This window comes from Rhodococcus sp. NPDC055112 (assembly GCF_053607505.1).
Genome location: NZ_JBSGTR010000002.1, coordinates 1 through 56,384, shown reverse-complemented (window position 1 = coordinate 56,384; position 56,384 = coordinate 1). Strand labels below are relative to the sequence as shown.

The 56,384-nt window shown below is 68.1% G+C and carries 52 protein-coding genes and 1 tRNA gene (1 of these 53 running past the window's edge); 29 read left to right on the top strand and 24 right to left on the bottom strand.

From position 1 onward, the window contains the following. Both ACWFRB_RS01835 and ACWFRB_RS01830 read left to right on the top strand, forming a co-directional pair. Nucleotides 1-699, top strand: partial view of an acyl-CoA thioesterase gene (locus ACWFRB_RS01835; RefSeq protein ID WP_452638400.1) — the 3' portion only. It extends 204 nt beyond the left edge of the window; 699 of the gene's 903 nt are visible here — the last part of the coding sequence; its start codon lies beyond the left edge, outside the window; it ends in the stop codon at nt 697-699. 167 nt (nt 700-866) lie between these two features. Beyond that, the gene (locus ACWFRB_RS01830; protein ID WP_452638398.1) at nt 867-2,726 is read left to right on the top strand and encodes an ABC transporter ATP-binding protein/permease; all 1,860 of its coding nucleotides are present in this window, start codon (nt 867-869) and stop codon (nt 2,724-2,726) included. On the opposite strand, the gene ACWFRB_RS01825 is transcribed toward ACWFRB_RS01830, so the two are convergent. After that, a complete protein-coding gene (locus tag ACWFRB_RS01825; protein WP_136911650.1) occupies nt 2,727-2,918 on the bottom strand; it encodes a hypothetical protein in 192 nt (63 codons plus the stop codon). 304 nt (nt 2,919-3,222) lie between these two features. Here ACWFRB_RS01825 and ACWFRB_RS01820 point away from each other — a divergent pair, with 304 nt between their 5' ends. Further along, on the top strand, nt 3,223-4,206 hold the full coding sequence (locus ACWFRB_RS01820; protein WP_452638397.1) for an alpha/beta hydrolase: 984 nt from the start codon (nt 3,223-3,225) through the stop codon (nt 4,204-4,206). Between the two features lie 16 nt (nt 4,207-4,222). Here the strand turns inward: ACWFRB_RS01820 and ACWFRB_RS01815 are convergent, their stop codons facing one another. Further along, nucleotides 4,223-4,684, bottom strand: coding sequence for an SRPBCC family protein (locus tag ACWFRB_RS01815; RefSeq protein ID WP_452638395.1), 462 nt, complete (start codon nt 4,682-4,684; stop codon nt 4,223-4,225). 111 nt (nt 4,685-4,795) lie between these two features. Here ACWFRB_RS01815 and ACWFRB_RS01810 point away from each other — a divergent pair, with 111 nt between their 5' ends. The 3 genes from ACWFRB_RS01810 (at nt 4,796) to ACWFRB_RS01800 (ending at nt 10,326) form a co-directional block, all read left to right on the top strand. After that, nucleotides 4,796-5,944 carry a phosphatidylinositol-specific phospholipase C domain-containing protein gene (locus ACWFRB_RS01810; protein WP_452638393.1) on the top strand — a complete coding sequence of 383 codons (1,149 nt, stop codon included), beginning with the start codon at nt 4,796-4,798 and terminating at the stop codon, nt 5,942-5,944. 77 nt (nt 5,945-6,021) lie between these two features. Further along, complete coding sequence (locus tag ACWFRB_RS01805; RefSeq protein ID WP_452638392.1) at nt 6,022-8,865, top strand: ATP-binding protein; 2,844 nt, start codon at nt 6,022-6,024, stop codon at nt 8,863-8,865. Nucleotides 8,866-8,928: 63 nt separating this feature from the next. Next, nucleotides 8,929-10,326 (top strand): FAD-binding oxidoreductase, encoded by a 1,398-nt coding sequence (locus tag ACWFRB_RS01800; protein WP_452638390.1) that lies wholly within the window; start codon nt 8,929-8,931, stop codon nt 10,324-10,326. 67 nt (nt 10,327-10,393) lie between these two features. Here ACWFRB_RS01800 and ACWFRB_RS01795 read toward each other — a convergent pair whose 3' ends face one another. The 3 genes from ACWFRB_RS01795 to ACWFRB_RS01785 form a co-directional block, all read right to left on the bottom strand. Next, on the bottom strand, nt 10,394-10,633 hold the full coding sequence (locus tag ACWFRB_RS01795; RefSeq protein ID WP_452638389.1) for a hypothetical protein: 240 nt from the start codon (nt 10,631-10,633) through the stop codon (nt 10,394-10,396). Between the two features lie 74 nt (nt 10,634-10,707). Next, nucleotides 10,708-10,941, bottom strand: a complete 234-nt coding sequence (locus ACWFRB_RS01790; RefSeq protein ID WP_452638387.1) for a hypothetical protein — start codon at nt 10,939-10,941, stop codon at nt 10,708-10,710. Between the two features lie 202 nt (nt 10,942-11,143). Further along, nucleotides 11,144-11,428, bottom strand: coding sequence for a hypothetical protein (locus ACWFRB_RS01785; RefSeq protein WP_452638385.1), 285 nt, complete (start codon nt 11,426-11,428; stop codon nt 11,144-11,146). Between the two features lie 1,186 nt (nt 11,429-12,614). Here ACWFRB_RS01785 and ACWFRB_RS01780 point away from each other — a divergent pair. The 3 genes from ACWFRB_RS01780 (at nt 12,615) to ACWFRB_RS01770 (ending at nt 16,026) form a co-directional block, all read left to right on the top strand. Further along, nucleotides 12,615-13,895 (top strand): PIN domain-containing protein, encoded by a 1,281-nt coding sequence (locus ACWFRB_RS01780; RefSeq protein ID WP_452638384.1) that lies wholly within the window; start codon nt 12,615-12,617, stop codon nt 13,893-13,895. Next, nucleotides 13,832-14,302 (top strand): hypothetical protein, encoded by a 471-nt coding sequence (locus tag ACWFRB_RS01775; RefSeq protein ID WP_452638382.1) that lies wholly within the window; start codon nt 13,832-13,834, stop codon nt 14,300-14,302. Before ACWFRB_RS01780 ends, ACWFRB_RS01775 begins: the two co-directional genes overlap by 64 nt. A 281-nt stretch (nt 14,303-14,583) precedes the next feature. Continuing rightward, nucleotides 14,584-16,026: a PIN domain-containing protein gene (locus ACWFRB_RS01770; RefSeq protein WP_452638380.1), complete on the top strand. Its 1,443-nt coding sequence runs from the start codon at nt 14,584-14,586 to the stop codon at nt 16,024-16,026. Between the two features lie 169 nt (nt 16,027-16,195). Here ACWFRB_RS01770 and ACWFRB_RS01765 read toward each other — a convergent pair whose 3' ends face one another. From ACWFRB_RS01765 to ACWFRB_RS01740, 6 genes are all read right to left on the bottom strand, one after another. Continuing rightward, a complete protein-coding gene (locus ACWFRB_RS01765; protein ID WP_452638379.1) occupies nt 16,196-16,432 on the bottom strand; it encodes a hypothetical protein in 237 nt (78 codons plus the stop codon). A 264-nt stretch (nt 16,433-16,696) separates the two neighbouring features. Beyond that, the gene (locus ACWFRB_RS01760) at nt 16,697-17,221 is read right to left on the bottom strand and encodes a hypothetical protein (protein WP_452638378.1); all 525 of its coding nucleotides are present in this window, start codon (nt 17,219-17,221) and stop codon (nt 16,697-16,699) included. Nucleotides 17,222-17,341: 120 nt separating this feature from the next. Further along, complete coding sequence (locus ACWFRB_RS01755) at nt 17,342-18,070, bottom strand: hypothetical protein (RefSeq protein WP_452638377.1); 729 nt, start codon at nt 18,068-18,070, stop codon at nt 17,342-17,344. A 366-nt stretch (nt 18,071-18,436) separates the two neighbouring features. Then, nucleotides 18,437-18,670 (bottom strand): hypothetical protein, encoded by a 234-nt coding sequence (locus ACWFRB_RS01750; RefSeq protein ID WP_452638376.1) that lies wholly within the window; start codon nt 18,668-18,670, stop codon nt 18,437-18,439. Between the two features lie 443 nt (nt 18,671-19,113). Beyond that, nucleotides 19,114-19,470, bottom strand: coding sequence for a hypothetical protein (locus ACWFRB_RS01745; protein ID WP_452638375.1), 357 nt, complete (start codon nt 19,468-19,470; stop codon nt 19,114-19,116). Nucleotides 19,471-19,658: 188 nt separating this feature from the next. Then, a tRNA-Leu gene (locus ACWFRB_RS01740) sits at nt 19,659-19,732 on the bottom strand. Nucleotides 19,733-19,838: 106 nt separating this feature from the next. On the opposite strand from ACWFRB_RS01740, the gene ACWFRB_RS01735 reads away from it, so the two are divergent. From ACWFRB_RS01735 to polA, 7 genes are all read left to right on the top strand, one after another. After that, nucleotides 19,839-20,450 (top strand): ANTAR domain-containing response regulator, encoded by a 612-nt coding sequence (locus tag ACWFRB_RS01735; protein WP_452638374.1) that lies wholly within the window; start codon nt 19,839-19,841, stop codon nt 20,448-20,450. 319 nt (nt 20,451-20,769) lie between these two features. Beyond that, nucleotides 20,770-21,969, top strand: coding sequence for a branched-chain amino acid ABC transporter substrate-binding protein (locus tag ACWFRB_RS01730; RefSeq protein WP_452638373.1), 1,200 nt, complete (start codon nt 20,770-20,772; stop codon nt 21,967-21,969). Nucleotides 21,970-22,064: 95 nt separating this feature from the next. After that, nucleotides 22,065-23,102 (top strand): branched-chain amino acid ABC transporter permease, encoded by a 1,038-nt coding sequence (locus ACWFRB_RS01725; RefSeq protein ID WP_452638372.1) that lies wholly within the window; start codon nt 22,065-22,067, stop codon nt 23,100-23,102. Next, complete coding sequence (locus ACWFRB_RS01720) at nt 23,099-24,358, top strand: branched-chain amino acid ABC transporter permease (protein WP_452638371.1); 1,260 nt, start codon at nt 23,099-23,101, stop codon at nt 24,356-24,358. The genes ACWFRB_RS01725 and ACWFRB_RS01720 overlap by 4 nt, the downstream gene beginning before the upstream one ends. Before the next feature lie 26 nt (nt 24,359-24,384). Next, entirely contained in the window at nt 24,385-25,317 is a 933-nt protein-coding gene (locus tag ACWFRB_RS01715; protein WP_452638626.1) for an ABC transporter ATP-binding protein, read from the top strand. Beyond that, nucleotides 25,304-26,083, top strand: coding sequence for an ABC transporter ATP-binding protein (locus tag ACWFRB_RS01710; protein WP_452638370.1), 780 nt, complete (start codon nt 25,304-25,306; stop codon nt 26,081-26,083). Before ACWFRB_RS01715 ends, ACWFRB_RS01710 begins: the two co-directional genes overlap by 14 nt. A 52-nt stretch (nt 26,084-26,135) precedes the next feature. Further along, a complete protein-coding gene (gene polA, locus ACWFRB_RS01705) occupies nt 26,136-28,871 on the top strand; it encodes a DNA polymerase I (protein ID WP_452638369.1) in 2,736 nt (911 codons plus the stop codon). A gap of 27 nt (nt 28,872-28,898) precedes the next feature. Here the strand turns inward: polA and ACWFRB_RS01700 are convergent, their stop codons facing one another. Beyond that, a complete protein-coding gene (locus ACWFRB_RS01700; RefSeq protein ID WP_452638368.1) occupies nt 28,899-29,345 on the bottom strand; it encodes a protein-tyrosine phosphatase family protein in 447 nt (148 codons plus the stop codon). Nucleotides 29,346-29,405: 60 nt separating this feature from the next. On the opposite strand from ACWFRB_RS01700, the gene ACWFRB_RS01695 reads away from it, so the two are divergent. After that, complete coding sequence (locus ACWFRB_RS01695; RefSeq protein ID WP_452638367.1) at nt 29,406-30,179, top strand: PIG-L family deacetylase; 774 nt, start codon at nt 29,406-29,408, stop codon at nt 30,177-30,179. Nucleotides 30,180-30,195: 16 nt separating this feature from the next. Here the strand turns inward: ACWFRB_RS01695 and trxA are convergent, their stop codons facing one another. Together trxA and ACWFRB_RS01685 are read right to left on the bottom strand one after the other, a co-directional pair. Then, complete coding sequence (gene trxA / locus ACWFRB_RS01690) at nt 30,196-30,558, bottom strand: thioredoxin (RefSeq protein ID WP_452638366.1); 363 nt, start codon at nt 30,556-30,558, stop codon at nt 30,196-30,198. Between the two features lie 94 nt (nt 30,559-30,652). Next, entirely contained in the window at nt 30,653-31,165 is a 513-nt protein-coding gene (locus ACWFRB_RS01685; RefSeq protein WP_452638365.1) for a 2'-5' RNA ligase family protein, read from the bottom strand. Nucleotides 31,166-31,184: 19 nt separating this feature from the next. On the opposite strand from ACWFRB_RS01685, the gene ACWFRB_RS01680 reads away from it, so the two are divergent. The 6 genes from ACWFRB_RS01680 to ACWFRB_RS01655 all read left to right on the top strand — a co-directional run bounded on the left by ACWFRB_RS01680 (nt 31,185) and on the right by ACWFRB_RS01655 (nt 36,153). Then, complete coding sequence (locus ACWFRB_RS01680; protein WP_452638363.1) at nt 31,185-32,306, top strand: isocitrate/isopropylmalate dehydrogenase family protein; 1,122 nt, start codon at nt 31,185-31,187, stop codon at nt 32,304-32,306. Between the two features lie 179 nt (nt 32,307-32,485). Next, entirely contained in the window at nt 32,486-33,325 is an 840-nt protein-coding gene (locus ACWFRB_RS01675) for an ABC transporter substrate-binding protein (RefSeq protein ID WP_452638624.1), read from the top strand. A 20-nt stretch (nt 33,326-33,345) separates the two neighbouring features. Beyond that, the gene (locus ACWFRB_RS01670) at nt 33,346-34,335 is read left to right on the top strand and encodes an amino acid ABC transporter permease (protein WP_452638361.1); all 990 of its coding nucleotides are present in this window, start codon (nt 33,346-33,348) and stop codon (nt 34,333-34,335) included. Beyond that, nucleotides 34,332-35,093: an amino acid ABC transporter ATP-binding protein gene (locus tag ACWFRB_RS01665; RefSeq protein ID WP_452638359.1), complete on the top strand. Its 762-nt coding sequence runs from the start codon at nt 34,332-34,334 to the stop codon at nt 35,091-35,093. Before ACWFRB_RS01670 ends, ACWFRB_RS01665 begins: the two co-directional genes overlap by 4 nt. Before the next feature lie 48 nt (nt 35,094-35,141). Further along, a complete protein-coding gene (locus ACWFRB_RS01660; RefSeq protein WP_452638357.1) occupies nt 35,142-35,987 on the top strand; it encodes an SPFH domain-containing protein in 846 nt (281 codons plus the stop codon). A gap of 4 nt (nt 35,988-35,991) precedes the next feature. Next, the gene (locus tag ACWFRB_RS01655) at nt 35,992-36,153 is read left to right on the top strand and encodes a hypothetical protein (RefSeq protein WP_169310583.1); all 162 of its coding nucleotides are present in this window, start codon (nt 35,992-35,994) and stop codon (nt 36,151-36,153) included. An 11-nt stretch (nt 36,154-36,164) separates the two neighbouring features. Here ACWFRB_RS01655 and ACWFRB_RS01650 read toward each other — a convergent pair whose 3' ends face one another. Then, nucleotides 36,165-37,058 (bottom strand): class I SAM-dependent methyltransferase, encoded by an 894-nt coding sequence (locus tag ACWFRB_RS01650; protein WP_452638355.1) that lies wholly within the window; start codon nt 37,056-37,058, stop codon nt 36,165-36,167. Nucleotides 37,059-37,245: 187 nt separating this feature from the next. Here ACWFRB_RS01650 and rpsA point away from each other — a divergent pair, with 187 nt between their 5' ends. Continuing rightward, nucleotides 37,246-38,721, top strand: a complete 1,476-nt coding sequence (gene rpsA, locus ACWFRB_RS01645) for a 30S ribosomal protein S1 (protein WP_452638353.1) — start codon at nt 37,246-37,248, stop codon at nt 38,719-38,721. A gap of 74 nt (nt 38,722-38,795) precedes the next feature. On the opposite strand, the gene ACWFRB_RS01640 is transcribed toward rpsA, so the two are convergent. Both ACWFRB_RS01640 and ACWFRB_RS01635 read right to left on the bottom strand, forming a co-directional pair. Beyond that, on the bottom strand, nt 38,796-39,041 hold the full coding sequence (locus ACWFRB_RS01640) for a hypothetical protein (RefSeq protein WP_452638351.1): 246 nt from the start codon (nt 39,039-39,041) through the stop codon (nt 38,796-38,798). Nucleotides 39,042-39,165: 124 nt separating this feature from the next. After that, nucleotides 39,166-39,378, bottom strand: coding sequence for a hypothetical protein (locus tag ACWFRB_RS01635; RefSeq protein ID WP_027502000.1), 213 nt, complete (start codon nt 39,376-39,378; stop codon nt 39,166-39,168). 124 nt (nt 39,379-39,502) lie between these two features. Here ACWFRB_RS01635 and coaE point away from each other — a divergent pair, with 124 nt between their 5' ends. Next, nucleotides 39,503-40,723, top strand: a complete 1,221-nt coding sequence (coaE, locus tag ACWFRB_RS01630) for a dephospho-CoA kinase (RefSeq protein WP_452638350.1) — start codon at nt 39,503-39,505, stop codon at nt 40,721-40,723. A gap of 9 nt (nt 40,724-40,732) precedes the next feature. On the opposite strand, the gene ACWFRB_RS01625 is transcribed toward coaE, so the two are convergent. Continuing rightward, nucleotides 40,733-41,242, bottom strand: coding sequence for a DUF402 domain-containing protein (locus tag ACWFRB_RS01625; protein ID WP_452638349.1), 510 nt, complete (start codon nt 41,240-41,242; stop codon nt 40,733-40,735). A gap of 79 nt (nt 41,243-41,321) precedes the next feature. On the opposite strand from ACWFRB_RS01625, the gene uvrB reads away from it, so the two are divergent. Then, nucleotides 41,322-43,484 carry an excinuclease ABC subunit UvrB gene (gene uvrB / locus ACWFRB_RS01620; protein ID WP_452638348.1) on the top strand — a complete coding sequence of 721 codons (2,163 nt, stop codon included), beginning with the start codon at nt 41,322-41,324 and terminating at the stop codon, nt 43,482-43,484. Between the two features lie 70 nt (nt 43,485-43,554). Continuing rightward, on the top strand, nt 43,555-44,421 hold the full coding sequence (locus ACWFRB_RS01615) for an SCO6745 family protein (protein ID WP_452638347.1): 867 nt from the start codon (nt 43,555-43,557) through the stop codon (nt 44,419-44,421). A gap of 16 nt (nt 44,422-44,437) precedes the next feature. Here the strand turns inward: ACWFRB_RS01615 and ACWFRB_RS01610 are convergent, their stop codons facing one another. Continuing rightward, on the bottom strand, nt 44,438-45,322 hold the full coding sequence (locus tag ACWFRB_RS01610) for an ABC transporter permease (RefSeq protein WP_452638346.1): 885 nt from the start codon (nt 45,320-45,322) through the stop codon (nt 44,438-44,440). Continuing rightward, nucleotides 45,319-48,126 carry an alpha/beta fold hydrolase gene (locus tag ACWFRB_RS01605; RefSeq protein WP_452638345.1) on the bottom strand — a complete coding sequence of 936 codons (2,808 nt, stop codon included), beginning with the start codon at nt 48,124-48,126 and terminating at the stop codon, nt 45,319-45,321. The genes ACWFRB_RS01610 and ACWFRB_RS01605 overlap by 4 nt, the downstream gene beginning before the upstream one ends. 148 nt (nt 48,127-48,274) lie before the next feature. Between ACWFRB_RS01605 and ACWFRB_RS01600 the strand changes: the two genes are divergently transcribed. Further along, nucleotides 48,275-48,727, top strand: a complete 453-nt coding sequence (locus ACWFRB_RS01600; protein ID WP_392979488.1) for a universal stress protein — start codon at nt 48,275-48,277, stop codon at nt 48,725-48,727. 73 nt (nt 48,728-48,800) lie between these two features. Here ACWFRB_RS01600 and ACWFRB_RS01595 read toward each other — a convergent pair whose 3' ends face one another. From ACWFRB_RS01595 to ACWFRB_RS01580, 4 genes are all read right to left on the bottom strand, one after another. Beyond that, nucleotides 48,801-51,101, bottom strand: a complete 2,301-nt coding sequence (locus ACWFRB_RS01595) for a HelD family protein (RefSeq protein ID WP_452638344.1) — start codon at nt 51,099-51,101, stop codon at nt 48,801-48,803. 117 nt (nt 51,102-51,218) lie between these two features. After that, entirely contained in the window at nt 51,219-51,632 is a 414-nt protein-coding gene (locus tag ACWFRB_RS01590; protein WP_452638342.1) for a hypothetical protein, read from the bottom strand. Further along, complete coding sequence (locus tag ACWFRB_RS01585) at nt 51,629-52,477, bottom strand: DoxX family protein (protein ID WP_452638340.1); 849 nt, start codon at nt 52,475-52,477, stop codon at nt 51,629-51,631. Before ACWFRB_RS01585 ends, ACWFRB_RS01590 begins: the two co-directional genes overlap by 4 nt. Before the next feature lie 52 nt (nt 52,478-52,529). Beyond that, the gene (locus tag ACWFRB_RS01580) at nt 52,530-53,219 is read right to left on the bottom strand and encodes an MBL fold metallo-hydrolase (protein ID WP_452638338.1); all 690 of its coding nucleotides are present in this window, start codon (nt 53,217-53,219) and stop codon (nt 52,530-52,532) included. Between the two features lie 170 nt (nt 53,220-53,389). Between ACWFRB_RS01580 and uvrA the strand changes: the two genes are divergently transcribed. Further along, nucleotides 53,390-56,332, top strand: a complete 2,943-nt coding sequence (gene uvrA / locus ACWFRB_RS01575; RefSeq protein ID WP_452638337.1) for an excinuclease ABC subunit UvrA — start codon at nt 53,390-53,392, stop codon at nt 56,330-56,332. Nucleotides 56,333-56,384 lie beyond the last annotated feature (52 nt).

The window sequence follows — 56,384 nt, the reverse complement described above, 5'->3', positions numbered from 1 at the left end:
CCGGTGCACGCCATCAACGCCCATTTCATCCGGGGCGGCGATGTGAAGCGGCCGATCGAGTACCGGGTGCAGCGTCACCGCGATGGCAGGGCCTTCGCGAACCGCCAGGTCGTCGCCTACCAGGACGACCAGGAGCTGTTCGTGATTCTCGTGGCGTTCCAGGACTGGGGCAAGGGTCTCGAGCACGCGGTCGAGGTCCCCGACGTGCCGTACCCGGACACCCTGCCGCCGCTGGGCGATCACTTCGTCGGGTACGAGGACCGGCTGCAGATGTTCGTCAACGCCCTCAAGCCGATCGACATGCGCTACGCGAACGACCCGAGCTGGATCCTCAAGGGCACCGGGGAGAAGCTCAACCACAACCGGGTCTGGATGAAGGCGGACGGCGAGCTGCCCGACGACCCGCTGCTCCACGTCGCGACGATGGGCTACTCCTCGGACACCACTGTGCTCGACTCGATCATCACCACCCACGGGTTGTCCTGGGGCCTGGATCGGATCGTCGCGGCCACCGTGAACCACTCGATCTGGTTCCACCGGCCGTTCCGGTTCGACGAGTGGGTGCTGTACGCGACCGAGTCGCCGGTGGCGGCCGGCTCCCGCGGGCTGGCGACCGGTCGGTTCTTCTCGCTCGAGGGGCAGTTGCTCGCGACCGTGGTGCAGGAGGGCCTGATCCGGCACTTCCCGAGCCGGAAGTAGCTGGGTAGCCCGTCGTCACTGTGCGCGAAAGTCGTTGACAGCGTGCTGGAACGGCACGGCGGTGCCGTTGGTCGCGCTGTGTGGGTGTCATCGGGGTTAGACTTCGCCATCTCTACGGCGCGGGCGTGCTGGTCGCTCGTGCCGTGACCGCGTGAATGGGGTGGCGTATGTCGGATGACGGCGGGCTCGACTGGGACCACGAGGTCGTCACCAGCCTGATGTGGACATTCCGGGCATTCGCCATCGCGGCGGTGTGTTTCGTCCTGATCGCGTACGTGCTCTTCCGGACCACCCGATGGGGCAGGCAGTTCTGGCGGATCAGCGGCGACTACTTCAAGGGCCGCGAGAGCGCGCCGGTGTACGCACTGCTGGCCGTGGTGCTGTTCATGACGGTCTTCGCGGTCCGCATGACCGTGCTGTTCTCGTACCAGGGCAACGAGATGTACACCGCACTGCAGATGGCCGCGCAGTCATACGCCCAGGGCGACGTCGGGGCGTTGGACGCGGCGAAGGAAGCGTTCTGGCGGAGCCTGTGGATCTTCGGGGTGCTGGCCACGATCCACGTGGTCCGTTCGCTGCTGATCTTCTACATCGGCCAGGCCTTCGACATCCGCTGGCGGGTGTGGTTGACCGAGCACGTCACCACCGACTGGCTGCACGGGCGCGCGTTCTATCGCGACAGGTTCGTCGACGAGACCATCGACAACCCCGATCAGCGGATCCAGGCCGACATCACCGATTTCGTCACCGTCTCGCGCTCGCTGTCCATGGGCGCCGTCGGCGCGGTCGTCTCCCTGGTGTCGTTCACGACCATCCTCTGGGACCTGTCCGGGCCGCTGACGGTGTTCGGCACCGAGATTCCCCGCGCCATGGTCTTTCTCGCGTTCGGGTACGTGCTGATCTCGACCATCGTGGCGTTCTGGATCGGCAGGCCGCTGATCCAGCTGAACTTCTGGAACGAGCGGCTCACCGCGAACTTCCGCTACGCGCTGGTCCGCGTCCGCGACAGCGCCGAGAATGTCGCCTTCTACCGGGGCGAGGGCGTCGAGCGCCGCGGGCTGCTCTTCCGCTTCGCCGCCGTCATCCGCAACTACTGGCGAATCGTCTTCCGTACCTTGAAGTTCAATGGCTGGAACCTGGTGGTCAACCAGATCGCCGAGGTGTTCGCGTTACTCATCCAGGCGCCGCGGTTCTTCAACGGGACGATCACCCTCGGCGACATGACGCAGTCCGCGACCGCCTTCGGGCAGGTGCACGACTCTCTCTCGTTCTTCCGCGAGTCCTATGACGTCTTCGCCGGGTACCGGGCCAGCCTGATCCGTCTCAACGGGCTGATGGACGCCAACTCGGATTCGCGCGAGCTGCCCGCGATCGCGGTCTCGGAGCTCGAGGGCGCGCTGCGGGTCGAGGGCGTGCAGGTGCGCAGGCCGGACGGGTTCTCACTGATCGCGGACCTGGACCTGTCGATGGCGCCGGGCGACACCCTCGTCGTCAAGGGGCGGTCGGGCAGTGGCAAGACCACCCTGCTGCGCAGCCTCGCCGAGATGTGGCCCTTCACCGAGGGGCAGGTCAGCCGGCCCGCCGGGAACAGGACGCTGTTCCTGTCCCAGATGCCGTACCTGCCGCTCGGGGACCTGCGGACCGCCGCCGCCTATCCGGGCACGCCGGACGAACTCGACGACGAGTCGATCCGGGAGGCCCTGCGGAAGGTGCAGCTCGCGAACCTGGTCGATCGACTCGACGAGGAGGCCGACTGGGCGAAGATCCTCTCGCCGGGAGAGCAGCAGCGGATCGCGTTCGCCCGCATCCTGCTGATCCGGCCGGAGCTGGTGTTCCTGGACGAGGCCACCTCCGCGGTCGACGAGGGGCTCGAGTACTCGCTGTACAGCCTGATCCGGACAGAGGCGCCGGACTGCATGCTCGTGAGCGTCAGCCACCGAAGCACGGTCGACCAGCACCACGCGCAGCAGCTGCAGCTCGCGGGCGACGGGCCGTGGGACCTGTCACCGGTGCCGGTGCCGGTGTAGTCAGACGGGTCGCCATCCGTTCGGCATGTGTTCGTCGGCGAACGCCAGCTTGATCCGGATCAGTTCCGATCGGTTGGGCTTGCCGGACTTCATCAGCAGGCCCTCCTGCTGGGCCTGCGCGTCGTACTCTTCGATCCGCACGGCGTCCATCTTCACCCCGACGAGGGGTCGGACCGGGCCCGGCCTAGGCATGACCGACCGCCCTCAGGACTTCCCGACTCGACCACGTTCCCCGCATGATGCCGCCCCTCCCCAAGGATCTTCGTGGCCGTGCCACATTCGCCGGTCAATGTATCCAAATCGGACATACCTATCGGTTGGTTTGATGGTAATTCTTGTGTCGGGCTCCGCCTGACACCGGGGCATTCGTGGTAGCGGAGCGGTGTCGGTCCGGGCCACATGCAGGTAACGATTGCGCGGAGCAGCCGACTCGAGGGTGGGCGGGGGGAATAGCGTGGTGCCAATGTGACTCATGTCACGACGGAGGTCGATGGCGATGCGCGGATCTACGAGGGGTGTCCGGGACGGAGCGCGGTCCGCGGTGCTGCTGCTGATCGCGGCACTGGTGCTACCGCTCGGACTGGCGCTCGGCGCCGCCGCGCCCGCCTCGGCCAATCCGTATGACCGGTTCCACGAGGACTGGGTGCCTGCGCCAGGCGGCGTCGGGCACATCAAGGTCCGGATGTGGCTTGCGAACAACGGCAGCAACAAGGCCGTCTACCTGCTCGACGGGATCCGGGCGACCAACGACGTGAGCGGCTGGGAGCACGAGACCAACGCGGCCTGGCTCTCGGATCACGGCGTCAACGTGATCGAACCGGTCGGTGGCGAATCCAGCTTCTACGCGGACTGGTATGCGCCGAACAACTTCACCAACCAGCCGTACAAGTACATGTGGGAGTCGTTTCTCACCCAGAACCTGCCCGATCACCTGGCCGCCAGGTACGGCATCAGCCGCACCAGCAACGCCGTCGTCGGGCTGTCGATGGGCGGCAACGCGGCCCTGATCCTCGCGGCCCATCACCGCAACCAGTTCACCTTCGCAGGCGCGATGTCCGGCTACCTCAACCTGTCGGCGCCCGGGATGCGGGAGGCCATCCGGATCGCGATGCTCGACGCCGGCCTGTACAACTCGGACTGCATGTGGGGTCCGCCCTGGGACCCGGCCTGGTTGCGGCACGACCCGTTCGTGCAGGCCGAGGGGCTGCGTGGGCTGCCGATGTGGATCTCGGCCGCCAGCGGACTGCCCGGCGAGCACAACCGTCCGGTGTACCCGATCGACTACGTCAACACCGCGACGGGGATGGGTCTCGAGGCGCTCTCGCTGGCCCAGACCAGGGCATTCCAGGTGCGGCTGTTGACGATGGGCATCGATTCCGCCCACTTCGACTTCCCCGCGACGGGAACCCACGCGTGGCCGTACTGGCAGGACCAGCTGTGGGCGATGCTGCCGATGCTCAAGGCCTCGATCGGCGCCTGACCCCGCCGGGCCGGCGTCAGGCCGCCTCGGCGGCGGCCGCGATGTCCCGCAGATCCTGCGTCATCATCTTCGCGGTGGCCTTCGCGGCGAGCCCGCCAAAAACCTTCATCAGCAGCTTCGCCAGGAAGGTGGATTTGCCGGGGTCCGCGGTGAAGGTCATCGAGAGGTCGGTGCCGTCGCCGCTCGGGGCGAGCGTGAAGGACGTCGTGTAGTCGGCGCCACGGGAGTTCGCCTTCACCACGGTCCGGCGCTCCGGCTCCACCTCGGCGACCCACATCTCCTCGGTGGCTTCCTTGCCCAGCATCTTGCGGGTCTCACGCCAGCGGGTGCCTACGGCGTAGCCCTCGCCGGCGATCCGCTCCGTGCTGATCACTCCGGTGAGCGTCGTCGCGGCCGCGTCGAGGTCGGTGAGCACCGCCCAGACCTTCGCAGGCGCCGCCGCCACGTGCTGGGTGAGCTGAATCTCGGTGTTCGACAAGGTCGGTGCCCTTCGTTCGGGAGTATCCAGCTCGGATCGAACGGAACAGTTCGGCACTCGGTGCCCGTACGCTGCACGTGTTCACCGTCCGTTCATCGTAAAGGCAGTCAAGTGAATTCTTCTCGACCGGCAGGCATCGCCGCACTGGCCGCCGCCGCGGTCCTGCTCGTGGGTGCCGCGCCTGCCAACGCGGGCGCGGTGACGGCATCCGGATCCCCGTACTCGGCGACCACCGCGGTCGGCGTGCACAACGCCTACGAGCAGCACACGTACGAGTACCTCGCGGACGCGTTGGACTCGGGAGCGGGTCTGCTCGAGCTCGACGTCTGGACCAACAGCTTCGACGTGGTGCCCAAGGCCGCCGCCGTGATGACGGCAGGCGCCGATCCGTCGAACGGCGGCAGTGCCGACGCGCTGCTCGAGAGCCTGGACGAGAGCGCCGTCAGCGATTGGCGGGTCTCGCACGAGAACCCGCTGGGGAACGCGAACAACTGCGCGGGCGCGACCGCGCCGGAGCAGCTGCGGGGCCTGCCCCGGGATCGGGATCTCGCCGGCTGCCTCGCCGATCTGCGGGTCTGGCACGACGCGAACCCCGGTCATCGGCCGGTGATGATCAAGATCGAGATGAAGGACGGCTTCAACGCCCCGGCCGGGCTGGGCCCGCGCGAGTTCGACGCCCTCCTCGACGAGCGGCTCGGCTCCGCGCTGTTCCGCCCGTCCGACCTGACCGGCGGGGCGCCCGTCACCCTCGACGACGCAGTGCGGACCGACGGCTGGCCAGGGCGGGGCGAGCTCGCGGGCAAGTTCATCATCGAGCTGATCCCCGGGACGGTGGAGCAGATGAACCCGGCCGACCCGCTTTGGACGGACGTCGAATACGCCACCCATCTCCGGGATCTCGCCGCGGCGGGCTCGCTGGACCAGGCCGTCGCCTTCCCCGCCGTGCTTCGCGCGGAGGCGGGCGACCCCCGACAGACCCGGTATCCGGACGCCACCATCCGGCCGTGGTTCGTGATCTTCGACGGGGACGCGTCGGCGTTCGTGAGCGGCGGCATCGACACCGCCTGGTATCGCGATCGCGGCTACCTGCTGGTGATGACCGATGCGCACAAGGTCGCCCCCGCGATCGACGGCACCAGCCCACCGGAGGCGGCGGCGCGCGCCCGCGTCGACGAACTCGCGGCTGGCAACGCGAGCGTCGTGACCGCGGACTGGCATCCGCTCCCCGGGGTGCTCTCGCGGGTCCTGCCGAGGGGCTGAGACGGCCCGGGCGGCCGGGCGAGTCCGGTAGCCTATGGCGCTCAAGGGGATCGGCGGCGCTGAGGAGGGGGCGGGCCATGCCGGACGGCCTGGAACTGCGGGTGCTCGGGCCCGTCGCCGCGGTCCGTGACGGCCGGCCGATCGACCTCGGCGGCGCCCGCCAACGCGCGCTGCTCGCGGCGCTCGTCCTCGCCTACCCGCACTCCGTGTCCGCCGACCGTCTCCTGGCCCAGGTGTGGCACGACCGGGATCAGCCCAAGCTCAGTTCGTTGCACGTCGCGATCTCCAAGTTGCGCGATCTGCTCAGTCCTGACAGGGCCCGCCGCGAGGACGGGGTGCTGGTGCGCGACGGCGGACGGTACCTGCTGTCCGCCGAGCGCGGAAGTGTCGACGTCGCGCGGTTCGAGGAGCTGGTCCGGCTCGGCGCCGAGCTCTCGGACACCTCGGCGGACGGGGCGGCCGCCGCCTACCTGGAGGCCCTGTCGCTGTGGCGGGGCTCGCCGTACACCGACATCGCCGGTTCCGAGTTCGCGATGCCGGAGATCGCCCGGCTGAGCGCGATGCACCTGGAGGCCCGCAGATCGTTGCTCGAGGTGGGCCTGCGCCGGGAGAGATTCGCCGAGGTGGCCGCGGAGGCGGAGGCCCTGACCGCCGAGCATCCGCTGGACGAGCGGGTATGGGAGATCCTGGTCCTCGCGCTCTATCGCGGCGGTCGACAGTCCGACGCGCTGGTCGCGCTGCGCCGGATCAGAGCGATCCTGGACGACGAGCTCGGCATCGACCCAGGAGTGGGCCTGCGACAGCTCGAAGCGGCCGTGCTGGCACAGGACGCCGCGTTGCACGGTCGGCAGGCGACGCCGCCCGCTGCCGAACCCGATCCGGCCCGGGCGTCGAATCTGCCGTCCCCGCGGAGCCTGCTGGTGGGCCGCGCGGCCGACATCGAGTCGGTGGCCGCGGCGCTGCGCGAGCACCCCGTGGTCACCCTCGTCGGACCGGGTGGGGTCGGCAAGACCAGACTCGCGATCGAGGTCGCGCGCCGTAGACGTGACGCGGACGGCCCGTGGATCGTGGATCTCGGCGCCCTCACCGACGGCGCGCTGATCGTGCCCGCGGTGGCGTCGGCGCTCGGGCTGCCCGGGATCGGCAGCGCGGAACATCTCGCGGGTGTGCTGGCCGGCCGAACGATGCTGATGATCCTCGACAACTGCGAGCACGTCGTCGCGGATGCCGCGGCGCTCGCAAGCGCGCTCGTAGACCGGTCCCCGCGGGTACAGCTGCTCGCCACCAGCCGCGAACCTCTCGAGGTGGACGGCGAAGCGCTGCACGACGTCTCGCCGCTCACACCGGACGAGGCACGGGATCTGTTCGCTGCGCGCGCCGGGGGTGTGGTGCCCGGGTGGGCTCTCGACGAGTCGAACGCCGCGCCGGTGCGCACGATCTGCGCCGAACTCGACGGCATCCCGCTCGGCATCGAACTCGCCACCGCGCAACTGCGGGTGCTCTCCGAGCAGCAGATAGCCGACGGGTTGGAGGATCGTTTCACCCTCCTACGCGGTGGGTCCCGCAGCGCCCCGCCCCGACAGCGCAGGCTCGCGGACACCATCGACTGGAGTTACCGGCTGCTCGACGACGAGCAGGCGGGACTGCTGCGACAGGTCGCGGTATTCGCGGACAGCTTCGACATCGGCGGGGCCGCGGCCGCCACGGGGGCTTCGTCCGCGGTGGCCTCGGTGCAGCCGCTGACCGCTCTTGTGCGCCGATCGCTGCTCACCGTCCTCCCCGGCACCTCGCCCAGGCGCTACCGGATGCTGCAGACCATCAAGCATTTCGCGTGGCGGCAGTCCGATCAGGCCGAGCGCGGGCGGACCGAGGCGAGGCACCGGACGCACGTGTTGGCCCGGGTCAACGCCCGCCAGTCCGCCCTGTACGGGCCGAACTCGGCGGAGGTGATGGGGGAACTCTCCGCCGACCAGGCCGAGCACCGCGCGGCGCTGGTGTCCGCGCTCGCCGCGGGTGAGGGGCACTACGCACTCGAGCTGTCCGGGGGCCTGTACTGGTTCTGGTATCGGATGGGCCGCATCGGGGAGGGGCTCGGCTTTCTGCACGCGGCCCTTGGCGCGGCTGCGGCGGACCCCCGCGCCCCCGAACCCAGACAGTTCGCGCGCGCGATGGCGGGCGTCGCGTCGTTGACCTACCTCACAGGGGACCGGGCCGCCGCGTCCGACGCCGCGCGGGAGTCCGCCGCCGCGTGGCAGGCCGCGGGCGACCTCGCCGAGGCGGCCCGTCTGCGCGCGTGGTGCGGCTACTTCCTGTCGATGGACGGCGACCACGGCGTTGGTCTCGACCTCGTCCGCGAGGGCGCCGCGACCGCGCACGCGCTGGGGTCGGCCTTCGCGGAGGCGGACGCCCGGATGGTGCTGGGGATGTTGTTGCGCAACCACGGTCGGCCGCTCGAGGCGCGCGCGGAGTTGGAGACCGCGATCGCCGTCGCCGAGCGCATCGGCAACCGGTGGTCGGTCGGGTCATCGACCTGGGCGCTGATGAAGTCGGCGATGGACGCGGGCGATGTGGAGTCCGCGATGTCCGCGGCACGCCACATGCAGTCGGTGCTCGAGGCGGACGGCGACGTGACGTCCTGGCTGGTGCTGATGCACACCTCCGCCGCGGTCCTGGCCGGTGCCGGTTTTCCGGTGGAGGCCGCGGTGCTCGCGGGTGCGGTGCAGTCGCTCGGCGGCCGGATCGGGTTCCTGCCGGAGGGGATGGACCCGATCGACGGTCCGCGGGAGGCCGCCGCGGTACGCGATGCGCTCAGCGCGCAGGACTACGCCCGACACACCGCGCGGGGAGCGGACCTGGGCCGGGCCCAGATCAACGCACTGCTGTCCGGCCTGGTCGGGGAGGGCGCGGCAAGGCGGCCTTAAGAGCGCGGTAAGTGCGGTCGGCTGTCCTGTGGTGGACAGTTCCGAACGAGCGAAGGGATCGCCGTGTCCACCAGTATCGAAGAATCCTCACCCGTCCTGCCCCCGCTGGTCGAGCGCCTGAGCGCCGTGACGGCCGGACCGGTGCACTCGCCGGGCGACGGCGGCTTCGACCTTTCCGTCGCGTCGTTCAACACCGCCACCGTGCACCGGCCCGCAGCGGTGCTGGTCGCCTCCAGCGCCGCTGACGTCGCGGCGGCCGTCGGGATCGCGGCCGCCGCCGGGTTGTCGGTCGCGGTCCAGGCCACCGGGCACGGCGCCGCGACCACCGGACCCGGGTCGATCCTGATCAATACCCGGCTGCTCGACTCGATCGTCATCGATCCACACGCCAGGACGGCGACCGTCGGCGCGGGTGTGCGGTGGCAGCAGGTGCTCGACGCCGCGTCGCCGCACGGGCTCGCCGGACTGTGCGGGTCCGCGACGGAGGTCGGGGTCGTCGGCTACACCCTCGGCGGCGGGATCGGCCCGGTGGCCCGGACCTACGGCTTCGCAGCCGACCATGTCGTCGAGATCGAGGTTGTGACCGCCGACGGCCAGGTGCGCCGGGTCAGCGAGACGAGCGAACCGGACCTGTTCTGGGCGTTGCGCGGCGGCGGGGCGGCGTTCGGGATCGTCACGCAGATCACGTTCCGGCTCTTCCCGATTCAGACCGTGTACGCCGGCGGCATGTTCTTCGATTTCCTCGACGCGCCGCGGGTCCTGCACGGTTGGCGGGACTGGGTGCACCGGATTCCCGAGTCGGTGAGCTCCTCGGTCGCGGTGGTGAACTTCCCACCGCTGCCCGTCCTACCGGAGGCCCTGCGCGGCCGCACCGTGCTGCACCTGCGCTACACGCACGTCAGCGAGACGGAGGACGGGGAGGAGTTGCTGGCGCCGCTGCGCGCCCTGGCCGAGCCGATCATCGACACGGTCACCGAGATCATGTACGCGGATGTGGGGTCGATCCACGCCGATCCCACCGACCCGATGCCGGGCGCCGAGCGGTCCATGCTGTTGCGCAGGCTGCCCGCCGAGGCGATCGACGAGTTCCTCGCCACGGTCGGGCCCACTGGGGGCCTGCCGTTGGTGCTGGCGGAGATCCGCGCGATGGGCGGGGCGCTGGCCCGCGGCGCCGAGGTCCCGAACGCGGTGGGGGGCAGGGACGCGGCCTTCAGCCTGTTCGCGGTCGGCGTGCTCGCGCCCCCCATCGCCGGCGTCGTCCCTGGCGCGCTGGACTCGGTGCTGGCCGCGATGGAGCCGTGGGGGACCGGTGGGGCGCTGATGAACTTCGCGGGCGGAGCCGAGGGCGCCCCCGCCGACCGGGTGCGGGAGGCCTGGGGTCCGCAGGAGCGTCGCCGGTTGTCCGAGATCCGCGACCGGTTCGACCCGAATCGGGTGTTCGCCGCCGCCGCGCGCTGGTGACGGCCCGTGGGGATGGTTCGGTGCGCACGAGGGGTTCGCGCCGCACCATCCCCGCGTGCGGGCGGCGTCACTGCGGAAGTCGGGCCTCGAGGGTGCGGGTCAGGATCTCGAGGGCCAGATTCCAGCCCCGTGCCATGTCCTGGGTGAGCGCGACTCCGTGCGCCGCCAGCGCGGGCCCGGCGAGGTCGTTGACCTCGTCGGGTCCGACGCGGGTCTGTGCCAGCTCGACGATGTCGAGCAACAGGCGGACGCGGTCGCCGTCGCCCATCGGGAGGCAGGCACGGTCGGCAAGGCCGGCGTTCGTCATGGTGCAACCGTATCGGCGTGGTGGCGCCGCAACCGAATTGGGATCGAGCCGTCCTCGGCGGCGGGCGTCGCGGATCAGGCCAGGCAGATCGGGAAGATGACGTTCGGCCCGATGAGCGGAATGAACCCGGTCAGCGCGCACTCGAGGAAAGCGGCGACGGGGTCGGTCTGGCCGAGGCGGACGACGGGCTGGATCAGCTCCGTGGTGGGTCCCGTGGTCGGGGCCGCGGCCGCGATTCCCGACCCGAGGATGAGCATGAATGCGGCGGCCGATGCTGCCAGCGCCGAGCGACGTGCGGTCCTGTTCATGGCGGTCTCTCAACTACGTGTTCGTGCGTGATCATGTAGCCCACCCCGACCTGGGCAGATGTTGACGCCAGCGAAGGGACGCCGGGTCGGCGTGCACTGCGCTGACATGCGCCGCTCGCGTGCAGTTGCGCTGTGATCAACAGTGCGCCCTCTCGATGCCGATGGCAACCCGCCCGCGGCGGAGGGCGCGCGTCGTGGTGTCTCAGGCGAGGCAGATTGGGAACGCGACGTTCGGTCCGATGAGCGGGATGAGTCCCCAGGGTGCACAGGCGAGGACGGTGCCGAGTGCGCCTTGCCAGGTCGTCTGCCCCTGCAGCATGACGACCGGGGTGATCGCATCGGGGGACACGGGTGTCGTGTCGGCGACGGCCGGGGGAGTGGCGGGGAGCTCTGACGCCGTTGCGGCGGCCGTTGCTCCTGCTCCGAGCGCGAGTACCGGCGCGATCAGGGCCGCAGCGGTCGCCGTGCGCAGTGTGATGGTGTTCATGACGTCCTCCTAGAGCAGCAGGCTCGGGCCTCGCGCGGGGAGCACGGTTGCGGTCACGGTCCGCTGTCGACGGTCCGAGTCCTGCATTTATCGTGCGCCTGATGCGGGCCTATTGCGAGGGGCAGTCGATGCATACGTGGGTGTGTCGCGGATACGCCCACGGATCGTTCGATTCACGCACGTGATCACGTCGGCGACCGGTGTCGCGGATCCGGGTGGATTGGGCGAAAGAAGTTGATGCAAAGTCGTTTTCGACTCCGGCTGCGGTCGGTGCGACCGTCGATATGCCGCATGGGGTCCGTTCGAGCACGGGTTCGACCCGGATCTTCGTGGTGCCCTCGGTGAGACTCGAACTTCCTTTTGGGTGCTGACAGGAGGGTGCAGATCGGATCCCGAAAGGGCGCTCCACCTGCTCGAAACTAGTGCGGACAGTGTCGCCGGGTGCATCTGGGAGCATTGGCATCCTCGGGCGGCGGGACCACGTTTGGGACCGCGACGCTGTTGCATTACGTCCAGTAATCGCGAGTCGGGAGTGAGCCGCGCGCTGCGGCATCGTCGACAAGATCCGCTTCTGAGCACGCATCTGCGCTAGGGGAGTCAGTGACTGGTTCTAAGAGGCGCCGATGACTGTAATACAGGCATTGGGGGTTCTGGTTGGAGTGCTGACTGGACTGCTTGGAGTGCCGGTTGCGTGGCAGCACTGGTCAAGCGAGCGGCGATTGGTGGCGCGAATCGAGCGCGAGCACGCCCTTCTGGACAAGGTTGAAGGCCCGGCTGTCCGGCGAGTGCTCCGTAAGGATATTGAGTGGACGGCCGCGAAGTTAGCGGCGCATCGGGAGTTCCCCATATGCCGGCTTGCGTTGGACGGTGGATGCCCGCGTCGTGAGCGGCCCGACGGTCCGGGAAGTGAGCTCCCGGCCTGATCCCCTCGATCTCCCCGATGGTCCTTTTCGTCGTGTTCGGGATCGTATGCGGCGGGGCCGACTCGAGGCCGTGAATGCGCGGCCGCCCGCTGGAGGCAGGAACGGAGGCTGGCGCACGAAGATCTGCCGGCTCCGACCCGATCGAGAGGGAGGCGGCGCTCGACCTCGCGGCCGGCCGAAGCGGGCGCGCTGGGGAAGGATCCCGACCGAGGAGTAACAGTCAACGGTTTGGCAGTCGTGGTGATCCCGGGCACAATCGCCGCATGATCATCGTCCTCGACACCACGGTGCTGCTGAGCAACCCGCAGTTCGTGGCCCATTGGTGGCAGCAGTTCATCGAGAGGTCGAAGCATCTAGGGGCACGGATCGTCGTCCCCCGAGTCGTCGTCGTGGAAGCCGTCGCGAACCACAACCGAACGATCCTTGCGCTCAAGCCTCAGATTGCGGAGCTGGGCAAGCGCGACAACAGATTCGGCCTCGACGGCGTGCGACAGGCCGCGATCGACGCCCTGCACGCCAAGGCTGACCGCTTCGAGGCGGACCTGTATGAACACCTCGAGGAATCGGGTGTCGATGTGATCGAACCTGCTGCCGTTGACCACATGGAACTCATCAACCGGGCGGTTTCCTTCCGAAAGCCCTACGACGCGGACGACAGGAAGGACGGGTATCGAGACACACTCAACTGGCTCACCGTGCTCGACCTCGCTGATCAATATCCCGGTGACGAGGTGTGGTGGATTAGTCAGAACCAGGCGGATTTTGGGAACGGTGACAAAAAGACCCCGACATGGCACGAGGAGATCGCGGAAGAACTCGGCGCCCGCGACCTGGCCGATCGTGTGCGATGGGAATTCAACATATCCACCCTTCTCTTGACGCTCGCCGGGCGCACCGCGCCGGTCCCCGAGGGAGAGCAGCCACTTGTTCTCGAAAGAGTTGACCTTCTCGAACTCGCACGGCTCCTGTCGAGCGAGATTCTTGGCCGCGGGGTGAGTCCCCGAGATGCGGCGCTGCCGCCGCGAACCGAGTCTGCGGAGATTTCGTCCTTCGTAGGATTGGACGAGGTTGAGTGGGATGGCCTTGCTGAATCGGGTGAGGAAGACCTCGTCGCTCGCTTCACGGGAATCGCCCACGTCGGTTTGGAACTCGCCGAGCCCACGGACACCGGCGCCGGACTCAGCTTCGATAACAAGGCATTGAGGATTACTGGTGTTGCGAACCTGACCCATGAGGGAGCGGTGACCAGCGTGTCGGTGTCTAACATTGTTGCCCTCGAAAGCGATCCTGGCCACGCGGCGTGGCAGCGACGTTCCGAGACGAGCCGCAGGTTGGGCGTCGCTTCAGCGACGATGAGTGTCGCTGAAATTCTGGCGCACAACCGCGCTGGCGCAGCGGATCTCACGCTCACCAACCAAGTCTTCGGCACGAAGAGTCTTGGCCTGTCGGACAATTTCAACCTCGGCACCATGATGGGACGGTGTCTCCCACAGGCACCCTCAACACCGCGAAGCTGCTTGGGTCGAATTTCTCCGACACTGTGAACATCGGGAAGCTGGCTGGTTCGAGCCTCGGCGACACTGTGAAGATCGGGAAGCTGGCTGGTTCGAGCCTCGGCGACACTGTGAAGATCGGGAAGCTGGCTGGTTCGAGCCTCGGCGACACTGTGAAGATCGGGAAGATATCAGGGCTCGGGATCCCTCCGGAAGGTCTCGGAGTCGGGAAGATTGCCGAGTTGGCAGGGCTCGGGGAGGTGACGAGGATTCCCGGCTTCACCGGGATCAACGCGGGAGCGGACCTCGCCAAGCTCGCCGGCGCCGCGAGCGCGATGGGCGGAGTCAGTGAGGGAGCCGCCGATCGGCTGGCCAAAGCCGCGAGATCCGCGCTCAATGGCGAGGACGACGTGGACGGGGTTCCTGGCGACGATGAGGGCCTGGGTGTCGAGAACTAACCCGTCGACGGGCGCAGGTCCGGCACCTGCGCAACGAAGATTTGCGACCGGTCCGCGAGTTCCTTCCGGTCCGAGACGACGACCTCGAGGCATCCTCGAGGTCAACGGCCCTCCTCTAGACCGAGTCCGTAGTTTTCTTGTTAGTCCTCAGCCTGTTTCGTATTGGCGCATTTCAATTTTGAGGCCTGCGGTAGCGGCGATTCTGATGAGTCCGTCGAGGCGCTGACAAGCCCGTCAGCGAGAGGTTTGGCCTGATCGCTGATCATGGGCAGAATCTGCCCATGATCATCGTCCTCGACACCACCGTCGTCCTAAGTGACCCTGCGCTCCGGGCGCGGTTCTGGGATCAGCTCAAGATCGAGGCGAAACGCCATGGAGCGAGGGTCCTGGTTCCCGAGCTCGTGGTCCTCGAAGCAGTTGAGCACCACAACCGCGACATGCTGAGCGTTATCACGCACGCCGGGGGGCTCGGGAAGAAGCAGTCCCGTTTCACGGGCGTTGAGGAGGCCAGGGCTGCGGCCATCGAGGTGATCCGCGCACGAATCGCTGAATATGGTTCGGAGGTCCGAGCGTTTCTCGCCGGACTCGGCATCGAGGTCATCGACCCTCCGCCCATCGAGCACCTGATCGTGGCCCGCCGTGCCGTCCTCCTTCGCAAACCATTCGACAGCAACGAGAAGAAGGACGGCTACCGGGACACCCTCAACTGGCTCACCGTCCTCGACGTCGCGGAGACGAACCCGGGGCACGTCGTCTACTGGGTCAGCAACAACACCAGCGACTTTGGCAGCGGAGATGAGGACAACCGCGTGTTGCACGACGACCTCGTCGAGGATCTCTCCGAACGTGGCCTCAAGGAGCGCGTGTCGTGGCACGTTGACGTGCCGACCCTCCTGGCAGAGCTCGCAGAGCGGGAAGCGCCAGTGCCGAAGGAGAAGTGGTTCGAGGTCCTCAGCGCGGTATCAAAGTCTGACTTTCATGAACTCCTCACGAACTCGATCGACGGTTTGGAGCTCAACGCCGGGGCGCCAGGTGGGCACTTCCCGATCATCGAGTCATGCCGCGTTTTCGCAGTTGCGCGATTCGAGGAGTCCGAGTGGAACGGGCTTGCGGACACTGGTGCCGACGGATTTGTTGTCCGCTTCGAGGTCCCGGCGAACGTGGTCACCGAGTCAATCGAACGCAGGGGCGACGGCACCCGAATTGACATGGACCACCGAACCCTTCAGGTATCGGGCGTACTCGCCTTCGCGAAGGATGGAGCAATTAACGATCTGACCCTGTCCGACGTTGTCCTGGTCGAGAACGCTTCACTCGGCCTTCAGGCGGAGAAAGATCGACGAATCGAGCGGCTTGCGCAGCGACTTCGCGAAGGCCCGGACGTGTCGAACAACGACCGCCAGCGGCTGATTGACTCTGTCGCTGAATATCTTCTGGACCATCCAACTTCGGACGAGGTCGACCTCATCGCCAGAGCTGTCCAGTCACTGCCCGCGACCGATGCCACGTCCGGACCGTACAAGGACCCGGCACTCAGCCCCGCGCAGTTCAAGAATGCTCGAAGGATTGCTGATGAGGCGGCGACGCTCGGCATCCCGGCAGTGCGATTGAACCCCGATCTTGTTAAGCGGGCAAAAGAAGGCCAAAAGGTGTTGGAACGGATCGATCCGGCGGTGTTGCGCGAAGCTGAGAGACTGGGGCGAGAGCGACCGAGCTCGTCGTAGCCATCGGGGGATGGTGGGGATCTCGGGTTGTTAGTGGCCGCAGGTTTGCTCAGGTCTTGAAGAGGAGCTCGTGCCGTCTCCCGCTCGCGTGCTCATCCGCCAGCGAGAAGACTGGCGGGCACATTGTCACGATCGCTCAGGCTGGCCCGGATCTCTGGAGAACTCCGCTTCACCTCCCCATCGTTCGGGTGTAGCCGCGTGCGTGCATGTTCTGCAGGCGCGCGAGGCGGGTCGTGGCTTCGGGGACGTCCTGGGTGACCATCTGTCCGATGGAGATCCCCAGCCCGAGGGGCGATGTGACGTCGTCGATGAGTTCCTTGACGGTGTCGCGCCCCCAGTCCGCGGCGCGGGCGCCGTAGTTCTGGCCCCACGCGACCATCTGGTCCTCCCGGGTGACCGTCGCCATCGCGGACTGCCCCTCAGGGGTGGCCGCGTACGGGGCGGTGTTCGGGCTACGTAGTGATGCCTACGACGAGTTCTACCCCGCCGATGACCATGCCAGCGAAAGCCATCCCCAACCATCCTCGTCGCGACGGGCGGTCTGCTGAGTACCGATGATGCCGAAGACGAGGGCGGGAAGTGCGAGGACGAGAAGGGCGCAAAGGAGGGCGATGGCGGGCCGACGTGCCTGATCGCTTCTGCGCATGGGAACGGCGCGGAGGCGATTCACTCAGAGGGCGTTTGCGCCCTCCAGCCAGCGTTTCCGAAGTTCTGCCACGATTGAGGCCGCATCATCGCTTTGTTCGTCGGCCGGGTCTTCGAAGAACGGCAACCGGATCGTGTCCTGGCTGCCCCCAACTGCGAAGCTGACATTCCAAACGATCGTCGCACTGATTTCGTTCGATGTCCGGTCGTGCCAGGCGCTCTGCTTTTCGATAGCAATCGAGTCGATCGCGGAGATGGGTCTGATCCAAGCCGTTACCGGTGCTTCATACTCGGAGCTGTCTTGTCCGCCGAAGGTCCAGTGGCGCTTGTCGAACGTCGTGGATGCGTAGACCAACGTGCCCTTCGTCATCCACAGTGCGGCCCATTGTGTCCGATTGTCATCGAACTTGTACTCGACATAGGACTGTTCCGGGAGTTCTCCACCGGTGATGGCGAGCAGTGCAGATGTGAGTGCAACAGGTGCCTCGTTCGATCTAACGCTGACGTGCTTGATGCCACTTGTGTAGGCCTCATTTCCAAGACTGATCATGGACGAGAGATATCACGGGTTGAGGTCAAGTGGTGCGCGATTGTCAAGCCTGTCGGTTGATTGACTGATGGAAGGACGAAGGCGGAGAACACCCCTCCACGCGCCAAGGTCGCTCGGGCGCTACTGGTAGAGCTTCGCCCACTGCTGAATCGTCGGCTCCAAGAGCTCTGGGTAGAGTCGCTCGCGAGCGCCAGGGTCTCGGAGATTGATGGATTGGGCCTCGTAAAGCGCCACAGCGCACTCCGTGAGATTCACGGCTGCTGCGAAACCGTCTGCCAATAGTCCGAACAAGTCGCCGTCTCGTGTGTGGTCCGTCACCCACTGATACCCGTGGATGATGCCGGAACTCGTGGCGTACACGCGCTTGAATCCTGCGCTGAGGTCATTGGAGTCGAGTTCCCCGGAGTCGTGGGCTGGCACGTTCCCGTTGATCCACTCGGCAACAAGTCCCAGTGTCGTCCGCGATGAGCGAACCTTCTCGTGCTCGACAGTCTTCAGGAACTCGATTTCCTTTTGGAGGCCCCTAGTGGCCTCCCGGTAGTCCTTCGCTTCCTCGGTCGACGCCTTCACTGTTCCGGTGCTCAGGTGCCCGACCTCTTCGTTTGCGAACTTGAACTGCTGCGACTTGTCGTCAATCGTCATCCCGATTGCTCGTGCGCGTCGTCCTGACCTGTCGGGTGGGCTGAGAAGCCAGATCGCTTGCGATGACGACTCAAGCGCTGCTCTGATCAGCGACATGCACGATGCTGCGCTGAGGCTGGGGCGGTTCTCCTGGTCGGGCCGGGTGAGATTCTCCATCACGTTGAGGAAGAGATTGCCAGCGGACGACACGGTGTCTGTTGCGGCCATGATTGGCCACAGTGCTGCCAGTTGAACGGTTCTTCCGCCGAGGCTGCGCATCCAGTCTCGGTCGGCTAGTTCTAGCGGGCTACCATCGTCTGGGTTCTGGGGATTCAGGCCCCACGGCTTGAGAGCGGATGCGCGCTGAGCCCGTTGGGTGATGCGAATGATTCGCTCAGCGAACTTGATTGGATCACCTAGCAGGTCTGCGTTCACGGGCGTAGTTATACATGGCGCATCCGACACAACCCCCCCACCTGGCTGGCGTGGCGAGGTGGGGGCAATTTGTGCGTGAAAGGGGCCTACCGCGCCTCCATGCGCTGTCGTACGTCATCGGGTTTGAACCGCCACATGCGTCAGTTCGGCTGGAACCCTTCAGGATGATGCTGCTGTGAGGGTCGGCGCTGTGGTGTTGACCAGACGCAGGACTGCATGCATCTGCTCGGCGGTGAGAATCAAGTCGCAATTGGGTAGTTCGATGGTGAACAGACTCCCGGCCGTGGAGCGGTCGTACGAGACCGTAACTGGGCCGTCGACGGTGTTGGTCGTGTCGGTGGTCGCAGTGAAGTGGCCGATGGTGGGGCAGTAGTCGGTCGTGGTGATGCTCAAGGCAGTTCCGTTCTTGCGGTGGGTGGATCGAACCCGACAGATTCCTGATTGTCGAGTGTTGTTGCAGTGCAGTTGGTTTAGAGGGTCTATGAATGGAGCGGATGGCTCTGATTTGAGACGTTTGTGCAATGGATGGGCGGTGGACTTTAGGGCGCGGACACCTGGCGGTGGCAGAAGCTGTAACCCCACCCCGGAATTCCCACGAACCACCTCCCCGTATCGCGTCAGGCCAACGCCGACGGCCCGCCCACCTGAGATGGACGAGCTTCGGTGTCGGACCCGTACCTGTGGTGTGCACCCCTCAGGACGGGTGTCCCTGCCGGTGCAGGGCATGTAGAGCACCGGGTGCCGCTGGTTTGCGTCGGGCGGCACTGTGGACGACGAGCGGGCCTAGGGCTCACTCCGTACCCCCACGAAGCTGGTCGTGGAGGACGGGCAGAGTCCTAGGCGGCTGCGTCGAGGGCCTCCGCGAACGGGGTAGGAAAGTGCAGGGACAGGTGAACCAGCGCGATGCGCTGCTCGGCTGCGGGCAACTCGGTGAAGGTATCCCGGTCCACGCGATGAGTGCCGTCAGACCAGCGGGCGACGGCGTCGCTTCCGTCTTGCCAGGTCTCTACGGGGCGTTCGCCGTGGATGCCGTGCGCGGTGGCGATCAACCGGCAGAGAAGGTCGACTGCATCCTCGTGGTTGCCTGCGGTACCCATGACGACCGGAACCGGGTATGTGGATTCGATTGCGGCAGTGACGCAGTGGGTCGGCGAACGCTTGTCGGTCGCAGGCGGTACGTTGATGTCGGGCATGGGTGGGTGCTTCCGTTCGTGTCCCGACCCCCGTAGCGCTGTAACGCTGGCGGGGGTCACTCATTTGTGAGGGTGAACGGACACAAAGCCCCAGGTGAGGACACGCTCTTGCCCCATCCGGCCCCACGATGTGGGGCAAGAGGGCAACTTCAGAAGGTCAAAAATAGCTCTGACCTGGTCAAACTCGGTGCCCTCGGTGAGACTCGAACTCACACTGCACGGGTTTTGAATCCGTTTCCTCTGCCAATTGGGATACGAGGGCTGGCGGTTGTCCACTGTAGAAGATCGTGTCGACGGGTCAAGCACCGGTACCCTTCAATGGTGCGGCGCCTGACTCGGGCGAGGCTGACGACCGAGGGGGATTGGTGATGACGAACGCTCCGGCCGCGCAGGGTGACGGCGCCGTCGCCCGCCGAGTGGTGGTCGCCGAGGACGAGACCCTCATCCGGATGGACCTGGTGGAGATGCTCCGCGAGGAGGGCTACAACGTGGTCGGCGAGGCGGGCGACGGCCAGCGCGCGGTCGAGCTGGCGGAGACGCTCAGGCCGGACCTGGTGATCATGGACGTGAAGATGCCGCTGCGCGACGGGATCGATGCGGCCTCGGAGATCGCGTCCAAGCGCATTGCGCCGGTGGTGATCCTGACCGCCTTCAGTCAGCGCGAACTCGTCGAGCGGGCCCGCGATGCCGGCGCCATGGCCTATCTGGTCAAGCCCTTCTCGAAGGCGGATCTGGTGCCGGCCGTGGAGTTGGCCGCGAGCCGGTTCGCCGAGATCTCCGCGCTCGAGCGGGAGGTCGCGACGCTGGCCGATCGGCTGGAGTCGCGCAAGCTCATCGAGCGGGCCAAGGGTGCGCTGATGCGGTCGCAGTCGCTGAGCGAGCCGGAGGCGTTCAACTGGATCCAGCGGGCGGCGATGGACGGGCGGACCTCCATGAAGGCCGTCGCCCAGATCGTGATCGAGACGCTCGACTCGAAATAGCCCGCGACACGCAATGTAACCATTGCGCTAACGAAGTGTTTCGGGGCGATGATTCGCCCTTTCTGCATTGGGTGACGAAATTGTGCGGTCACCGCAAATTCAGCCTTCACCTGCGGTTTCTCCATTGTGGTGCCATTCTTGGTCGGTCGTATAGTTTGCCCGTCGAAATTGGGACGGCGCGGCGAACTACTTCAATGTGATGCACGGGCATTGCCGCACGGTTATGTTTTGTCCGGGCTGGCGGACGGCCCCTCCGGAATTGTCCGGGGCGCACAGATTTCGGAGGTGGGACGTGCACCGTCGTACAGCGAGAGGCGCGTTGATCGTTGGAGTCGCAGCAGCGCTAGCCGTCGCAGGCTGTAGCAGCAAGACGACCGACGGCGGATCGTCGGAAACCAGCGGGACGGGGGAGTCGAGCGCGCTCAGCATTCAGCCGGGGGTGCTGCTCGATTCGGCGGGCAACGAGGTCGCGAGCGCCGACGTCACCGACGCGGCCGATCCCGCGGGCAGCGGCAACGCCACCTGCTCGGGGGTCTCGCTTGCGATGGCGGGCGCGCTGACCGGCGCCAACGCCGCGCTCGGGCAGAACATCCTGTACGGGGCCAAGCTCGCCCTCGACAAGCACAACCAGGCCAATCCGAACTGCCAGGTCGAGATCGAGACCTTCGACACCGAGGGCGACCCGCAGAAGGCGACCCAGGTGGCGCCGAACATCGTGAGCAACGCGTCGATCGTCGGGCTGCTCGGACCGGCCTTCTCCGGCGAGACCAAGGCGACCGGCCCGATCTTCAACCAGAGCGGGCTGCCCTTCCTCACCGCGTCGGCCACCAATCCCACGCTGACCGAGAACGGCTGGACCACCTTCTTCCGGGGCCTCGGCAACGACAACAGCCAGGGTTCGGTCGTCGCCAAGTACCTCACCGGCACGCTCGGCGCGAAGAAGGTGTGCGTCGTGCAGGACGACTCCGACTACGGCGTCGGCCTGGCCCGGGTGGTGACCGAGACCCTCGGCGCCGCAGCGGATCCCGCCTGTTCGGCCAGCGTCAAGACCGGTCAGAAGGACTTCTCGGCCACCGTGTCCCAGATCAAGGGCGAGTCGCCCGACGCGGTCTGGTACTCGGGCTACTACGCCGAGGCGGCGCCGTTCGTGACCCAGCTTCGCGAGGGCGGGGTGACCGCGACCTTCTCCTCCGGTGACGGCACCAACGATCCCGAGTTCGTGAAGCAGGCAGGAGAATCCGCGAACGGCGCGATCCTCACCTGCCCCTGCGTCCCGGCGCCTGCCGCGCTGGCGAAGCAGTACGAGGAGCTCAACGGCCAGGCGCCGGGTGTCTACTCGGTCGAGGGCTACGACCTGACCACGATCATGCTCAAGGCCATCGACTCCGGGGTGAAGGACCGCGCCGGAATGCTGGAGTTCGTCAAGAACTACGACGGGCAGGGTGTCGGCAAGAAGTACCAGTGGAACGACAAGGGTGAGCTGTCCAACGCCCTGATCCAGATTTACAAGGTCAACTGACAGAACGGATCTCGCAGCCGGGTGCCTGCTCCAGTGCAGGCCCCGGCTGCGTCGTCGGGGCGCGGTAGCGCCTCCCGACCTTGAAAGTGACTTCGATGATCGCGACTTCCCTCGCCGACTCGGCAACCCTCTACGCGGGCAATATCGACTTCAACATCGAGGGGCTCAGGACGAGCTTCTGGCAACTGACCATCGACGGGCTGAGCTACGGCGCCATCTACGCACTCGTGGCGATCGGTTACACGCTGGTCTACGGCGTGCTGCGGCTGATCAACTTCGCGCACTCCGAGATTTTCATGCTCGGCATGTTCGGTCAGTACGTGGCGCTGGAGCTGCTCGGCTTCACTCCGAGCGGCAACGCGTACAACGAGGGCGTCGTCATGACGGTCGTGTTCCTCGGCCTGGCCATGCTGTTCGGGATGGCGGTCTCGGGCGGCGCCGCGGTCGGGCTCGAACGCGTGGCCTATCGGCCGCTGCGCAAACGCGGTGCGAAGCCGCTCACCTTCCTCATCACCGCGATCGGAATGTCGTTCGTGCTGCAGGAATTCGTGCACTACGTGCTTCCCGAGATCTGGCCGGGGCTCGGCGGCACCAATGCGCAGCAGCCCATCAAACTGGTCCAGCCGGTGGAGGTGTTCAGCATCTTCGGCGCCTCGGTGAGCAACGTGACGATCGTGATCATCGTGGCCGCGATGCTGCTCACCCTGATCACCGACATGATCATCAACAGGACCAAGTTCGGCCGGGGGATCCGGGCGGTGGCCCAGGACCCCGACACCGCGACGCTGATGGGGATCTCGCGCGAGCGCGTGATCATGCTGACCTTCCTGCTCGGCGGCATCCTTGCGGGTGCCGCGGCGCTGCTGTACACCCTGAAGATCCCGTCCGGGATCATCTTCAACGGCGGCTTCATCCTCGGGATCAAGGCCTTCTCCGCGGCGGTGTTGGGCGGTATCGGCAACCTCCGCGGGGCCCTGCTCGGCGGCCTGCTGCTCGGGGTCATGGAGAACTACGGCCAGGTGGTGTTCGGCTCCGAGTGGCGCGACGTGGTCGCGTTCGTGCTGCTGGTCGTCGTGCTGATGTTCAGGCCCACCGGGATCCTCGGTGAGAGCCTGGGAAGGGCGCGGGTATGAGTACGGAGAATCCGGCTGCGGCGCAGCCCGACCCGACCGAGCTACTCAAGGGTCAGCAACCCGAGAAACACGGTGTCGGCGACGCGATCCGGAGCTGGTGGAACGGCCTGGCCCGGCCGATGCAGTGGCTCGTCGGGGTCCCGGTGATCGCCCTGATCGCGATCCTGCCGGTCTGGCGGCCGCCGATCCTGGACACGCCGGGCACCGACTTCGGCGGGGTGATGGCCCAGTTCGCGATGTACGCGCTCATCGCCATCGGCCTCAACGTGGTCGTCGGCCAGGCCGGCCTCCTCGACCTCGGCTACGTCGGCTTCTACGCCGTCGGCGCGTACACCGTCGCGCTGCTCACCAGCCCGAACAGTCCGTGGAACAAGATGACCGAGAGCGGATTCTTCTCGGAGGACTGGGCGTGGCTGTCCTGCCTGCCGATCGCGGTGGCCATCACCGCGTTCACCGGGCTGATACTCGGCACCCCGACGCTACGACTGCGGGGCGACTACCTGGCCATCGTCACCCTCGGCTTCGGTGAGATCGTCCGGCTGCTGGCCGACAACCTCACCGACGTCACCAACGGCGGTCAGGGGCTCTCCCAGATCGCGTACCCGCACCTCGGCGAGACCGAGGACAAGCCGTACGGGGTGTTCTCGGCGGGCAACACCGGCGGCAACCTGAACTCCGGCGTGTGGTGGTTCTGGGTCGGCATGGTGATGGTGATCATCGCGCTGCTGCTGGTCGGCAACCTCGAGCGCAGCCGGGTCGGCCGCGCCTGGGTCGCGATCCGGGAGGACGAGGACGCCGCCGAGATCATGGGCGTGCCGACCTTCAAGTTCAAACTGTGGGCGTTCACGATCGGCGCCTCGATCGGCGGCCTGTCCGGTGCGCTCTACGCCGGGCAGGTGCAGTTCATCAACCCGACCGGGTTCAACGTCATCAACTCGATGCTCTTCCTGTGTGCGGTGGTCATCGGTGGTCAGGGCAACAAGCTCGGCGTCATCGTCGGCGCGTTCATCATCGTGTACCTGCCGAACAGGGCGATGTCGATCGAGATCGGCGGGCAGTCGCTCGGCGACTACAAGTACCTGTTCTTCGGCCTGGCGCTGGTGGTGCTGATGATCTTCCGCCCGCAGGGACTCTTCCCGGCGCGGCAGAAACTGCTGGCCTACGGCAGGCAGATCTACCAGGCTGTACGTAGACCCAGCGACGCGCCGGGCAATGGTCCGGCGCCGAGCGGAGCAACGACGGAGGTCGGCGGATGACGGCGGGACCGGGAGCGGGCGACGCGATGTTCGACAACGAGGACATGGCCGCGAACCTCGCGCCCGAGGTGGATGTGCCGACCGCGGGTGTGGTCGACGTCGCGGCCATCGACCCGGCGCTCGCCGACCCCGACGCGGTCGCCGAGGCGGTGGCTCCACAGCGGGAGATCGAGACCGCCGAGGGTCAGGCGCTGCTGAAAACGGAGGGCCTGACCGTGCGTTTCGGCGGGCTCGTCGCGCTCGACGACGTGTCCTTCGAGATCCGGCGCGGCGAGATCCTCGGCCTGATCGGGCCCAACGGCGCAGGCAAGACCACCTGTTTCAACGCCATCACCGGTGTGTACAAGCCGTCGGCGGGACGGGTGATGTTCGACGGTGAGCCGCTGGCCAAGACGAAGCGCAACGAGATCACGCGGCTCGGTATCGCCCGAACTTTCCAGAACATCCGGCTCTTCGGCGAGATGACCGCGCTCGAGAACGTGGTGGTCGGCACCGATGCCCGGCACCGCACCTCGGTTCCAGGCGCGATCTTCCGGACCCGGCGTCACCGCCGCGAGGAGCGTGACGCCGTGGCCCGCGGGATGGCGCTGCTGGAGTTCGTCGGCATCGCGCCCCGCGCGGTCGAGAAGGCGAAGAACCTCTCGTACGGCGACCAGCGGCGGCTGGAGATCGCCAGGGCGCTGGCCACCGAGCCCAAGCTCTTGTGCCTCGACGAGCCCGCCGCCGGGTTCAACCCGAGCGAGAAGTCCGCCTTGATGGACCTGATCCGCAAGATCCGGGACGACGGCTTCACGGTGCTGCTGATCGAGCACGACATGCGCCTGGTGATGGGCGTGACCGATCGCATCGTGGTCCTCGAGTTCGGCAAGAAGATCGCCGACGACCTGCCCGCCGCGATCCGCGAGAACCCGGCCGTGATCGCTGCCTACCTGGGGGTGCCCGACGATGCCATCGCATAGGAAGACCGACGAGGCCGGCCAGGCCGGTTCGGTCGCGACCGCCGAGGGACCGCTGCTGGAGGTGACCGACGTCGCGGTGAGCTACGGGCGCATCCAGGCGTTGCACGGGGTCTCGCTGCGCGTCGACCGCGGTGAGCTGGTGACCCTGCTCGGCGCGAACGGAGCGGGCAAGTCCACCACCATGCGGGCGTTGTCCGGGCTGCTGCCGCTCACCCACGGCCGCATTGTGTTCGACGGCAGGGACATCACCCATGTGAAGGCGCACGAGCGGGTGAAGATGGGCATGGTGCAGGCGCCCGAGGGACGCGGCGTGTTTCCCGGGATGACCGTGCAGGAGAACCTCGACATGGGTTGCTATGCACGCAAATTCGAAACGAAGGCCGCGTACTCGGAGCGCCTGGAGTGGGTGTTCGAGCTGTTTCCAAGGCTCGAGGAGCGCCGCACGCAGGTCGGCGGGACCATGTCCGGCGGCGAGCAGCAGATGCTGGCCATCGGTCGCTCGCTCATGTCGCGGCCGCGCCTGCTGATGCTGGACGAACCGTCGATGGGGTTGGCGCCCATGGTGATCCAGCAGATCTTCCGGATCATCGCGGAGATCAACGCGCAGGGCACCACGATCCTGCTGGTCGAGCAGAACGCGCAGCAGGCGCTCACCCGGACCGATCGGGCCTACATCCTGGAGACCGGCGAGGTGACCAAGACCGGGACCGGCAAGGAGCTGCTCGCCGATCCGGCGATCAAGCGCGCCTACCTCGGGGTGGGGTAGCGGTGGTCGGGGTGGTTCTCGGGTGTCGGTCCTCGTCCCTAGACTCAGTGCGGTGAGCCCAGCAACCGATCAACGGTCCTCCGCCCGCCCCGACGGCGCCGCAACCGCCGACAAGCCGACGTTGTTGCTGCTCGACGGCCATTCCCTGGCCTATCGGGCGTTCTTCGCGCTGCCTGCCGAGAACTTCAAGACGCACAGCGGGCAGACCACCAACGCGGTGTACGGGTTCACCTCGATGCTGATCAACCTGCTGCGCGACGAGCAGCCGACGCACGTGGCTGCCGCGTTCGACGTCTCCCGGCAGACCTTCCGCGCGGAGGCCTTCCCGGAGTACAAAGCGAACCGCAGCAAGACCCCGGACGAGTTCAAGGGGCAGGTGGAGATCACCAAGGACGTGCTCGGCGCGCTCGGTATCCCGGTGATGGCCGAGGCCGGGTTCGAGGCCGACGACATCATCGCCACCCTCACCACACAGGCCACCGAGCTGGGCTACCGGGTGCTGGTGTGCACCGGTGACCGGGACGCCCTGCAGCTGGTCACCCCCGACGTCACCGTCCTCTACCCGAAGAAGGGCGTCTCCGAGCTCACCCGGTTCACGCCCGAGGAGGTCGAGGCCAAGTACGGCCTGACCCCGAGCCAGTACCCGGACTACGCGGCCCTGCGCGGCGACCCGAGCGACAACCTGCCCGGCATCCCCGGCGTCGGCGAGAAGACCGCGGCGAAGTGGATCCGGGAGTACGGCTCGTTCGACGAGCTGGTGCTGCACGTGGACAAGGTCAAGGGCAAGGTGGGCGACTCGCTGCGCGAGAACCTGAACAGTGTGATCCTCAACCGCCGCCTCACCGAGATGGTCCGCGACGTGCCGCTGCCGTACACGCCGGACCAGCTGGTGCTGGCGCCGTGGGACCGGGACCGGATCCACATGCTGTTCGACGATCTCGAGTTCCGGGTGCTGCGGGACCGGTTGTTCGACACCCTCTCCTCCGCCGAACCCGAGGCAGAGGAGGGCTTCGAGGTGCGCGGCGGTGCGCTGGCGCCGGGTGAGGTGGCGGACTGGCTGGCCGAGCACGCCCGCACCGGGCAGCGGCACGGGCTGTCGGTGGTCGGTTCGAAGCACCCCTATGGCGGCGACGCGAGCGCGATCGCGATCGCGGCCTCGGACGGCGAGGGTGCGTACATCGTCACCGCTACCGCGAGCCCCGAGGACGAGAAGGCGCTCGGCGCTTGGCTTTCCGACGCGAGCGAGCCGAAGGCGCTGCACGAGGCCAAGGTGGCGATGCACGCCCTCCGCGGTCGCGGTTGGGTGCTGGGCGGGCTGACCAGCGACACCGCGCTCGCGGCGTACCTGGTCCGGCCGGGGCAGCGCAGCTTCAACCTCGACGACCTGTCCCTGCGGTACCTCAAGCGCGAGCTGCGGGTCGAGGACTCGGGTGAGGGCCAGCTCTCGCTGCTCGACGAGGAAGACCAGGCCGACGCGGCCGTCGCCGAGGGGGAGATCCTGCGGGCAAGGGCGGTGGTGGATCTAGCTGCGGCGCTGGACACCGAGCTCGCCGACATCGAGTCGGCCGGGCTGCTCACGGAGATGGAGCTGCCACTGCTCGGCGTGCTCGCGGACATCGAGTACACCGGCATCGCTGTCGACACCGCGCACCTGCACGACCTGCAGAGTCGCTTCGCCGACGCCATCAGCCTGGCCGCCGACGCGGCCTACGAGGTGATCGGCAAGCAGATCAACCTCGGCTCGCCGAAGCAGCTGCAGGTGGTCCTGTTCGAGGACCTCGACATGCCGAAGACGAAGAAGACCAAGACCGGGTACACCACCGACGCGGCCGCGCTCGAGGCGTTGTTCGAGAAGACCGAGCACCCCTTCCTCGAGCACCTGCTCGCGCACCGTGACGCCACCCGGCTCAAGGTGACCGTCGACGGGCTGCTCAAGTCCGTCGCGGAGGACGCTCGGATCCACACCACCTTCAACCAGACGGTGGCCGCCACCGGCAGGCTCTCGTCCACCGAGCCCAACCTGCAGAACATCCCCGTGCGCACCGACGCCGGCCGCGAGATCCGGGACGGCTTCGTCGTCGGGGCGGGCTACGACTATCTGCTGACCGCCGACTACAGCCAGATCGAGATGCGGATCATGGCGCACCTGTCCGGGGACGAGGGCCTGATCGAGGCGTTCAACACCGGCGAGGACCTGCACAGCTTCGTGGGTTCGCGTGCGTTCGGGGTGCCGATCGAGGAGGTCACGCCCGAGCTGCGCCGCCGGGTGAAGGCGATGTCCTACGGACTCGCGTACGGCCTGAGCGCGTTCGGCCTCGCCTCGCAGCTGAAGATCTCCACGGAGGAGGCGAAGGGGCAGATGGACGCCTACTTCGCCCGGTTCGGCGGGGTCCGCGACTACCTTCGCGAGGTCGTCGAGCAGGCTCGCAAGGACGGCTACACCTCCACCCTGTTCGGCAGGCGCCGGTACCTGCCGGACCTGAACAGCGACAACCGTCAGCGTCGTGAGGTGGCCGAGCGGGCTGCGCTCAACGCGCCGATCCAGGGCACCGCCGCCGACATCATCAAGGTCGCGATGATCGACGTGCAGAAGGCTCTCGCCGAGTCGGGGCTGCGCTCGCGGATGCTGCTGCAGGTCCACGACGAGCTGGTGCTCGAGGTGGTCGAGTCAGAGCGCGAGCAGATCGAGGCGCTGGTCCGGGAGAAGATGGCGGGCGCCATCGAACTCTCTGTCCCGCTGGAGGTCTCGGTGGGTACCGGTCGCAGCTGGGACGCGGCGGCGCACTAGCGGCAGGGTTCGTGGTGGCGCATGTGGTCATCGGCGGCCGCATGCGTCTGCGAAGCGGGTGACGTATCTCCGCTGCCAGGGCGTCTCCACCGCGTGGGAATCGAAATGCCTGCGCACGAAGGCGACCGCTTCGTCGGCGGGGACCCCGTCGAGCACCGCGATGCAGGCGAGTGCGGTGCCGGTGCGGCCTCTGCCGCCGCCGCAGGCGACCTCCACCCGCTGCGTTCGGGCGCGTTCCCACGCTTCGCGCATGGCGTCCCCGGCGTCGGCCCGATCGCCCGGCAGCCGGAAATCCGGCCACCGGACCCAACGCGACTCCCAATTGTGGGTGGGTGGGGGACTGCCGAGCAGGTAGAGGCCGAACTCGGGACGAGCGCCGTCCGGCAGGGGCCTCCGTAGCGCGCGTCCCCGCACGAGGCGTGTCGACGGAAGTCGCAGCACCCCCGATTCTGCTGTGTCCCATGGCAGGTCCATGGTTGGCAAGTTACTCGGGTCACGTGGGGGTGCGCGGCGATGCTGTGGAAGCATCGCGGTATGAGCGTTCTGGTCTGCTTCCACGCCCACCCCGACGACGAGGTGTTCATCACCGGCGGAGTCATGCGTCAGGCTGCCGACGCCGGCCATCGCGTCGTCGTCGTCACCGCGACCGACGGTGCCCTCGGCGAGGTCCCGGAGGGACTGCTCGCGGAGGGGGAGTCGCTGGCCGATCGCAGGCGCAGGGAACTGGAGGAGTCCACCAGCGTGCTCGGCGCGCATCGGGTGGAGCTGCTCCACTACGCCGACTCGGGGATGGCGGGCACACCCGAGAACGCGAACCCGGCGGCGTTCTGCAACGCCGACGTCGAGGAGGCCGCGGCGCGCCTGGCCGCGATCCTCGTCGAGGAGTCCGCCGACGTGGTCACCGTGTACGACCCCAACGGCGGCTATGGGCACCCGGACCATGTCCAGGTGCACCACGTGGGCGTGCGAGCGGCGGAGATCGCCGGGGTGCCGCACGTCTACGAGGCGGCCGTCAGCCGGGATCACATCCGCAGGCTGATGGCGGCCAACCCGGAGTGGTCGGAGGACGCCCAGCCGCCGGACCTCGACACCTTCGGCCTGCCGGAGGAGGACATCACCACCGTGGTGGACGTGACCGGGGCGATGGGCGCCAAGCGGGCGGCGATGCACGCGCACGCGACGCAGGTCGGCGACTTCGGGCCGTTCCTGCAGATGCCGGAGGAGCAGCTGCGGGCCGCGTTCGGTCAGGAGTGGTTCCGGCGCCGGGGTGCCCCCGCGGGGCTGGCGGAGACGGCCCTACCGCTCTGACGCGGCCCGCGGGCGGTCACTCCTGAGCGGCCGCGACCTGCTCGCGGACCTTGTCCATGTCCAGCGCCCGGACCTGGGTCACCAGATCTTCGAGCGCCGCGGGCGGGAGTGCGCCGGGCTGCGAGAAGACCAGGATGCCCTCACGGAAGGCCATGATCGTCGGGATCGATCGGATGTTGGCCGCGGCCGCGAGTCCCTGCTCGGCCTCGGTGTCCACCTTCGCGTGCACCACGTCGGGATGCTGCTCGGCCGAGGCCTCGAAGGTCGGGGCGAAGTTGCGGCACGGTCCGCACCACGACGCCCAGAAGTCGACGAGGACGACATCGTTCCCGCCGATGACTTCGTCGAAGTTCTGCTGGGTCAGGGTCTGCGTGGGCATCTGAATCCTCTCGTCAATGCGTATCGACCGGGTTCAACGCGGCCGAGTGTCCGATTCTTCCCGCCCGGGGCGTGCCCGCGTGCGGGAACCCGGCTCAGGCGATGAGCCATTCCCGCTTGGCCTCGCCGTCCCACCGTCTGATCGAGACCACGTGTCCGGTCAGATGGGTGGCCGAGACGGCGCAGATCGCGGTCCCGATCTGCTCGGGGAGCACCCGTCTTGCCAGCGTGACGTGCGGCGTCCAGTCGCCGGGGTGGGTGTGCGCGGGGATCCCCTCGCTGTGGCGCATCAGGCGGAAGACGGTCCGCTGCAGCGACAGCAGACCGGCCGTCGGGACGACCAGGTGTGCCAGCGTCTTTCGATGACCGCCGAACACGACCAGGCCGCCGAGCGTGACCTGGAGGGCGGGTGCGAGCAGTCCACGCTGCAGCTCGAGGTCGGTCTCTGGGTCGATGTGCTGGGCCACCGCGAGCGTGATGTGCGGGCGGTTCGAGACCTGCCGGACAGCGTCCTGCCCGCGGATCCCGGTTCCGGAGACCTGGCGCCACTCCCGGCGCACCGCGGCGTCGAGGCGGTCGTCGAGCAACAACTCCACGGACTGCACCATGGTGAGCAATGATTGTCGGGTGAACCCGACGAGCGCAACGACATCGGAGCAGGCCCGGCAGGCGACATCGGAGCCGACCCGCTTGGGCCTGCTGGTCGGAGACGGGATCGGCCACGAGATCGTGCCGGCGGCTCAGCGGATCGCGGACGCCGCCGTCGCGGCCGTTGGCGGCACGCCGGTGACATGGGTGCCCCTGGATGTCGGCCTCGACGCCATCGGCGAGCACGGCACGCCGATGCCGGAGTCGACCCTGGTGGCGCTCGCCGACCTCGACGGCTGGGTGCTCGGCCCGCACGACAGCGCCTCCTATCCGGATCCCTTCCGCGGTCAGTTGACTCCCGGCGGAACCATCCGCAAGCGATTCGACCTGTTCGCCAACATCAGGCCCGCACGTGCCTTTGCCGGGGTGCGGGCGGTGTCGCCCGAGATGGACCTGGTGATCGTCCGCGAGAACACCGAGGGCTTCTACGCGGACCGCAACATGTTCACCGGCAGTGGCGAGTTCATGCCGACACCCGATGTGGCGATGGCGGTCGGCGTGGTCACCAGGCGGGCCAGCGAACGGATCGCCCGCGCCGCCTTCGAGCTCGCCTCCAGGCGCCGCGGCCGGGTCACGGTGGTGCACAAGGCGAATGTGCTCGCGCTGACCACCGGACTCTTTCGCGATGTGTGTCACGAGATCGGGACGCAGTATCCGGGCGTCGAGGTGCGAAACGAACACGTCGACGCGATGGCGGCACATCTGGTGCGGCGGGGCGAGGACTTCGATGTGGTGGTCACCGAGAACATGTTCGGCGACATCCTCTCGGATCTGGCCGGGGAGCTGTCCGGTTCGCTCGGCACCGCGCCCTCGCTCAACGCGTCCGAGACCAAGGCGATGGCGCAGGCGGCCCACGGGGCCGCTCCGGACATCGCGGGCCGCAACCGCGCCAATCCGACCGCGATGATCCTCTCGACAGCCATGCTCTTCGACTGGTTGAGCACCCGCGGCGGTGACCCCGCGCTCGGTCGGGCCGCGGAGCGGATCCAGTCGGCGGTGGCGAACACCCTCCAGGCCGGGGTCGCGACCGCGGACCTCGGCGGGCTGGCGTCGACAGCGGAATTCGCCGAGACCGTGACCGCCAGGGTGGTCCGGCGCTGATCGCGGCCGTCGGGTGACGGCGGCGGCCCGACCTTTCGTCCGGTTGGCCCCCGACCCAGTACTCTTTCCTCGTGATTCCTCGACCCGACTCGTGTTCCGCGGCGCCCGTTCGGGCCGGTCGCCGAGCACGTAGGCGCACCAGGGGTGTCGGTGCGGTCGTCGGGGCAACGCTCCTCGCGCTGGTGCTGTCCTCGTGCGTGACCAACAACGAGGGACTGATCCCGGTCGCGGACGATGTGCATGTCGACAAGGTCGACGAGATCGCCGCGGACCTGCCGCGCGAGGTTGCCGCGTCCGGCCGGCTGATCGTCGGAACGAATGTGCCGTACGCGCCCAACGAGTTCAAGGACGAGGCGGGAAAGATCGTCGGTTTCGACGTGGACCTGCTGAATGCCGTCGGCAAGGTCCTCGGACTCACGGTCGACTACAAACAGGCGGATTTCGACAAGATCATCCCCGCGGTGCAGGCGGGCACCTACACCATGGGCATGTCCTCCTTCACCGACTCGAAGGAGCGCGAGGAGGCGGTCGACTTCGTCACCTACTACCGCGCGGGCATCCAGTGGGCGCAGCGGACCGGCGAGCCGGTGGACCCGAACAACGCCTGCGGGCTCCGGGTCGGCGTGCAGACCACGACCACAGAGGACATCGACGAGGTGCCCGCGAAGAGCGAGGCCTGCGTGGCCGCGGGCAGGCCGCCGATCAAGAAGGTGAAGTTCGACAGCCAGGACGACGTCGCGAACGCGTTGATCCTCGGGCGGGTGGACGCCCTCTCCGCCGACTCGCCGGTGACCGCATACGCGATCAAGCGCAGCGGTGGCCGGCTGGAGGCGGCCGGTGAGGTGTTCGACTCGGCGCCGTACGGTTGGCCGCTCGTCAAGGGATCGCCCCTTGCGCCCGTGTTGCAGCGGGCCATGCAGCACCTCATCGACGGCGGCCAGTACCAACAGATCGCGGACAACTGGGGCGTCGGATCGGGAACGATCACGCAGTCGCAGATCAACGGCGCGGCCGGCTGAGCCGGGAAAGGTGGACACCGATGCCAGCAGTGAGTGAGAGCGCCGATCCCACGACGGGGGGTTCGGCGGAACCGGAGGCGATCAAGGCGATACCGCTGCGCAGGCCAGGCCGTTGGATCGCCGCGATCGTCGTCGTGACCCTGCTCGGGCTGTTCGTGTACGGCGCAGCCACCAACCCCGCGTTCGGTTGGGATGTCTACGGCCAGTACCTGTTCGACCGACGGATCTCCGAGGCGGCGTGGAAGACCATCCAGCTGACGGTGCTGTCGATGGCGCTCGCGGTGGTGCTCGGCGTCCTGCTCGCGGTGATGCGGCTGTCCCCGAACCCGGTGCTGCGCACAGCTGCGTGGGGCTACCTGTGGGTGTTCCGGGGCACCCCGGTGTACGTGCAGCTGGTGCTCTGGGGCCTGTTCCCGTCCATCTACAAGACACTGGACCTGGGCATCCCGTTCGTGCACCAGTTCGTGCACATCGACGTGCAGGGCATCGAGGCCGCGTTCCTGTTCGCGATCATCGGGCTCGGGCTGAACGAGGCCGCGTACATGGCGGAGATCGTCCGGGCGGGCGTCGGCTCGGTCAGCGAGGGCCAGACCGAGGCGTCCACCGCGCTGGGCATGTCGTGGTCGCAGACGATGCGCCGGACGGTGCTGCCGCAGGCGATGCGGGTTATCATCCCGCCGACCGGCAACGAGCTGATCAGCATGCTCAAGACCACCTCGCTGGTCATCGCAGTGCCATACAGCCTCGAGCTCTTTGGCCGCCAGCGGGACATCGCGGCCGTGAACTTCCAGCCGATCCCGCTGCTGCTGGTGGCCGCGACCTGGTACCTGGCGATCACCAGCGTGCTGATGGTCGGCCAGTTCTACCTCGAGCGGTACTACTCGCGGGGGATCTCACGCACGCTGACCGCGCGTCAGCTGGAGGCGCTCGCCGACGCCCAGGGCAAGCCGGTCACGATCATGCCTGCGCCCGACACCCTGCCCGACACGCCTGGAGGCGAACGACGATGACCCCGATGGTGAAGGCGGACCGGGTCTGCAAGAACTACGGCGCCCTCAAGGTGCTGCGAGGAGTCTCCCTCGAGATCGAACGCGGCCAGGTGCTGTGCCTTGTCGGGCCTTCCGGGTCCGGGAAGTCCACCTTCCTGCGCTGCATCAACCACCTCGAGCAGGTCAATGCAGGCAGGCTCTACGTCGACGGCGACCTGGTCGGGTACTCCGAGCGCGGCGGCAAGCTCTACGAGCTGCATCCGCGGGCCGCGGCGCGGCAGCGCAGGGACATCGGCATGGTGTTCCAGCACTTCAACCTCTTCCCGCACCGCACCGCGCTCGAGAACATCATCGAGGCGCCGATGCAGGTGAAGAAGGTCCGCAAGAAGGACGCCGTCGAACGCGCCCGCGACCTTCTCGACCAGGTCGGGTTGAGCGAGAAGGCGGACGCCTATCCCGCGCAGCTCTCCGGCGGCCAGCAGCAGCGGGTGGCGATCGCGCGGGCACTGGCGATGGACCCGAAGCTGATGCTGTTCGACGAGCCGACCTCCGCGCTCGATCCGGAGCTGGTGGGGGAGGTCCTCGGGGTGATGAAGAACCTCGCCAAGGAGGGCATGACCATGGTCGTGGTGACCCACGAGATGGGTTTCGCCCGCGAGGTCGCCGACGAGCTGGTGTTCATGGACGGTGGTGTGGTCGTGGAGTCCGGCAACCCGAGGGAGCTGCTCGCCAACCCGCAGCACGATCGGACCAAGCTGTTCCTGTCCAAGCTGCTCTGACCAAGACTGCTATCGTAGTGATATCACTTCGATAGCAAAGGTGGGGACATGGAGCGTCGGGCGTTTCGGTTGAACGGGTTCGCGGTGCTGCTCGGGCTCGTGGTGCTCGCGGCGGTGGCCGCGGCGGCCGCGTTCGCGGGTACCGCGGGGGTGGTGGCGGCGATCGTGCTCGCGGTAGTGGTCGTGCTCCTGGCGACCGGGTTCACCGTGATCAACCCGAACGAGGCCAAGGTCGTCCAGTTCTTCGGTCGCTATGTCGGCTCGGTCGCCGATGCGGGCTTCCAGTGGGTCCTCCCGCTGACCACCAAGCGACGGGTCACCCTGCGGGTGCGCAACTTCGAGACCTCCAAACTGAAGGTCAACGACGCGGCGGGCAATCCGGTCGAGATCGCCGCCGTGGTCGTCTACAAGGTCGTCGACAGCGGCAAGGCGACCTTCGCGGTCGACGACTACGAGGAGTACGTCGCGATCCAGTCCGAGGCGGCGGTCCGGCACCTGGCCACCACGCATCCCTACGACTCGGACCAGACGCAGGGCACGAGCCTGCGCGACGGCACCGAGGTGGCCGCCGAGCTCACCGCCGAGCTCAGGGACCGGACCGACCTGGCAGGCGTCGAGGTGATCGAGGCCCGCATCACCCATCTCGCCTACGCGCCGGAGATCGCGCAGGCGATGCTGGTGCGTCAGCAGGCGGCCCAGGTGGTCGCGGCCCGCACAATGATCGTCGAGGGCGCCGTCGGGATGGTCGGCCTCGCGCTCGATCGCCTCCGCGAGCAGGGCGTCGTCGAGCTCGACGAGGAACGCAAGGCGAACATGGTGTCCAACTTGCTGGTGGTCCTGTGCGGCGACAAGGCCACCCAGCCCATCGTCAACGCGGGCTCGCTGTACTCCTGATCTCATGGCCGAACGCAAGAAGGTGCTGCTGCGGCTGGACCCCGCCGTCTACGACGCCATCGCCAAGTGGGCGGCCGACGACCTGCGCAGCGTCAATGCGCAACTGGAGTACGCGCTGCGGCGGGCGCTCGACGAGGCAGGCCGCAGGCCCCGCGACCCCGACTGACCCGCGCGAGGTCAGTCGGGCTTGCGGCTGACGAAGATCGCGGTGCCGGGGAAGATCTGGCCGCGCAACGGGCTCCACTGACCCCATTCGCGGTCCAGCCACTCCGGCCAGTCGGGTTCGACGATGTCGCGCACCTCGAGGCCGGCTGCGACGAGCTCGCGCACCCGGTCGCCGATCGTGCGGTGGTGTTCCACGTAGGTCGGCGTGCCGTCGTCGTCGACCTCCACATAGGGCGTCCGGTCGAAGTACGGCATCGTCGCGGTGAGGCCATTCGGCCCTGGGTCGTCGGGAAAGATCCAGCGGATCGGGTGGTTCACCGCGAACACCCACAGCCCGCCGGGGCGCAGCACCCGGGCCACCTCGCGCATGACCAGCGCGGAATCCGCGACGAACGGGACCGCGCCGAAGGCGGAGCAGGCGATGTCGAAGCTCTGGTCCGCGAACGGCAGCGACTCCGCGCCCGCCTGGACCAGCGGCACCCGCGGACCGCCCTTGGTTATCGCCTCGAGGCCGCGCGTGAGCATGCCCATCGACAGGTCGAGCCCGACCGCCCGAGCACCCTGGCCTGCGAGCCAGCGTGCGCAGGGCGCCGAGCCGCAGCCGATCTCGAGGACGTCCCGGCCCGCGACGTCGCCGAGCAGGTGGACATCGCCCTCGTGCAGGCCCTCCGGGCACCAGACGAACTCACCCGCGGCGGAGTCCACGCCGAGGAAGTCGCCGTGCGTGCGGTGGTAGTCCGCGGCATCGGCATCCCACCAGGCGCGACTCGCGCGCTCGCTGTCGGCCGAGTCGAGGCGGTCGCGGCTCACGCCGCTGGTGCCGAGGATCGAATTCGCCGCGCCGTGACGCTCGGCCGGATCGGTCGGCGGTGTGATCTCTGTTGCGTCATTCGTCGACCCCGGCATGGGCTCAACTTTAGGGGCTTCCCGTCGGCGTCGGTGCATCCGGGTTTGCCCAGCTCGCCACAGGTCGCGTACCCTAATCCACGCGAGTGTCTGCCGTACGGTGCCGGATTCGGCGCGGCGGTGGGGATTCGCGAGTCCGACAGAACATCATCAACCGACTACCCAACCGTCCGGAGCAACTCAACACATGCCCTCCACAACCGCCACCTCGCCGCAGGTAGCCATCAACGACATTGGCTCCGCCGAGGATTTCCTCGCCGCCATCGATGCCACGATCAAGTACTTCAACGATGGCGACATCGTCGAAGGAACCATCGTCAAGGTCGACCGCGACGAGGTCCTGCTCGACATCGGTTACAAGACCGAAGGCGTCATCCCTTCCCGCGAGCTCTCGATCAAGCACGACGTCGACCCCAATGAGGTCGTTTCCGTCGGCGACGCAGTCGAGGCTCTTGTTCTCACCAAGGAGGACAAGGAAGGTCGACTGATCCTGTCGAAGAAGCGCGCACAGTACGAGCGCGCCTGGGGCACCATCGAGGAGCTCAAGGAGAAGGACGAGGCCGTCAAGGGCACCGTCATCGAGGTCGTCAAGGGCGGCCTGATCCTCGACATCGGTCTCCGTGGCTTCCTGCCCGCGTCGCTCGTCGAGATGCGTCGTGTCCGCGATCTGCAGCCGTACGTCGGCAAGGAGATCGAGGCCAAGATCATCGAGCTCGACAAGAACCGCAACAACGTGGTCCTGTCGCGTCGCGCATGGCTCGAGCAGACCCAGTCCGAGGTCCGCAGCGAGTTCCTGCACCAGCTCCAGAAGGGCCAGGTCCGCAAGGGCGTCGTGTCCTCCATCGTCAACTTCGGTGCCTTCGTGGACCTGGGTGGCGTCGACGGCCTGGTGCACGTCTCCGAGCTGTCCTGGAAGCACATCGATCACCCGTCTGAGGTCGTCGAGGTCGGCAACGAGGTCACCGTCGAGGTTCTCGACGTCGACCTGGACCGCGAGCGCGTCTCCCTCTCGCTCAAGGCGACGCAGGAAGACCCGTGGCGTCAGTTCGCCCGCACCCACGCCATCGGCCAGATCGTGCCCGGCAAGGTCACCAAGCTGGTTCCGTTCGGTGCCTTCGTGCGCGTCGAAGAGGGAATCGAAGGCCTCGTCCACATCTCCGAGCTGGCCGAGCGCCACGTGGAGGTTCCGGACCAGGTTGTCGGCGTCGGCGACGATGCCCTCGTCAAGGTCATCGACATCGACCTCGAGCGTCGTCGTATCTCGCTGTCGCTGAAGCAGGCCAACGAGGATTACAACGCCGAGTTCGATCCGTCCAAGTACGGCATGGCCGACTCGTACGACGAGCAGGGCAACTACATCTTCCCCGAGGGCTTCGATCCCGAGACCAACGAATGGCTCGAGGGTTCGGACAAGGTCCGTGAAGAGTGGGAAGGCCGCTACGCCGAGGCCGAGCGTCGCCACAAGATGCACACCGCTCAGATGGAGAAGACCGCTGCGGACGAGGCCGCCGAGGCCGCCAACGCCGCTGCAGGCTACTCCTCCGAGACCGGTTCGGCCGACGCCGGCGAGACCGCCGGTGCCGCTCCGGAGTCCGCTGGTGGCTCGCTCGCCAGCGACGCGCAGCTCGCCGCTCTCCGCGAGAAGCTGTCCGGCAACGCGTGACACGATGACCCGCTAGCCGGGTCTCACAGAACAACCCCGGTCCTCACAGGGCCGGGGTTGTTTTGTCTCTCCTGTCAGGCCCCCGGGCTGGATACGAGTTCGTCGAGCATGGCGGCCTTCTCCACCAGATCGTGTTCGGTGGGGTTGTCGCCGTCCGGTAGTTCTCGGCGGAGGTCCTCGAGGGTGACGACCACCCACGAGGACCGCTTGGCCACTTCGTCTCCCGAGAGAACCTTGATCGAGCCCTCCTCCAGCACCATTGTGGGCTGTGAGAGGGAGCTGGCCAACAGCAGTCGCAGATCATCGGCTTTGACAGTCATGTCACCAACGGTAGGACGCCGTCGCGGCGACCGCATTCGAATCTGCGTACGCATCACAGACGAGTGCCCCCGCCCGAATTCGGGCGGGGGCACTCGTGGAGGTGTGGGAGTCGGGGGAGCCCGATCAGCTCACTGCGGCAGGGGCCCAGGCGCTCTGCATGACGGCGGTGCGCTTGCGCATCGTCGCGAAGCTGTGGCGCGCGGGGCTGATCATCTGCGTGAACCAGTTGCGACGGTGCTCGGCCAGAGCGGTGGCGACCTCGGGAATCAGGATGCAATGCACACCGTTGACGATGCCCAGACGGTGCCGACCCTGAAGGATGTAGTGGCTTTGCATGGAATTCCCTTTGTCTCGAGATGGGTGGCCTGGCGCGTCTGTCCGTAGGATACCGAGTCTCGGGTAAACCTGGTGCATTTGGGGCTGGTGTGCTTCGGCGTGTTCAGATGTCAGACTGGTATGCGTGCTGAGAATCGGCCTCACCGGAGGTATTGGAGCGGGTAAGTCCACGGTGTCGAGAATCCTGGCGGATCTCGGTGCCGTGGTCGTCGACAGCGACCTGGTGGCCCGCGAGGTGGTGGAACCGGGAACCGAGGGGCTGGCCGCGCTGGTCGCGGAGTTCGGTGACTCGATCCTGCAACCCGACGGCCGGTTGGATAGGCCCGTCCTTGCGGCCGTGGCGTTCGGGGACGACGAGGCGCGGGCGCGGCTGAACGCGGTGGTCCATCCGCTGGTCGGCAGGCGCACCACCGAACTCGTCGAGTCCGCCGGGGCGGATGCCGTGGTGGTGCAGGACATTCCGCTCCTGGTCGAGGGCCGGATGGGCGCGCTGTTCAACCTCGTGCTCGTCGTCTACGTGGACGCAGAGGAGCGGGTGCGACGCTTGGTCGAGCTGCGCGGTATGCCGGAGCACGACGCGAGGGCGCGCCTCGCGGCGCAGGCAACCGACGACCAGCGGCGGGCCGCGGCGGATGTCTGGCTGGACAACAGCGGTCCACAGGGCGGCCTCGACGCCGAGGTGAAGGCCTTGTGGGAACAGCGGCTGGTGCCGTTCGAGGAGAACCTGCGGACCGGAACGGTGGTCCGTGCCCGGCCCGTTCTCGCGCCCGCCGACCCGACCTGGCCGGACCAGGCACGGCGGCTGATCGAGCGCCTGTGGCTGGCCTGCGGTGCAGGCGCCCTGCGTATCGACCACATCGGCTCGACCTCGGTGCCGGGACTCGAGGCCAAGGACGTGATCGACGTGCAGATCACCGTCTCGAGCATCGCCGCCGCGGACGCGCTGGCCGAACCACTCGCTGCGGCCGGCTTTCCGCCCATCGTCGATGCGAACCGCGACGAGCCGAAGCCGGCGTACGGCGTCGGCGGCGAGGCCGACCCGGCGCTGTGGGACAAGCGCACCCACGGCGGCGCCGATCCCGGCAGGCCCGTCGAGATCAGCCTGCGCGTCGATGGCTGGCCGGGCCAGCGCTTCGCGCTCCTGCTGCGCGATTGGCTGCGCGCCGACGCCGCTGCTCGGGCCGAATTCCTCGAGGTCAAGAGGGTTGCGGTCCGCTGGGCCGCCGCCGACGCGCACCCGGGCGAAGCCACCGTGACCTATGCCGCCGCGCTCGCGCCGTGGTTCGATGTCGGCTACCAGCGGGCCTGCGAGTGGGCCGAGCGGACGGGCTGGTCGCCCTCATGAGGCGCGCGGTCAGCGCCAGCTGATCGGCATCCCGACCGAGGCGAGCCAGGCGTCGAGGTCGTGACCGTGCGCGGCGATCCCGTCCGCCGCGGTCACCGCCCGGTGGATCGCCAGCTCGGTCGTCGCGGCGTCGAGCAGGCCTGCCGAATGCGCGGCGATCAACTCGTCCACGTCCAGGAGCTCGGTGTCGCGCCCGGTCCGAACCACCAGATCCAGGTAGTGGTCCTCGGATCGCCAGACCCCTGGTGCCGCGGTGAACTCGCCGATGTCGACGTAGTGGTTCTGATCCCGTGCGTGAAACGGGTGGTAGTGGAAGATCGACGCCCGCAGGCCGAGGTCCGGCAGCAGCCAGGACTCCAGGTAGTGGAAGTGTGCGTGGTCCGAGGTCCTGGCCATGTACAGGCCCCACGGTTCGAGCCGGTAGTGGTCCACCGGTCGCACGAAGCCCTTCGGGTCGGTATTGGTCTTGTCCGCGAGCGAGAAGGACTCGATCTTCGGGGCGTGCACTTGGCCGTCCATGGCTGTTGAACCTACCCGGCGGGTCGGGCCCCGACGACGATGCCGGGAGGATGTCGGTGCCCCGGCTTACTCTGGTTCCATGGCTTTCGCATCCGAGCATCCCGTGGTGGCGCACTCCGAGTTCCGGCCGGTCGGCGACATCGAACGGTCCGAGGCCCGGTTCGAGGTGGTGAGCCCGCACCAGCCCGCGGGTGACCAGCCCGCGGCGATCGCGGAACTCGAGCGGCGGATCCGGGCGGATGAGAAGAACGTGGTGCTGCTCGGTGCCACCGGCACAGGAAAGTCGGCGACGACGGCCTGGCTGATCGAGAAGCTGCAGCGGCCGACGCTGGTGATGGCGCCGAACAAGACCCTCGCCGCCCAGCTCGCGAACGAGCTGCGAGAGATGTTGCCGAACAACGCAGTCGAGTACTTCGTCTCGTACTACGACTACTACCAGCCCGAGGCGTACATCGCGCAGACGGACACCTACATCGAGAAGGACTCGTCGATCAACGACGACGTCGAGCGGCTGCGGCACTCCGCGACCTCGAGCCTGCTCTCCCGTCGTGACGTGGTGGTGGTCGCGTCGGTCTCGTGCATCTACGGTCTCGGCACCCCGCAGTCCTACCTGGACCGGTCGATCCAGCTCGACGTCGGCGTCGAGGTGCCCCGCGACGCGCTGCTCCGCCTGCTTGTCGACGTGCAGTACAACCGCAACGACCTGTCCTTCACCCGCGGTTCGTTCCGGGTGCGCGGGGACACGGTGGAGATCATCCCGTCGTACGAGGAGCTCGCGATCCGCATCGAGTTCTTCGGCGACGAGATCGAGGCGCTCTACTACCTGCACCCGCTGACCGGCGACGTGGTCCGCCAGGTCGATTCGCTGCGGATCTTCCCGGCCACCCACTACGTCGCGGGTCCGGAGCGGATGGAGCGCGCGGTCAAGGACATCGAGGCCGAGCTCGAGGAGCGGCTCGCCGACCTGGAGGGGCGGGGCAAGCTGCTCGAGGCACAGCGGCTGCGGATGCGGACCAACTACGACATCGAGATGATCAAGCAGGTCGGGTTCTGCTCCGGGATCGAGAACTACTCGCGGCACATCGACGGCCGCGGAGCAGGCACCGCGCCCGCCACGCTCATCGACTACTTCCCCGAGGATTTCCTGCTGGTCATCGACGAGTCGCACGTCACCGTCCCGCAGATCGGCGCGATGTACGAGGGCGACATGTCCCGCAAGCGCAACCTCGTCGAGTTCGGGTTCCGGCTGCCCTCGGCAACCGATAACCGCCCTCTCACCTGGGAGGAGTTCACCCAGCGCATCGGGCAGACCGTGTACCTGTCGGCCACCCCGGGCAAGTACGAGCTCGGCCAGGCGGCAGGCGAGTTCGTCGAGCAGGTCATCCGGCCGACCGGACTGGTGGACCCAGAGGTGGTGGTCAAGCCCACCAAGGGCCAGATCGACGACCTCGTGCACGAGATCAGGGAGCGAACCGACAAGGACGAGCGGGTCCTGGTCACCACCCTGACCAAGAAGATGGCCGAGGACCTGACCGATTACCTGCTGGAACTGGGGATCCGGGTGCGGTACCTGCACTCGGACATCGACACCCTCCGCAGGGTGGAGCTGCTCCGACAGCTGCGGCTGGGGGAGTACGACGTGCTCGTCGGCATCAACCTGCTGCGCGAGGGACTCGACCTGCCGGAGGTGTCGCTCGTCGCGATCCTGGACGCCGACAAGGAGGGCTTCCTGCGCAGCTCCACCAGCCTGATCCAGACCATCGGCCGCGCGGCCCGCAACGTGTCCGGCCAGGTGCACATGTACGCGGACAAGATCACCGACTCGATGGCGCACGCGATCGAGGAGACCGATCGCCGCCGCGAGAAGCAGATCGCCTACAACCGGGAGATGGGCGTCGACCCGCAGCCGCTGCGCAAGAAGATCGCCGACATCCTCGACCAGGTCTACGAGGAGGCCGATGACACGGCCGCGGGTGTGGACGTCGGCGGATCGGGGCGCAACGCCAGCCGCGGACGTCGCGCTCAGGGCGAGGCGGGCCGGGCCGTCAGCGCGGGCGTGTACGAGGGCCGCGACGTGAAGTCGATGCCGCGGGCGGAGCTGGCGGACCTGGTCAAGGAACTGACGGACCAGATGATGAACGCCGCGCGCGAGCTGCAGTTCGAGCTGGCCGGGCGGCTGCGCGACGAGATCCAGGACCTGAAGAAGGAGCTCAGGGGGATGGACGCCGCCGGCCTGTCGTAGAGCGGGCCGGGCGCGGGTCGTGCACCGACCGGACGGCGGCGTTCCGCTCGCGCCCGCTACGGTCGAGCGCATGGACGCACGGACCGCGGGGCAGGCAGCCCGGACCCTTGACCTGATCCACGGCATGTCGTATTTCGCGCCGGAGGTGAACGAGAGCCTCGTCGCGGCGGGCCTGAGCCCGGGCCGGATGTGCTACTTCGCCGGACGGTCCGCCGCCATGGGTGCGGTCGGGGCGGGGGTGGTCGCGGCGACCTTCTACAACTTCAACCCCGAGGCGATCACGCCGGTGATCCCGATCGCCTGGACGCAGGCACGGCCTGCGGATGTCGTTGCGGCCAGGTACCGCGGGGTGGACGCGGCGATGCGGCGGATCTACGGCGCCGAGGCGATCGGCTCATCGGCGTTCGACGAGGCCGCGATGCTGGCGGCCACCGCGGCGCGCGCCATCCCCGAGGCGGCCGGTCGGCCGCTGTTCGCCGGGCACGCCGAGGTCGAGTGGCCTGCCGAGCCACACCTGGTGCTCTGGCACGCGCTGACGCTGCTCCGCGAGTACCGAGGTGACGGCCACATCGCCGCCCTGCAGACCGCGGGACTCTCCGGGATCGAGGCGCTGGTCTCGCACACGGCCACCGGCAACGGGTTCCAGGAGCAGTTCGCCAGGTCCCGCCGCGGCTGGTCCGACGAGCAGTGGCGCGGCGCGGTCGACGCGCTCACCGACCGGGGACTGCTCGGGGACGGCGGGGAGCTCACCGGTGCCGGCTGGGAGTTGCGCGAGTGCGTCGAGGAACTCACCGACGAGATGGCGGTGGCCCCGTGGGCGGCGCTCGGCGACGACGGTGTGGCGCGCCTGCTGGAACTCGGAACCGACCTGCGCGCGGTCCTGGTGGACCAGGGGGTGTTCCCGGAGGGGGTGTACGGGTCCGCGGTCTCGCGCTGACCGCGGTCGGGCGCGGTCAGCTGGTGATGTCCTTGACCGCGAACCGCTGCCAGGCCAGCAGCCCGAACACCGCCGCGTACGCCAGCGCCGAGAACGACCCGACCACGATGTCGTGCCAGTCCACCGTCGGTGCCAGGAGCCGGGTCCAGGCGACAGAGAAGTGCCCGGGCAGATAGTCCCGCCAGTGCCCGAGCGCGGTGATCTGGTCGAGGATCTGCACGAGGATGGACACCATCACCGTGCCGCCGACCGCGCCGAGGGGGGCGTCGGTGAGCACGGAGAGCAGCAGGGCCAGACCCGCAACCCAGGTCAGGTTCACGGCGATGTACGCCAGCGCGGCCAGCAGCCGTCCCACCGCCTCGCCGTACCCGAGGGAATCGCCGAACGGGGTCACCAGCGGTCCCGTCCCGTACAGGGCGGTGCCGAGCGTGAGCGCCACACCGAACAGGATGAGGATCGCCAGCGCGGACAGCGCCGCGGACACGATGGCCTTCTGCTGCAGCAGCCGGCCGCGGGGGACCGGGATGGCCAACAGGTACCGCAGCGAGGACCAGGACGCCTCGCTCGCGACGGAGTCGCCGAAGAACAACGCCACCACCACGATCAGCAGGAATCCGACCGACATGAACAGGCAGAACACGGTGAAGTTCACGCCGCCCCTTGTGCCGAGTTCGATCAGGTCGACGGCGCCGGATTCGGAGTTCGACCCGCCGATGGCGAACGCGATCGCGAGGATCACCGGTAGCAACGCCAGGAAGCCGAGCGCCAGGTGGGTGCGTCTGCGCTTGAACTGCCGCTTGAGTTCGGTGCGCAGCGGCAGGGTGTGCGTCGCCCGGTAGCCGGCCGCCCTGCCGTCGGGATGGGACGTGACGGCGCCGCCGTCGGCTCGGCTGCTGGTCATGCTTCCTCCCTGTCGTGCTCGCGATGGTCGGAGATGTCCACCAGGCGGAGGAACACGTCCTCCAGGCGGGTCGTCTTCGACAGGCCCCTGACACCGATGCCTGCGCCGACGAGGGTGCGCACCAGCGCCGCCGGGTCGGTTTCGCCGAGGTCGACCCGCAGCCGGGGATTCTCTCCCTCGATCAGGCGCACGGGTCCGAGCCCGTCGACCGACTCGAGGACGGCGGCCGCCCGGTTGGGGTCGTCGACCCGCAGTTCGGTGGCGCCCTCGGCGGAGGTGAGCTCCTCGACGGTGCCGGAGCTGATCACCCGGCCGTGGTTCATGACCACCACGTCGGTGCAGGTCTGCTCGACCTCGGCCAGCAGGTGGCTGGAGACGAGGACGGTGCGCCCGGTGCGCGCGTAGTTGATCAGCACCTCCCGCATGGTGCGGATCTGCGGCGGGTCGAGTCCGTTGGTGGGTTCGTCCAGGACCATCAGGTCCGGCAGGCCCAGCATCGCCTGCGCGATCGCGAGCCTCTGACGCATTCCCTGGCTGTAAGAGCGGACCTTCCGTTCGATCGCATCGCCGAGATCCGCGATCTCGAGGGCCTCCTCCATGCGGGCCTCGCCTGCCGGCCGGCCAGTGGCCTCCCAGTACAGCCGCAGATTGTCGATGCCGCTCAGATGCGGCAGCAGGCCGGACCCCTCGACGAAGGACCCGAGCCGGGATAGCACGGGCGCACCAGGGGTGACCCGGTGGCCGAAGACCCGGATCTCGCCCTCGGTCGGCGTGATCAGGCCCATCAGCATCCGCAGGGTGGTGGTCTTGCCCGCACCGTTGGGGCCGAGCAGCCCGAGGACCTGGCCGCGACGAACGGTGAAGCTCACCCCGTCGACCGCGCGGAAACCGTTGTCGTAGGTCTTGCGCAGGTCGGTGATGACCAGCGGGGTGTCGACGAGAGCGGGGTCGATCTCGGCCGCCACGCGGCGACGGCGCCGGATGATGCCGATCGTGACCAGGAGGGCCGCCCCGCCGAGGATGCACGCGATCCCGATCAGCGGGCCGATCGGCAGCGAACGGCTGGAGGTGGTGGCGGGCACGCTCGGGACCAGGAGGCCGGCGTTGTCGGCGAGGGCCACCGAGTACTGGGCCGGGCTGAGCGGGTTCGCGTAGGCCTGGTCGGTGGTGGTGACGACCACTTCGAGGTGGTGTCCCTGCGGCACCTGGAACGCAACACCCGGCATGGCCACCGAGATCGGGTGTGGTCCCGGGCCGTCGGGCAGCCGGATCGCGGAGACCGCACCGCCGGGCAGGGTGCGCCTGCCGTCCGGGCTCACGTCGTACAGCTTCGCGAACAGCACGGCGTCACCCGGTGCGGAGGTGGCGGTGACCGTGAGCCCGACCGTGGAGACACCCGTGATCGTGAGCGGGTGGTCGAGCGGCGCGGTGGCGAACGCGGCGGACTGACCGGGCGGGTCGGCCGCCAGGTCCGCCGCGGGCCCGCCCAAGGCGCCCAGGTTCGACAGCGCCGACCCGAGGCCTGGCACCGCCGACAGTGCGGCAGGCGAGGCGCCGGGCGGCCGGAGGATGCTCTGCGATGCCGGTCCGGCGAGCGGGAGATCGATCGTCGGGGTCGGCGGCGCGTCCGCGATCAGGCCCGGGTAGTCGGCGGCGGTCATCCGCCGGTAGGAGGGGCGACCCTGATCGGTCGGGGTGCCGGGGAGCGAGAACACGAACTCCTCGTCCACCTCGCCGGACCCGCGGAGTTGCTCGGACAGGAACCGCGACGTCGCGGACTCGCTGAAGCGGGTGCCCTCGCCTCCCGCGTCGTGCCCACCGGGAAACCAGCGCACCTGGACGGGTGTGCCTGCCCCGGCGATCTGCCGCGCGGTCGCGTCGGACTGGTCCAGTCCGAACAGCGTGTCCTGTTCGCCCTGGATCAGCAGCGTGGGCGCGGTGATCGCGCCCGCGACCGCCGCGGGCGAGTGCGCACGGAGCAGGTCCAGCAGTTCCTGGCTCGGTTTCCCGGACACCGCGGCCGCGGCGTACTCCCGGCAGAACTCCAGCGCGAACCGTCCGCAGGGCCCCGGTTCCGGCCGCGGTTCGGCCGCGTCCCCCTCGGATGGGGCCGCGCCGGCGCCCGCGCCGAAGAAGATGCCTGCCCAGCCGCGTTTGAGTACGCCAGGGCCGCCGTAGCCGGTCGCGGCCGGGGTCGACGGTGGCAGCGATTCGATCGTGCCGGAGTTCGGAAACAGGGCGTGGCCCAGGTCATTCCAGGTGATCGCCGCGGCTATCGCATCGATGCGCGAGTCCAGCCCGCCGAGCATCAAGGCCAGCGCACCGCCATACGATCCGCCCGCCACACCGATCCGCGGGTCGCCGGGGCCGTCCTGCTCGACCTCGCCACGCGCGGCCAGCCAGTCGACGAGGCCGCGAGCGTCCGCCACTTCGCGATCCGGGTCGTTCAACGAGATCTGACCGGTGCTCTGCCCGAAACCCCTGGCGCTGTAAGCCAGCACCACGAACCCGTCATCTGCGAGCGTCGCCGCCTGGGCGGCGACGGAGTCCTTGCTGCCGCCGAACCCGTGTGCGAGGAGTACGGCAGGTGCCGGGGTGTGCTGCGGAAGATACAGGCGGGCATCGATTTTGACCTGATCCGTCCCCGCGGGGCCCGCGGGCATCGTCACTGCGACATCCTCGGTCACCGGCGCGGCAGGCTCGGTGATCGACCTGGTCACGGCGACGGCACCGGCGCCGACGGCAACGAGGGCGACGGCCACGACGATCCGGGTCCTGATTCCCTGCAGCCGGGGGATTCGCATGAGATCTAATGTAGCGAGGCGGCGCCGATGTGCGTTGTGCCGCAATTCCCCCTAACCCGATCGCGATCCGGCTAGGGTCTTTCCCAGCGGCCGGGCTGTCCGTGATTCTGCGGCGCTCCGGTCAGACCTGAGCACCTTGGAGGAATGAATGAGCGCCTACCGCACCATCGTCGTCGGAACCGATGGCTCGGATTCGTCCCTGAAGGCAGTGGACAAGGCCGCGTCGTTGGCGTCGGATGCCGGCGCGAAACTGGTCATCGCCTGCGCCTACTACCCGGCTGACCCGAAGGACATCGAGGCCGCGCAGGACACCCTCCGCGAGGACGCGTACCAGATCACCGGTTCCGCGCCGACCTTCGAGATCCTGCGGACCGCCCGCGAGCGGGCGCACGCGGCGGGCGCGGCCGATATCGTCGAGCGCGCCGTCGTCGGCGCTCCCGTGGACTCGCTGCTCGCGCTCATCGACGAGGTCGAGGCCGACCTGCTGGTGATCGGTAACCGTGGACTGAACACGCTGACCGGGCGTCTGCTCGGATCGGTCCCCTCGGACGCGGCGCGTAAGTCCACGTCCGATGTCCTGATCGTGCACACGGTCCGCTAACCGCGTCCGAAACATCTCCCGCCCCCGCCGGCCTCGCCGACGGGGGCGGATTTGTCTTGTGCGCCCGTGAAAGCTATTCGAGTACAGACAGTTTCGACAGTCCGTCCGGAAGCGGGTGCGCATGCACGACGCCGAGCCGTTGCGTGGCGCGGGTGAGCGCGACGTAGAGGTCGTTCATGCCGCGCGGTGACTCGTCCACGATCTGACCGGGCTCCACGATGAGGACCGAGTCGAACTCGAGCCCCTTCGCCTGCCGGACCGAGAGCACGCTCACCGAATCCGAGACCAGGTCGAGGTACTCGTCGACGCCGGACTCGCTGGTCAGGACCGCGACGAGACCGGGCCCGGTCTCCGCGGCGACCAGCCGACGGACCTGTTCGGCGACCTCGCCCTCGGGCACCCGCCGTGCCCACGGCCGCGTCCCCGAGTCGCGCACCGAACGCGGCACCGTCTGATCGGGGTCGATCCGCGCGAGCACGTCCTGCGCGACCCCCATGATCTCGGACGGCGTGCGGTAGTTCACCGTCAGCTCGGTCAGCTTCCAGCGCCGGGCCACGTACGGCTCGAGCACCTTCTGCCAGGACGAGCTGCCGGCCGGATCGCCCGTCTGGGCGGTGTCGCCGACCAGGGTCATCCACCGATTCGGGATGCGCCGCATCAGCATTCGCCAGGCCATCTCCGAGAGTTCCTGTGCCTCGTCCACGATGACGTGCCCGTAGGTCCAGGTGCGGTCGGCCGCCGCGCGCTCGGCGGCGGTCTGGGACTGCCGCAGGTCCTGACGCTGCGCCAGCTGGCCCGCGTCGATCAGGTCGTACGCCATCAGGATCTCGGGATCCAGCTCGTCCTCGAGGTCCTGCGGGGCCGAACCGGTAAGAATGTCCAACGCGCCCTGGGCATCGGCGATCTGGGCCCGCCATTCGCGGTCAGCGCGTTCGCGTTCGGCCGCATCGTCCACGCCGAGCAGTTCGGCGAGCTCGTCGAGCAGGGGAGCGTCGGCGGCACTGAACCCCGCGACACCGGTGCGGTGCAGCAACTCGCGCTGTGCGGCGGTGAGTTCGCGTGCCGCAGTGTCCAGCCGCCTCCGGGAACCGAGCAGGTCCGCGAGCACCCGCTGGGGTGTCAGCTGCGGCCACAGCCCGTCGATCGCGGCCATCACCTCGGGGTCGCCGCGCATCTCGTCCCTGATGTCGGCGATGTCGTCGCGGCTGAGCAGGTTCGCCCCGCCAAGCACGTTCGACCCGATCCGGGCCGCATGCTGATCGGCGAGCGCCTCGATCACGGCCGAGACGAAGATCGGCCGCGCGAGGTTGTGCGGGCGCCGCGACGAGCGGGCCCGCCCGCGCGCGCGGGTGACGACCCGGCGATCGAGGGTGATCGGGTAGGAGTCGAACCTCAGCCGGATCGGCTCCTGAGGGGTCTCCTGCCGGTCCCGGACCGCCTGCTTGAGCACCTCGACCATCGCGAGCGAACCCTTGACTTCGCCACACTCGAGCGAATCCTGATGCGTGGCACGCACTCCCGGATAGAGGTCGCCGATGGTGGAGAGCAGCACGCCGGTCTCGCCGAGCGAGGGGAGAACCTGGCCGATGTAGTCGAGGAAGGTGTCGTTGGGCCCGATGATCAGCACGCCGCTCTTCGCCAGCTGCTGTCGGTAGGTGTAGAGCAGGTACGCGGCGCGGTGCAGTGCCACCGCGGTCTTGCCGGTTCCCGGCCCGCCCTGCACGACCATCACCGACTTGTGCTCGGACCGGATGATCGCGTCCTGCTCGGACTGGATGGTCTCGACGATGTCGTTCATGTGGCCGGTCCTGGCCGCGTTGAGCGCGGTGAGCAGCGCGCTCTCGCCCGCCACGCCGTCGCCGCCGTCGAGGGCACCCGCACGCTCCGCGGTCGCGAGGTCCAGGTACTCGTCGCCGAGCCCGGTGACCTTCCGGCTGCGGGTCCTGATGTGCCTGCGTCGGGTGACGCCCTCGGGTGCGGCAGGCGTCGCCAGGTAGAACGGCCGGGCCAGCGGGGCCCGCCAGTCCAGCAGCAGCGTCTCGTAGTCGTTGGCCTCGTCGAGGATGCCGACCCGGCCGATATAGCGTCGCGCGTCGCCGTCGGGAGCTTCCTCGTCCGGATCCTGCCCGTCGAGGTCGATCCGCCCGAAGCAGAGGCCGTTCTCCGCCGCGTCGTACTTGGCGATGTCCTCGGTGTACATCAGGCTGAACGACTCGCGCTCGCTGCGGGCCTGAGGGGTGCCACCGGTCTCGAGGAGCACCTTGCGCAGGCGGGTCGCGGCATAGTCACGCAGCGAATCCAGACGGTTGTACAGCATTGACACGTACTGCTGCTCGCGCTCACGTTCGTCGTGCTGCAGCGCCTCGTCCGGCAAGTGGTCTCCTCGGGCGGTAGGGGAGGGAAAAGTGCCAAGCGAGTCTAGTGGGCGGGTGGCGTGGACGCAGAAGGGCCAGGTCAGAGGGCAGTCCGGCGCGTCGCCGCGGCGCGTGGTTCAGACCGTGCGGAGGGTCTCGTGCACCGAGCGCCAACGGAGTCCGTTGCGGGCGCCGGGCGCGGGGACCAGGACGGCGGTGACCAGCCGAACGCCGGACCCGGTTCCGGTCTCGGCGTGATGAGTCTCGGTGAACCGGGCGATCGCCACCTCGGCGGTGGCGAGCTGCACCTCCACCGCCGTGATCACCACCCGGAGGCCGGGGACCGCGCCCCGCGCCCCGCGGAGCGAATCGGCGAGCTGGTCGACGGACACGACGTGCCCGTCGGTCGCGACGAGTGAGAAGTCCGCGGTGTGGGCGCCCGTGAACTCGGTGAGCAGCGCCGGGTCCGCGACGGTCCCGAGCCACCGTTCGAGCACCGCGTGGTGATCCTCGATCTCTCGGATGATCCGGGATTCAGGGGCAGCGGTCACGAGCCCAGGTCCGCGACGGCCCGTCGGGCCCGCCGCACGGCGCGTTCGGTGCCCACGCCGACTGTGTGACCGAGTTGGGCGCCGCGCTCGGCCGCCGTTTCGGTCCACTCGGCGCCGTGTTCGCGCGCGAGCGAGAGGAGCTCGGGGGCGCGTTCCTGTGCCGTCTCGGCGAGCGCGGCCCCGCGTTCGGCGGCGGCTTCGGTCCACTCGGCGCCGTGCTGGCGCGCGAGCGTGAGGAGTTCGGGGGCGCGTTCCTGTGCGGTTTCGGCGAGTGCTGCCCCGCGCTCGGCGGCCTCGGCCGCGAGCTCGCGGACCCGTTCGGATGCGGACTGGAGCCGCTCGCCGACCGCCGCGCGGGCCTCGCCGTTCTGGGCCGAGGGCAGCGCCGCCAGCACCGCCTCGGAGGCGTGACGGGCAGCGCGGCGGCCCCGCCAGCCGAGGGACGGCTTGCCCTCGGTGTCGACGCCGGCGATGAGCAGCCCGCCGAGCAGGCTGATGTTCTTGAAGAACTGGGTCCGTTGAGCGGCGCGTTGCGCCGGGTCCGGCTCCTGCCAGAAGGCATGGCCGGCGAGGGTGGTCGGCAGCAGGCTGCCCGCCAGGGTCAGCGACGCGACGCGCGGCGCGGTGCCCGTGGCCAGCAGAGCGCCCGCGCCGACCTGGATCGCCCCGTTCAGGCGCACCAGGTTCTCTGGGTCCGAGGGCACCAACGCCGGGAGAGCACCCCGTGCCCGTTTGATGAACGGCTCCGCCCGGTCCGCTTTTCCCGCGGGATGTCGGAGTGCATCGATGCCGCCGGTGATGAACACCGCTGCGAGCAGGGGGCGGGCGATTCGACGGACCAGCATGGCGTGGCCTCCCTCGTGATCGGGTGCACTCCACCCTAGCCAGGGCCGGGCGTCACCAACCGCGTTCCTGCCATTCCGGGAGGAACGGCCGCTCGGCGCCGATCGTGGTGTCCTTGCCGTGTCCCGGGTACACGGCGGTGTCGTCGGGGAACCGTTCGAAGAGCTTGGTCGTCACGTCCCGGTAGAGCGAGGCGAACTTCTCCGCATCGGCGGTCTTGCCGACGCCGCCAGGGAACAGCGAGTCCCCGGTGAAGAGATGGACCTGGCCGGTCGCCGGATCCGTCAGCGCCAGCGCGATCGACCCCGGCGTGTGACCCGCGAGGTGGATGACCTCGAGTGAGAGTCGGCCCACCTCCACCAGGTCGCCGTCGGTGACGGTGCGGTCGGGCGCGACCGGGAGCGGGCCCGCGTCGAGGGCGTGCGCGATGGTGGGGACGCCGGTCTTGTCGACCACCTCGGCGAGCGCGAGCCAGTGGTCAGGATGCTGGTGGGTGGTGACGATCGAGGTGAGCGTCGGCGCCGCGGCCGAGACCAGGCTCACGAGCCGGTCCGCGTCGTTCGCGGCGTCGATGAGCAGGGATTCGCCGGTCTCGGAACAGACCACCAGATAGGCGTTGTTGTCCATGGGGCCGACGGAGATCTTGGTGATGCTCGCGCCGGCGAAGGATCGCCGCTGCGGATCGGAATCCGCTGTGAGCTCTCCGGTGTAGTGGTCGTCGATTGTCATCTGCTGCCCGTCCATGGTGGGGACGCTACCGTCGAATGTGTGCGGGCGACGGCTCGGGCACGCGATCGGCCGCTGGTGGACACGGGGTCGTCCGATCGCGGCTCCACCGACGATGTCGGTACCCCGGCCTACCATGTGCAGCGCGTGAGGACTATCGCCTCTGCGTCGACGAGAAGGGACATCGAGTGGCGGACCGCTTGATCGTGCGAGGAGCGCGTGAGCACAACCTGCGAGGCATCGACATCGACCTGCCCCGGGACAGTCTCATCGTCTTCACCGGATTGTCCGGCTCGGGCAAATCGTCGCTCGCGTTCGACACCATCTTCGCGGAGGGCCAGCGCCGCTACGTCGAATCGCTGTCGGCCTACGCCCGCCAGTTCCTCGGTCAGATGGACAAGCCCGACGTCGATTTCATCGAGGGCCTCTCGCCCGCGGTGTCGATCGACCAGAAGTCGACCAATCGCAATCCGCGATCCACCGTCGGCACGATCACCGAGGTGTACGACTACCTCCGTCTGCTATACGCCCGTGCAGGCACCCCGCACTGCCCGGTGTGCGGCGAGCAGATCGCGAAGCAGAGCCCCCAGCAGATCGTCGACCAGGTGCTCGCCATGGAGGAGGGCACCCGTTTCCAGGTGCTGGCGCCGGTGGTGCGCACCCGTAAGGGTGAGTTCGTCGACCTCTTCGACCAGCTCAACACCCAGGGGTACGCCAGGGTCCGGGTCGACGGCGTGGTGCATCAGCTGACCGACCCGCCGAAGCTCAAGAAGCAGGAGAAGCACGACATCGAGGTGGTCATCGACCGCCTCACGGTCAAGGCGAGCTCGAAGCAGCGGCTCACGGACTCGGTGGAGACCGCGCTGCGCCTTGCTGACGGCATCGTCGTCCTCGACTTCGTCGATCGGGACGAGAACGCGCCGGACCGGGAACGCCGCTTCTCCGAGTCACTGGCCTGCCCGAACGGGCATGCCCTCTCGATCGACGATCTCGAACCGCGGTCGTTCTCGTTCAACTCGCCCTACGGCGCCTGCCCCGAGTGCACAGGACTCGGCATCCGCAAGGAGGTCGACCCGGACCTGGTGGTGCCGGATCCCGAGCTGAGCCTCGAGGACGGGGCGATCGCGCCCTGGTCGATGGGGCAGACCTCCGAGTACTTCGGCCGCCTGCTGTCCGGACTCGCCGACATCATGGGCTTCGAGATGTCGACCCCGTGGAACGAACTGCCCGCGAAGGCACGCAAGGCGGTCCTCGAGGGCAGCGCGGACCAGGTGCACGTCAAGTACAAGAACCGGTACGGGCGGACGCGCTCCTACTACGCCGAGTTCGAGGGCGTGATGCCCTTCCTGCACCGTCGGCTCGAGCAGACCGAGTCCGAGCAGATGAAGGAACGGTACGACGGGTACATGCGCGACGTGCCGTGTCCCGCGTGTGACGGTGCCCGGCTCCGGCCGGAGATCCTCTCGGTCACCATCTCGGCGGGCGAGCACGGCAAGAAGTCCATCGCGGACGTCGCCGAGCTGTCGATCTCGGACTGCGCGGATTTCCTGAACAGCCTCACGCTCGGAGCGAGGGAGGAGGCCATCGCCGGTCAGGTCCTCAAGGAGGTGCAGGCGCGGCTCGGCTTCCTGCTCGACGTCGGACTCGAGTACCTGTCGCTCTCACGTGCGGCAGGCACCCTCTCCGGCGGCGAGGCCCAGCGGATCCGGCTGGCCACCCAGATCGGTTCAGGCCTGGTGGGCGTCCTCTACGTGCTCGACGAGCCCTCCATCGGGCTCCATCAGCGTGACAACCGGCGGCTGATCGACACGTTGACCCGGTTGCGGGACCTCGGCAACACGCTCATCGTCGTCGAACACGACGAGGACACCATCCGGACCTCGGACTGGGTCGTCGACATCGGCCCGCTCGCTGGCGAGCACGGCGGCCGGGTGGTGCACAGCGGCCCGTACGAGGAGCTGCTGACCTGCGAGGAATCCCTCACCGGCGCATACCTTTCCGGCCGGTCGACGATCGATGTGCCTGCCATTCGCAGGCCCGTCGACAAGAAGCGTCAGGTCACGGTGATCGGGGCCAAGGAGCACAACCTCAAGAACATCGACGTCAGCTTCCCGCTCGGCGTGCTCACCTCGGTGACCGGTGTCTCCGGATCGGGCAAGTCGACCCTGGTCAACGACATCCTCGCGACCGTGATGGCGAACAAGCTCAACGGCGCGCGCCAGGTCCCCGGCAGGCACACCCGGATCAACGGGCTGGACCAGCTCGACAAGCTGGTCCAGGTGGACCAGTCGCCGATCGGCCGGACGCCGCGCTCGAACGCGGCCACCTACACCGGCGTGTTCGACAAGATCCGCACCCTGTTCGCCGCGACGACCGAGGCCAAGGTGCGTGGTTACCAGCCGGGACGGTTCTCCTTCAACGTCAAGGGCGGCCGGTGTGAGGCCTGCTCGGGAGACGGCACGCTCAAGATCGAGATGAACTTCCTGCCGGACGTGTACGTCCCGTGCGAGGTGTGCCACGGGGCCCGCTACAACCGGGAGACCCTGGAGGTGCACTACAAGGGCAAGACCATTGCCGAGGTGCTCGACATGTCCATCGAGGAGGCCGCCGACTTCTTCGAGGCGATCACCTCGATCCACCGCTACCTCAAGACGCTCGTCGAGGTCGGGCTCGGGTACGTACGTCTCGGCCAGCCGGCCCCGACCCTGTCCGGTGGCGAGGCGCAGCGGGTGAAGCTGGCCGCCGAGCTGCAGAAGCGTTCCACCGGCCGCACCGTGTACGTGCTCGACGAGCCGACCACCGGCCTGCATTTCGAGGACATCCGCAAGCTGCTCGGCGTCGTCAACGGACTGGTGGACAAGGGCAACACGGTGATCGTGATCGAGCACAACCTCGACGTGATCAAGACGTCGGACTGGGTCGTCGACATGGGGCCCGAGGGTGGATCGGGCGGCGGAACCGTCGTGGGGGAGGGCACGCCCGAGCAGATCGCGGCGGTGCCCGCCAGCTACACCGGCAGGTTCCTGCGGGATGTGCTCGACCAGCAGGCCGCCGCCGTCAACGGCAAGGCCAAGGCTCCGGGTGAGCCGAAGCGGAAGAGGGCGCCGCGCAAGGCGGCCGCCGCGGTCTGACGCGGAAGGCAGCGACAGACAGCAGTGCGGGCCGGGTCACGAGGACCCGGCC

Bases quoted from the DNA above. Each gene is read 5' to 3' on its own strand.
- ACWFRB_RS01830 (WP_452638398.1), top strand. From the start codon at position 867: ATGTCGGATGACGGCGGGCTCGACTGGGACCACGAGGTCGTCACCAGC.
- ACWFRB_RS01825 (WP_136911650.1), bottom strand. From the start codon at position 2,918: ATGCCTAGGCCGGGCCCGGTCCGACCCCTCGTCGGGGTGAAGATGGAC.
- ACWFRB_RS01820 (WP_452638397.1), top strand. From the start codon at position 3,223: ATGCGCGGATCTACGAGGGGTGTCCGGGACGGAGCGCGGTCCGCGGTG.
- ACWFRB_RS01805 (WP_452638392.1), top strand. From the start codon at position 6,022: ATGCCGGACGGCCTGGAACTGCGGGTGCTCGGGCCCGTCGCCGCGGTC.
- ACWFRB_RS01795 (WP_452638389.1), bottom strand. From the start codon at position 10,633: ATGACGAACGCCGGCCTTGCCGACCGTGCCTGCCTCCCGATGGGCGAC.
- ACWFRB_RS01790 (WP_452638387.1), bottom strand. From the start codon at position 10,941: ATGAACAGGACCGCACGTCGCTCGGCGCTGGCAGCATCGGCCGCCGCA.
- ACWFRB_RS01785 (WP_452638385.1), bottom strand. From the start codon at position 11,428: ATGAACACCATCACACTGCGCACGGCGACCGCTGCGGCCCTGATCGCG.
- ACWFRB_RS01780 (WP_452638384.1), top strand. From the start codon at position 12,615: ATGATCATCGTCCTCGACACCACGGTGCTGCTGAGCAACCCGCAGTTC.
- ACWFRB_RS01770 (WP_452638380.1), top strand. From the start codon at position 14,584: ATGATCATCGTCCTCGACACCACCGTCGTCCTAAGTGACCCTGCGCTC.
- ACWFRB_RS01765 (WP_452638379.1), bottom strand. From the start codon at position 16,432: ATGGCGACGGTCACCCGGGAGGACCAGATGGTCGCGTGGGGCCAGAAC.
- ACWFRB_RS01760 (WP_452638378.1), bottom strand. From the start codon at position 17,221: ATGATCAGTCTTGGAAATGAGGCCTACACAAGTGGCATCAAGCACGTC.
- ACWFRB_RS01755 (WP_452638377.1), bottom strand. From the start codon at position 18,070: ATGGCCGCAACAGACACCGTGTCGTCCGCTGGCAATCTCTTCCTCAAC.
- ACWFRB_RS01745 (WP_452638375.1), bottom strand. From the start codon at position 19,470: ATGCCCGACATCAACGTACCGCCTGCGACCGACAAGCGTTCGCCGACC.
- ACWFRB_RS01735 (WP_452638374.1), top strand. From the start codon at position 19,839: ATGACGAACGCTCCGGCCGCGCAGGGTGACGGCGCCGTCGCCCGCCGA.
- ACWFRB_RS01725 (WP_452638372.1), top strand. From the start codon at position 22,065: ATGATCGCGACTTCCCTCGCCGACTCGGCAACCCTCTACGCGGGCAAT.
- ACWFRB_RS01720 (WP_452638371.1), top strand. From the start codon at position 23,099: ATGAGTACGGAGAATCCGGCTGCGGCGCAGCCCGACCCGACCGAGCTA.
- ACWFRB_RS01715 (WP_452638626.1), top strand. From the start codon at position 24,385: ATGTTCGACAACGAGGACATGGCCGCGAACCTCGCGCCCGAGGTGGAT.
- ACWFRB_RS01710 (WP_452638370.1), top strand. From the start codon at position 25,304: ATGCCATCGCATAGGAAGACCGACGAGGCCGGCCAGGCCGGTTCGGTC.
- ACWFRB_RS01700 (WP_452638368.1), bottom strand. From the start codon at position 29,345: ATGGACCTGCCATGGGACACAGCAGAATCGGGGGTGCTGCGACTTCCG.
- ACWFRB_RS01695 (WP_452638367.1), top strand. From the start codon at position 29,406: ATGAGCGTTCTGGTCTGCTTCCACGCCCACCCCGACGACGAGGTGTTC.
- trxA (WP_452638366.1), bottom strand. From the start codon at position 30,558: ATGCCCACGCAGACCCTGACCCAGCAGAACTTCGACGAAGTCATCGGC.
- ACWFRB_RS01685 (WP_452638365.1), bottom strand. From the start codon at position 31,165: ATGGTGCAGTCCGTGGAGTTGTTGCTCGACGACCGCCTCGACGCCGCG.
- ACWFRB_RS01670 (WP_452638361.1), top strand. From the start codon at position 33,346: ATGCCAGCAGTGAGTGAGAGCGCCGATCCCACGACGGGGGGTTCGGCG.
- ACWFRB_RS01665 (WP_452638359.1), top strand. From the start codon at position 34,332: ATGACCCCGATGGTGAAGGCGGACCGGGTCTGCAAGAACTACGGCGCC.
- ACWFRB_RS01660 (WP_452638357.1), top strand. From the start codon at position 35,142: ATGGAGCGTCGGGCGTTTCGGTTGAACGGGTTCGCGGTGCTGCTCGGG.
- ACWFRB_RS01655 (WP_169310583.1), top strand. From the start codon at position 35,992: ATGGCCGAACGCAAGAAGGTGCTGCTGCGGCTGGACCCCGCCGTCTAC.
- ACWFRB_RS01650 (WP_452638355.1), bottom strand. From the start codon at position 37,058: ATGCCGGGGTCGACGAATGACGCAACAGAGATCACACCGCCGACCGAT.
- rpsA (WP_452638353.1), top strand. From the start codon at position 37,246: ATGCCCTCCACAACCGCCACCTCGCCGCAGGTAGCCATCAACGACATT.
- ACWFRB_RS01640 (WP_452638351.1), bottom strand. From the start codon at position 39,041: ATGACTGTCAAAGCCGATGATCTGCGACTGCTGTTGGCCAGCTCCCTC.
- ACWFRB_RS01635 (WP_027502000.1), bottom strand. From the start codon at position 39,378: ATGCAAAGCCACTACATCCTTCAGGGTCGGCACCGTCTGGGCATCGTC.
- ACWFRB_RS01625 (WP_452638349.1), bottom strand. From the start codon at position 41,242: ATGGACGGCCAAGTGCACGCCCCGAAGATCGAGTCCTTCTCGCTCGCG.
- uvrB (WP_452638348.1), top strand. From the start codon at position 41,322: ATGGCTTTCGCATCCGAGCATCCCGTGGTGGCGCACTCCGAGTTCCGG.
- ACWFRB_RS01615 (WP_452638347.1), top strand. From the start codon at position 43,555: ATGGACGCACGGACCGCGGGGCAGGCAGCCCGGACCCTTGACCTGATC.
- ACWFRB_RS01610 (WP_452638346.1), bottom strand. From the start codon at position 45,322: ATGACCAGCAGCCGAGCCGACGGCGGCGCCGTCACGTCCCATCCCGAC.
- ACWFRB_RS01605 (WP_452638345.1), bottom strand. From the start codon at position 48,126: ATGCGAATCCCCCGGCTGCAGGGAATCAGGACCCGGATCGTCGTGGCC.
- ACWFRB_RS01600 (WP_392979488.1), top strand. From the start codon at position 48,275: ATGAGCGCCTACCGCACCATCGTCGTCGGAACCGATGGCTCGGATTCG.
- ACWFRB_RS01585 (WP_452638340.1), bottom strand. From the start codon at position 52,477: ATGCTGGTCCGTCGAATCGCCCGCCCCCTGCTCGCAGCGGTGTTCATC.
- ACWFRB_RS01580 (WP_452638338.1), bottom strand. From the start codon at position 53,219: ATGGACGGGCAGCAGATGACAATCGACGACCACTACACCGGAGAGCTC.